This is a genomic window from Fusibacter sp. A1 (assembly GCF_004125825.1).
In the GTDB taxonomy this organism is placed as follows: Bacteria; Bacillota; Clostridia; order Peptostreptococcales; family Acidaminobacteraceae; genus QQWI01.
Genome location: NZ_QQWI01000006.1, coordinates 57,672 through 115,342 on the forward strand (window position 1 = coordinate 57,672; position 57,671 = coordinate 115,342).

The 57,671-nt window shown below is 41.4% G+C and carries 60 protein-coding genes and 1 tRNA gene (2 of these 61 cut by a window edge); 16 read left to right on the forward strand and 45 right to left on the reverse strand.

Going from position 1 to position 57,671, the window contains the following annotated elements; translation table 11 throughout:
- The 19 genes from DWB64_RS09605 to DWB64_RS09690 form a co-directional block, all read right to left on the reverse strand.
- A protein-coding gene (locus DWB64_RS09605; protein WP_129488018.1) for a type II secretion system F family protein crosses the window boundary here: on the reverse strand, positions 1-120 show its beginning. The gene continues 774 nt to the left of window position 1, outside the view; 120 of the gene's 894 nt are visible here — the first part of the coding sequence; the start codon lies at positions 118-120; its stop codon lies off the left edge, out of view.
- A 9-nt stretch (positions 121-129) separates the two neighbouring features.
- Complete coding sequence (locus DWB64_RS09610; RefSeq protein WP_164980335.1) at positions 130-1,041, reverse strand: type II secretion system F family protein; 912 nt, start codon at positions 1,039-1,041, stop codon at positions 130-132.
- A gap of 16 nt (positions 1,042-1,057) precedes the next feature.
- On the reverse strand, positions 1,058-2,389 hold the full coding sequence (locus DWB64_RS09615) for a CpaF family protein (protein ID WP_129488020.1): 1,332 nt from the start codon (positions 2,387-2,389) through the stop codon (positions 1,058-1,060).
- A gap of 12 nt (positions 2,390-2,401) precedes the next feature.
- Positions 2,402-3,550: a response regulator gene (locus DWB64_RS09620; RefSeq protein WP_164980336.1), complete on the reverse strand. Its 1,149-nt coding sequence runs from the start codon at positions 3,548-3,550 to the stop codon at positions 2,402-2,404.
- Positions 3,534-4,544 carry a Flp pilus assembly protein CpaB gene (gene cpaB, locus DWB64_RS09625; protein WP_164980337.1) on the reverse strand — a complete coding sequence of 337 codons (1,011 nt, stop codon included), beginning with the start codon at positions 4,542-4,544 and terminating at the stop codon, positions 3,534-3,536. The genes DWB64_RS09620 and cpaB overlap by 17 nt, the downstream gene beginning before the upstream one ends.
- Positions 4,545-4,556: 12 nt before the next feature.
- Positions 4,557-5,426, reverse strand: coding sequence for a TadE/TadG family type IV pilus assembly protein (locus tag DWB64_RS09630; RefSeq protein WP_129488023.1), 870 nt, complete (start codon positions 5,424-5,426; stop codon positions 4,557-4,559).
- Positions 5,427-5,439: 13 nt separating this feature from the next.
- On the reverse strand, positions 5,440-5,823 hold the full coding sequence (locus DWB64_RS09635) for a TadE/TadG family type IV pilus assembly protein (RefSeq protein WP_129488024.1): 384 nt from the start codon (positions 5,821-5,823) through the stop codon (positions 5,440-5,442).
- 138 nt (positions 5,824-5,961) lie between these two features.
- Positions 5,962-6,144, reverse strand: coding sequence for a Flp family type IVb pilin (locus DWB64_RS09640; RefSeq protein WP_243118971.1), 183 nt, complete (start codon positions 6,142-6,144; stop codon positions 5,962-5,964).
- A gap of 131 nt (positions 6,145-6,275) precedes the next feature.
- Positions 6,276-6,446, reverse strand: coding sequence for a pilus assembly protein (locus tag DWB64_RS09645; RefSeq protein WP_129488025.1), 171 nt, complete (start codon positions 6,444-6,446; stop codon positions 6,276-6,278).
- A gap of 34 nt (positions 6,447-6,480) precedes the next feature.
- Complete coding sequence (locus tag DWB64_RS09650; protein ID WP_129488026.1) at positions 6,481-7,140, reverse strand: response regulator transcription factor; 660 nt, start codon at positions 7,138-7,140, stop codon at positions 6,481-6,483.
- Positions 7,124-8,293, reverse strand: a complete 1,170-nt coding sequence (locus DWB64_RS09655; RefSeq protein WP_129488027.1) for a sensor histidine kinase — start codon at positions 8,291-8,293, stop codon at positions 7,124-7,126. Before DWB64_RS09655 ends, DWB64_RS09650 begins: the two co-directional genes overlap by 17 nt.
- Complete coding sequence (locus tag DWB64_RS09660; RefSeq protein ID WP_129488028.1) at positions 8,293-9,402, reverse strand: sensor domain-containing diguanylate cyclase; 1,110 nt, start codon at positions 9,400-9,402, stop codon at positions 8,293-8,295. The genes DWB64_RS09655 and DWB64_RS09660 overlap by 1 nt, the downstream gene beginning before the upstream one ends.
- Before the next feature lie 407 nt (positions 9,403-9,809).
- Positions 9,810-10,712 (reverse strand): ABC transporter ATP-binding protein, encoded by a 903-nt coding sequence (locus DWB64_RS09665; protein WP_129488029.1) that lies wholly within the window; start codon positions 10,710-10,712, stop codon positions 9,810-9,812.
- Positions 10,713-10,717: 5 nt separating this feature from the next.
- On the reverse strand, positions 10,718-11,599 hold the full coding sequence (locus tag DWB64_RS19360) for a glycine betaine ABC transporter substrate-binding protein (protein WP_171831361.1): 882 nt from the start codon (positions 11,597-11,599) through the stop codon (positions 10,718-10,720).
- An 11-nt stretch (positions 11,600-11,610) separates the two neighbouring features.
- On the reverse strand, positions 11,611-12,303 hold the full coding sequence (locus DWB64_RS19365; RefSeq protein WP_207713455.1) for an ABC transporter permease: 693 nt from the start codon (positions 12,301-12,303) through the stop codon (positions 11,611-11,613).
- Between the two features lie 3 nt (positions 12,304-12,306).
- Positions 12,307-12,594, reverse strand: a complete 288-nt coding sequence (locus DWB64_RS09675) for a DUF427 domain-containing protein (RefSeq protein ID WP_129488030.1) — start codon at positions 12,592-12,594, stop codon at positions 12,307-12,309.
- A gap of 108 nt (positions 12,595-12,702) precedes the next feature.
- Positions 12,703-12,993 carry a hypothetical protein gene (locus DWB64_RS09680; protein WP_129488031.1) on the reverse strand — a complete coding sequence of 97 codons (291 nt, stop codon included), beginning with the start codon at positions 12,991-12,993 and terminating at the stop codon, positions 12,703-12,705.
- A gap of 30 nt (positions 12,994-13,023) precedes the next feature.
- A complete protein-coding gene (locus DWB64_RS09685) occupies positions 13,024-14,463 on the reverse strand; it encodes an aminoacyl-histidine dipeptidase (protein WP_129488032.1) in 1,440 nt (479 codons plus the stop codon).
- A gap of 10 nt (positions 14,464-14,473) precedes the next feature.
- Positions 14,474-14,947, reverse strand: coding sequence for a GAF domain-containing protein (locus DWB64_RS09690; RefSeq protein ID WP_129488033.1), 474 nt, complete (start codon positions 14,945-14,947; stop codon positions 14,474-14,476).
- Positions 14,948-15,165: 218 nt separating this feature from the next.
- Between DWB64_RS09690 and DWB64_RS09695 the strand changes: the two genes are divergently transcribed.
- On the forward strand, positions 15,166-15,807 hold the full coding sequence (locus tag DWB64_RS09695) for a deoxynucleoside kinase (protein ID WP_164980338.1): 642 nt from the start codon (positions 15,166-15,168) through the stop codon (positions 15,805-15,807).
- 23 nt (positions 15,808-15,830) lie between these two features.
- On the opposite strand, the gene DWB64_RS09700 is transcribed toward DWB64_RS09695, so the two are convergent.
- From DWB64_RS09700 to DWB64_RS09710, 3 genes are all read right to left on the reverse strand, one after another.
- On the reverse strand, positions 15,831-16,880 hold the full coding sequence (locus DWB64_RS09700) for a lysylphosphatidylglycerol synthase transmembrane domain-containing protein (RefSeq protein ID WP_129488035.1): 1,050 nt from the start codon (positions 16,878-16,880) through the stop codon (positions 15,831-15,833).
- An 8-nt stretch (positions 16,881-16,888) separates the two neighbouring features.
- Complete coding sequence (locus tag DWB64_RS09705; protein ID WP_164980339.1) at positions 16,889-17,995, reverse strand: glycosyltransferase; 1,107 nt, start codon at positions 17,993-17,995, stop codon at positions 16,889-16,891.
- Between the two features lie 207 nt (positions 17,996-18,202).
- Positions 18,203-18,397, reverse strand: a complete 195-nt coding sequence (locus DWB64_RS09710; protein ID WP_129488037.1) for a hypothetical protein — start codon at positions 18,395-18,397, stop codon at positions 18,203-18,205.
- 174 nt (positions 18,398-18,571) lie between these two features.
- On the opposite strand from DWB64_RS09710, the gene DWB64_RS09715 reads away from it, so the two are divergent.
- A complete protein-coding gene (locus DWB64_RS09715) occupies positions 18,572-18,781 on the forward strand; it encodes a hypothetical protein (RefSeq protein ID WP_129488038.1) in 210 nt (69 codons plus the stop codon).
- A 92-nt stretch (positions 18,782-18,873) separates the two neighbouring features.
- On the opposite strand, the gene mnmA is transcribed toward DWB64_RS09715, so the two are convergent.
- The 7 genes from mnmA to DWB64_RS09750 all read right to left on the reverse strand — a co-directional run bounded on the left by mnmA (position 18,874) and on the right by DWB64_RS09750 (position 26,536).
- Complete coding sequence (gene mnmA, locus DWB64_RS09720; RefSeq protein ID WP_164980340.1) at positions 18,874-19,920, reverse strand: tRNA 2-thiouridine(34) synthase MnmA; 1,047 nt, start codon at positions 19,918-19,920, stop codon at positions 18,874-18,876.
- Between the two features lie 226 nt (positions 19,921-20,146).
- Complete coding sequence (locus DWB64_RS09725; RefSeq protein ID WP_129488040.1) at positions 20,147-21,928, reverse strand: hypothetical protein; 1,782 nt, start codon at positions 21,926-21,928, stop codon at positions 20,147-20,149.
- A 33-nt stretch (positions 21,929-21,961) separates the two neighbouring features.
- The gene (locus DWB64_RS09730; RefSeq protein WP_129488041.1) at positions 21,962-22,888 is read right to left on the reverse strand and encodes a lysylphosphatidylglycerol synthase domain-containing protein; all 927 of its coding nucleotides are present in this window, start codon (positions 22,886-22,888) and stop codon (positions 21,962-21,964) included.
- 12 nt (positions 22,889-22,900) lie between these two features.
- Positions 22,901-23,530: a bifunctional 2-polyprenyl-6-hydroxyphenol methylase/3-demethylubiquinol 3-O-methyltransferase UbiG gene (locus DWB64_RS09735; protein ID WP_129488042.1), complete on the reverse strand. Its 630-nt coding sequence runs from the start codon at positions 23,528-23,530 to the stop codon at positions 22,901-22,903.
- Positions 23,496-24,497: a glycosyltransferase family 2 protein gene (locus DWB64_RS09740; protein WP_129488043.1), complete on the reverse strand. Its 1,002-nt coding sequence runs from the start codon at positions 24,495-24,497 to the stop codon at positions 23,496-23,498. The genes DWB64_RS09735 and DWB64_RS09740 overlap by 35 nt, the downstream gene beginning before the upstream one ends.
- Positions 24,498-24,547: 50 nt before the next feature.
- Positions 24,548-25,714, reverse strand: coding sequence for a nucleotide sugar dehydrogenase (locus DWB64_RS09745; RefSeq protein WP_129488044.1), 1,167 nt, complete (start codon positions 25,712-25,714; stop codon positions 24,548-24,550).
- 378 nt (positions 25,715-26,092) lie between these two features.
- Entirely contained in the window at positions 26,093-26,536 is a 444-nt protein-coding gene (locus DWB64_RS09750) for a hypothetical protein (RefSeq protein WP_129488045.1), read from the reverse strand.
- A gap of 195 nt (positions 26,537-26,731) precedes the next feature.
- Here DWB64_RS09750 and DWB64_RS09755 point away from each other — a divergent pair.
- A tRNA-Ala gene (locus tag DWB64_RS09755) sits at positions 26,732-26,807 on the forward strand.
- A gap of 138 nt (positions 26,808-26,945) precedes the next feature.
- Here the strand turns inward: DWB64_RS09755 and DWB64_RS09760 are convergent.
- Both DWB64_RS09760 and DWB64_RS19255 read right to left on the reverse strand, forming a co-directional pair.
- The gene (locus tag DWB64_RS09760) at positions 26,946-27,359 is read right to left on the reverse strand and encodes a hypothetical protein (RefSeq protein ID WP_129488046.1); all 414 of its coding nucleotides are present in this window, start codon (positions 27,357-27,359) and stop codon (positions 26,946-26,948) included.
- Between the two features lie 5 nt (positions 27,360-27,364).
- Complete coding sequence (locus tag DWB64_RS19255; RefSeq protein WP_164980341.1) at positions 27,365-27,817, reverse strand: hypothetical protein; 453 nt, start codon at positions 27,815-27,817, stop codon at positions 27,365-27,367.
- Positions 27,818-27,935: 118 nt separating this feature from the next.
- Between DWB64_RS19255 and DWB64_RS09765 the strand changes: the two genes are divergently transcribed.
- Positions 27,936-28,922: a sensor domain-containing diguanylate cyclase gene (locus DWB64_RS09765; protein WP_164980342.1), complete on the forward strand. Its 987-nt coding sequence runs from the start codon at positions 27,936-27,938 to the stop codon at positions 28,920-28,922.
- 327 nt (positions 28,923-29,249) lie between these two features.
- Here the strand turns inward: DWB64_RS09765 and DWB64_RS09770 are convergent, their stop codons facing one another.
- Positions 29,250-29,648 (reverse strand): hypothetical protein, encoded by a 399-nt coding sequence (locus DWB64_RS09770; protein ID WP_129488048.1) that lies wholly within the window; start codon positions 29,646-29,648, stop codon positions 29,250-29,252.
- A 194-nt stretch (positions 29,649-29,842) separates the two neighbouring features.
- Complete coding sequence (locus tag DWB64_RS09775; protein WP_129488049.1) at positions 29,843-30,154, reverse strand: hypothetical protein; 312 nt, start codon at positions 30,152-30,154, stop codon at positions 29,843-29,845.
- Positions 30,155-30,522: 368 nt separating this feature from the next.
- Here DWB64_RS09775 and DWB64_RS09780 point away from each other — a divergent pair, with 368 nt between their 5' ends.
- Positions 30,523-31,332 carry a DUF4037 domain-containing protein gene (locus tag DWB64_RS09780; RefSeq protein ID WP_164980343.1) on the forward strand — a complete coding sequence of 270 codons (810 nt, stop codon included), beginning with the start codon at positions 30,523-30,525 and terminating at the stop codon, positions 31,330-31,332.
- A gap of 82 nt (positions 31,333-31,414) precedes the next feature.
- On the opposite strand, the gene DWB64_RS09785 is transcribed toward DWB64_RS09780, so the two are convergent.
- Entirely contained in the window at positions 31,415-31,777 is a 363-nt protein-coding gene (locus tag DWB64_RS09785) for a hypothetical protein (RefSeq protein WP_129488051.1), read from the reverse strand.
- A 150-nt stretch (positions 31,778-31,927) separates the two neighbouring features.
- Here DWB64_RS09785 and DWB64_RS09790 point away from each other — a divergent pair, with 150 nt between their 5' ends.
- Positions 31,928-32,683, forward strand: coding sequence for a TIGR00266 family protein (locus tag DWB64_RS09790; protein WP_129488052.1), 756 nt, complete (start codon positions 31,928-31,930; stop codon positions 32,681-32,683).
- Positions 32,684-32,750: 67 nt separating this feature from the next.
- Here DWB64_RS09790 and DWB64_RS09795 read toward each other — a convergent pair whose 3' ends face one another.
- On the reverse strand, positions 32,751-33,587 hold the full coding sequence (locus DWB64_RS09795) for a S1 RNA-binding domain-containing protein (RefSeq protein WP_129488053.1): 837 nt from the start codon (positions 33,585-33,587) through the stop codon (positions 32,751-32,753).
- A 181-nt stretch (positions 33,588-33,768) separates the two neighbouring features.
- On the opposite strand from DWB64_RS09795, the gene DWB64_RS19260 reads away from it, so the two are divergent.
- The 3 genes from DWB64_RS19260 (at position 33,769) to DWB64_RS09805 (ending at position 35,954) form a co-directional block, all read left to right on the forward strand.
- The gene (locus DWB64_RS19260) at positions 33,769-33,930 is read left to right on the forward strand and encodes a hypothetical protein (RefSeq protein ID WP_164980344.1); all 162 of its coding nucleotides are present in this window, start codon (positions 33,769-33,771) and stop codon (positions 33,928-33,930) included.
- 76 nt (positions 33,931-34,006) lie between these two features.
- On the forward strand, positions 34,007-35,209 hold the full coding sequence (locus DWB64_RS09800; RefSeq protein ID WP_129488054.1) for a S41 family peptidase: 1,203 nt from the start codon (positions 34,007-34,009) through the stop codon (positions 35,207-35,209).
- 121 nt (positions 35,210-35,330) lie between these two features.
- Positions 35,331-35,954, forward strand: a complete 624-nt coding sequence (locus DWB64_RS09805; RefSeq protein ID WP_129488055.1) for a hypothetical protein — start codon at positions 35,331-35,333, stop codon at positions 35,952-35,954.
- A gap of 83 nt (positions 35,955-36,037) precedes the next feature.
- On the opposite strand, the gene DWB64_RS09810 is transcribed toward DWB64_RS09805, so the two are convergent.
- The 7 genes from DWB64_RS09810 to DWB64_RS09840 all read right to left on the reverse strand — a co-directional run bounded on the left by DWB64_RS09810 (position 36,038) and on the right by DWB64_RS09840 (position 43,461).
- Entirely contained in the window at positions 36,038-36,253 is a 216-nt protein-coding gene (locus tag DWB64_RS09810; RefSeq protein WP_129488056.1) for a DUF1450 domain-containing protein, read from the reverse strand.
- Complete coding sequence (locus tag DWB64_RS09815; RefSeq protein WP_129488057.1) at positions 36,250-36,450, reverse strand: DUF1450 domain-containing protein; 201 nt, start codon at positions 36,448-36,450, stop codon at positions 36,250-36,252. The genes DWB64_RS09810 and DWB64_RS09815 overlap by 4 nt, the downstream gene beginning before the upstream one ends.
- A 106-nt stretch (positions 36,451-36,556) precedes the next feature.
- A complete protein-coding gene (locus DWB64_RS09820; protein WP_129488058.1) occupies positions 36,557-37,918 on the reverse strand; it encodes an MATE family efflux transporter in 1,362 nt (453 codons plus the stop codon).
- Positions 37,919-38,068: 150 nt separating this feature from the next.
- Positions 38,069-38,674, reverse strand: a complete 606-nt coding sequence (locus DWB64_RS09825; RefSeq protein WP_129488059.1) for a flavin reductase family protein — start codon at positions 38,672-38,674, stop codon at positions 38,069-38,071.
- 53 nt (positions 38,675-38,727) lie between these two features.
- Positions 38,728-41,775: an efflux RND transporter permease subunit gene (locus DWB64_RS09830; protein WP_129488060.1), complete on the reverse strand. Its 3,048-nt coding sequence runs from the start codon at positions 41,773-41,775 to the stop codon at positions 38,728-38,730.
- Positions 41,768-42,862, reverse strand: a complete 1,095-nt coding sequence (locus tag DWB64_RS09835; protein ID WP_129488061.1) for an efflux RND transporter periplasmic adaptor subunit — start codon at positions 42,860-42,862, stop codon at positions 41,768-41,770. Before DWB64_RS09835 ends, DWB64_RS09830 begins: the two co-directional genes overlap by 8 nt.
- A gap of 8 nt (positions 42,863-42,870) precedes the next feature.
- Positions 42,871-43,461 carry a TetR/AcrR family transcriptional regulator gene (locus tag DWB64_RS09840; protein WP_164980345.1) on the reverse strand — a complete coding sequence of 197 codons (591 nt, stop codon included), beginning with the start codon at positions 43,459-43,461 and terminating at the stop codon, positions 42,871-42,873.
- A 193-nt stretch (positions 43,462-43,654) separates the two neighbouring features.
- Here DWB64_RS09840 and DWB64_RS09845 point away from each other — a divergent pair, with 193 nt between their 5' ends.
- From DWB64_RS09845 to DWB64_RS09855, 3 genes are all read left to right on the forward strand, one after another.
- Positions 43,655-44,356 carry a 1-acyl-sn-glycerol-3-phosphate acyltransferase gene (locus DWB64_RS09845; RefSeq protein WP_129488063.1) on the forward strand — a complete coding sequence of 234 codons (702 nt, stop codon included), beginning with the start codon at positions 43,655-43,657 and terminating at the stop codon, positions 44,354-44,356.
- A 190-nt stretch (positions 44,357-44,546) separates the two neighbouring features.
- Complete coding sequence (locus DWB64_RS09850; RefSeq protein ID WP_348983836.1) at positions 44,547-44,783, forward strand: helix-turn-helix domain-containing protein; 237 nt, start codon at positions 44,547-44,549, stop codon at positions 44,781-44,783.
- A 20-nt stretch (positions 44,784-44,803) separates the two neighbouring features.
- Positions 44,804-47,047 carry a U32 family peptidase gene (locus DWB64_RS09855; protein WP_129488064.1) on the forward strand — a complete coding sequence of 748 codons (2,244 nt, stop codon included), beginning with the start codon at positions 44,804-44,806 and terminating at the stop codon, positions 47,045-47,047.
- 57 nt (positions 47,048-47,104) lie between these two features.
- Here the strand turns inward: DWB64_RS09855 and DWB64_RS09860 are convergent, their stop codons facing one another.
- Positions 47,105-48,355, reverse strand: coding sequence for an MFS transporter (locus tag DWB64_RS09860; RefSeq protein WP_164980346.1), 1,251 nt, complete (start codon positions 48,353-48,355; stop codon positions 47,105-47,107).
- A gap of 123 nt (positions 48,356-48,478) precedes the next feature.
- Between DWB64_RS09860 and DWB64_RS09865 the strand changes: the two genes are divergently transcribed.
- The gene (locus DWB64_RS09865; protein WP_129488066.1) at positions 48,479-48,637 is read left to right on the forward strand and encodes a DUF3787 domain-containing protein; all 159 of its coding nucleotides are present in this window, start codon (positions 48,479-48,481) and stop codon (positions 48,635-48,637) included.
- A 210-nt stretch (positions 48,638-48,847) separates the two neighbouring features.
- Here DWB64_RS09865 and DWB64_RS09870 read toward each other — a convergent pair whose 3' ends face one another.
- Positions 48,848-50,683: an ABC transporter ATP-binding protein gene (locus DWB64_RS09870; RefSeq protein ID WP_129488067.1), complete on the reverse strand. Its 1,836-nt coding sequence runs from the start codon at positions 50,681-50,683 to the stop codon at positions 48,848-48,850.
- The gene (locus DWB64_RS09875) at positions 50,680-52,401 is read right to left on the reverse strand and encodes an ABC transporter ATP-binding protein (protein WP_129488068.1); all 1,722 of its coding nucleotides are present in this window, start codon (positions 52,399-52,401) and stop codon (positions 50,680-50,682) included. The genes DWB64_RS09870 and DWB64_RS09875 overlap by 4 nt, the downstream gene beginning before the upstream one ends.
- 205 nt (positions 52,402-52,606) lie before the next feature.
- On the opposite strand from DWB64_RS09875, the gene DWB64_RS09880 reads away from it, so the two are divergent.
- The 3 genes in view from DWB64_RS09880 to DWB64_RS09890 are tightly spaced (at most 24 nt apart) and all read left to right on the forward strand, a layout consistent with a single transcriptional unit that may run on beyond the window.
- Positions 52,607-54,130 carry an NAD(P)/FAD-dependent oxidoreductase gene (locus DWB64_RS09880; protein ID WP_129488069.1) on the forward strand — a complete coding sequence of 508 codons (1,524 nt, stop codon included), beginning with the start codon at positions 52,607-52,609 and terminating at the stop codon, positions 54,128-54,130.
- On the forward strand, positions 54,090-55,937 hold the full coding sequence (locus tag DWB64_RS09885; protein WP_129488070.1) for a hypothetical protein: 1,848 nt from the start codon (positions 54,090-54,092) through the stop codon (positions 55,935-55,937). Before DWB64_RS09880 ends, DWB64_RS09885 begins: the two co-directional genes overlap by 41 nt.
- A gap of 24 nt (positions 55,938-55,961) precedes the next feature.
- Positions 55,962-57,671, forward strand: partial view of an LTA synthase family protein gene (locus DWB64_RS09890; protein WP_129488071.1) — the 5' portion only. The gene runs 93 nt beyond the window's last position; the window shows 1,710 of its 1,803 coding nt (coding positions 1-1,710); the start codon lies at positions 55,962-55,964; its stop codon lies off the right edge, out of view.

Genomic DNA, 57,671 nt, shown 5'->3' on the forward strand with positions numbered 1-57,671 from the left:
ATCCCCAAACCGTTCGAGCCTTTTCATCAGTTCAATCCGTTTTGCAAAAATGATATTAAGCACACCATAAAACAGGATAAGCAGGAGTGCAAACACTAAAATTGTGATAATCAGTTCCATAAGCTCACCTCAATATTCGATCTTGATGATGTTTCTAATGATAAGTGCACCAATCATTTGATTGAAAAGTGCTAAGGCGATCATGATGCGACCAGCAAATGTATTGATGAGCAACAACATGTACTCAGGAGTCATGATAAAGATGATTCCACTAATGAACAGTGGAAGTGCCATTACTATCGCTCCTGACAACTTACCTTGCGCTGTAAGTGTTCTTACTTCATTGAATATTCTTTGTCTTTCTCTAATTGTCTCTAAAATGTTGTCAAGAATATCCGCCAGGTTGCCGCCAATTTCCTTCTGTATGAGTATGGCTGTTATCATCAGTTCCAAATCCTCAATCGGAAAATTCGTAACCAGCTGCTGTAAGACGTCTTCGGTAGATTTACCAAGACTCATTTCCTTGATGACTTGCCTGAATGCGCCGGAGATAGGATCGGTCGTCTCTTCGACAAGCCTATTGAGCGCTTGAAAGAAACTATAACCCGCTTTCATCCCGTTTGAGATGATTTGAATCGAATCACCCAACTGCTTTTCAAATTTTTTGAGCCTTCTCTTCGACCTGATCTTAAGTACAAACAAGCAACCAAAATGAACGACTACCATCAATACAAGACTAAGGAATATGCTTCTTGCGAATATGTAGCCACTGAATAAGGCGACTACCTGCAATATGGAGTAGATAAAAATGGCATCGATACTCGTCATTTGAAGGTCCGCCTGGGTCAGCATCTTTTCGATTCTTTTTACCCGTACTTTAGGCTTTTTCTTTTTTTTGATGCCGGAGACGCTTGAACTTTTAATAAGCTCCTCTGAAGCTGAAACCCTCTCGATCACACGTTGACGGGGTTTTTGGGCACTAAGAAGAATAATGATGAGTACTTGAATCATAAAAAATAGAACACTTATTATGATAGCCATAACTACTCTCCTTTCATCAGTCTGTACTAAAGATGCTAAACGGAACTTGAATTCCGTGATCCTGAAGTTTTTCAATAAATTTAGGTCTGACGCCTGTGAACTCATACTCACCCACAACGCGTCCCTTGGCATCCAAGCCCTTTTGCCTGTATACAAAAATATCTTGTAACACGATAATATCCGATTCCATACCTTGTACTTCCGTAATATGCGTGATCTTACGTGAACCGTCTTGAAGTCTTGACTGTTGGATGATCAGATCCACCGCTGATGCGACCTGGTCTCTGATCGCTTTGATCGGTAAATTCATACCTGACATCAGCACCATCGTTTCAAGTCTTGCGAGCATATCTCTTGGTGAATTGGCATGCCCAGTCGTTAGTGAGCCGTCATGGCCTGTGTTCATCGCCTGTAACATGTCAAGGGCTTCGCCTGAACGTACCTCACCTACGATAATTCTATCTGGGCGCATACGTAAACAGTTTTTCACAAGGTCCCTTATCGTCACTTCTCCCTTGCCTTCGACATTTGTCGGACGGGTTTCAAGTCTAACGACATGTTCTTGAGACAGTTGCAGCTCGGCGGCATCTTCAATGGTTACGATTCTCTCGTCATTTGGAATGAAGGACGACAATACATTGAGCGTCGTCGTCTTACCGCTACCGGTACCTCCGGATACGATAACATTGAGTCTTCCTTCAATACACATTTTAATCAGTTCAGCCATTTTGGTATTCAACGTTCCAAATCTTATCAGGTCATTCACCTTATAAGGATCCTCACTGAACTTACGGATAGTAAGCGAAGGTCCATCAAGGGCGAGTGGTGGAATAACTGCATTTACACGCGAACCATCCGGCAGCCTTGCATCAACCATCGGCGAACTTTCATCTATACGCCTACCTATGGGATTTACTATCTTTTTAATGACATGGATTACATGGTTGTCGTCCTTGAACTTCGCATCCGTCAGCACGAGTTTACCATCTTTTTCCACGTAGACATGATTCGGCCCATTGACCATAACCTCTGAAACATCCGAATCATTTAAAAGGCTTGTGATCGGTCCGAATCCTGTTATCTCGTCCATCAACTCATCCCGGATTCTCGCTCGCTGCACCGAGGTCATGTTTAGCGATTCCGCTTCCAGATGCTTTTCGATGATTTCTTGAATCTCTTTTTTTATCTCATCATTCATCTCGCTAAGTGCCGAAAAATCGATATCCAAATCCTCGATCACACGATTTTGCAGTGTCATCTTCAGTTTATTGATCTGTTCTTCCTTATCGGATGACAATGACTTTTGAGTCCCTTTAGGTTGACTTTCCAATCTTGATTTCAACGACATCAGCTAGACCTCCTAACTATCGATTAAATTTGCGACCATATTGAGCTGCTTCACTATTTTTGTATGTCGATGCCTGGTGTATAAGCTTCCCGGGTCGCCTATGTTCATCACGTGTCTAACAATTTTGGGTTGTTCTTCCACTTCAGCATGTACTTTCATTTTTATGGCTTTTTCGATATCTTTAACAGTCATGCCGGATCCCCTATAGGATTTGTTGACAATGACTTTCACCTTATCGCTTGTGTAATTAAGCGATTTCATGACTTCTATTCCTTGGATCGCATTTTGAACGGCAGCGAGCTCCATACTCGTCACAAAGTGAATTTGAGTACTCGCGTCCATAATCGCCAGGGTAACATCCGAATAGTTGACACCTAAGTCGCATATGATGATATCATAATACCCATTCACAGTTTTCAACAGATCATCAATCGCCTTCTTGCTTATGTACTCCGCATGCTCCGCTTTATGAGGCGATATGATCACATCTAGATTTTCTGAGTAATGTAGTAAGTAGGGTATCAATGCTTCATAAGAATGCTCAGCACCTTCCTCGACAATATCTGTGATCGTACGGTCTTGCTTTAAACCCATAGAAAGACCCAGATCTCCAAACTGAAGATCTGTGTCTATCAGTAGTACTTTTTTCTTCTGTTCTTTTGATAGAAAGATCGCGGTATTCATCGCTAAAAATGTTTTTCCCGTTCCACCTTTTGTGCCAAAGTAAGAGATAATCTTTGTATCAAACACCTTATGTGATACCGCAGAAACTTGCTTGATCTTCTTATGCCTTGAATAGGTTTCAGTCAAGGTTTGGGCGACAAGCTCAAAATTGAGCGGTTTGATGATGAACTCCTTAGCGCCATAGAGCATGGCCTTTTTGAGATATTCACTTTCACTCTGCACAGACATGATCACGACGATTATGTCCGGATGGTTTATCGTGAGCTGACCCGTCGCTTCAAGACCGTTGAGTTCTGGCATGTTGATGTCCATCAAGACGATGTCCACTTCATTCTGCTTTACAAACTGCAGTACTTCAAGTCCGTTTTCCGCTTCACCGACCACCTCGAACTGCTCATCCATTTCAAGAAGCCGTCTGATCAGCTGCCTTGTGTCCTTGATATCATCTGCGATTAAAATCCTAATTTTCTGTTCCACCATCATCACCCGCCTCTGTATTTTCTAAAACTGGAATCTTTAACGCGGTACCTACTACGATTAAGTCTTCATCTGCAATGCGATTTACGGTCTGAATGAGTGAGTAGCGTGATTCATCACCATAAAATGCAAGTGAGATACTATTGAGCGTATCACCGTATTTAACAGTATAATAAATATACTTTTGAATTTCTACAGGTGTTTCAGTCACTTCTTGCTGCGCGATAATTTCGTATTGAGGGAACAGGTCCTTGATACGGTCAAAGTCATCGATAATGAGCTCTTCCCATATCGTTCCGCCCGTGTTGTATACGTAATCACCGTCAAGCGGTCTAAGCGCCACTTTCAACTCACCTATGTTTTCAGCAAGCACCAGCTTTTCTACATCCTTTACAGGAACAGCAAGCGTCAACGTATATACATCCGGTGAATCGATCCGGTTCATTTCATCTCGGTATAAGTTCCTATCCACTGCAAGCACATTGACATTTTGCAAAAACATGATTGACAAGTCTGGTCTAGAGGTTCTTTCATCAGCTGTCATCGCCGGTAGTGTCAGTACGATATCTATCCAGTCACCCGTCTTGATCAAATCGCTTACACCGGTATTCTTGTTTACCGTGATAGAAATCGCACGGTAATCGTCTTTGATCTTAAGGCTTAGCTCGTCATTGATGTTTTGGATGATCCGTTCCGATCTGATGCCCTCACCCGCCAGAATGGATTCTCTTGTGTAATATCCGATGATCTCATCCGTATTCAAGATGTAGGCATCGTAAAAACCGTCGTCCGCCACTTCGATGGTAGTGAGCATTTCTTTGGTCACTTTTGTCCGTGGTGGAATGCTTTCTGTGGCGACGACGATAGATATATATTCTTGCTCGACTACTTTTGTAGCAACGCTTCTTTCATTCATATAGTAATAAACAGAAAAACTCAATAGCGCCGAAAAGACAACTGCCAGAATCAATAGTATCTTTCTAAAATTTTTCATCATCCACCTACTTTATTTGATTAATCGTGAAGATAGTAATCCGTAATCGCCAGCTTCATTATTGATATTGCCAGCAATTACTTTAGCGACGAACTCGCCTTCAATCGTCCAGTCGTTGCCTGTCTTTACTAAATCACTAACTTTGATCAGTGCGAATCCTTTAACCTCGACGCTTGTCAAACCTTGATAATCCACATCGCTTCCTATAACAGGAAGCACCCAGTATCTGTCGTCATCATCCGGTCCCAAACTATTGATATAATCACTCGCCTGTCTATAAAGTGAGGTCATGGCACCAGGTTCCGTGTCTAAAAAGTCGCCGACGTTGATTACCACATCGGTACCATAAAGTACGTTATCCACCAAGTCGGACAAACCAGAGTCTGCATCACCCAATCTCACAGGTCCGTAGTTTCCCTGATCGCCGACCATCTCTCTTAACACAACGATATTGCCAGGAAAGCATTGATCCTCTTTTACAACAAAGGGTCTTAGACCAGTTGCTGCAGATCCTGCAACTCCTACTTGCGCGGCACTTGTTTGCGCGATATTCACCTCGGTTACGCCAAAGACCCTAGCAAATATGGTCTGAACCGTGATTTCACCGTTAAGCCTTATAATACCTTCCTCATTATCGATGAGTATCGTTACATTCGCTGGATCTACATCATTAAGCACCAGATAGTCGTTTACCATTGTTCGTGCGGCCTGCTCTGAATCAGGTAGTTCTTTGATTCCCGCAAGTACGGCCGCGTCCATTCCGTACTGCAAATTGTTCTTTTCTACTAAAAAAACACCATAATCTATGACGATTGCCACTATTCCCATGATCAGAATGATGGACATAGCGACGATAATCATCACACTGCCTTTTCTCTTCATGATTTTCACTCCCTTACTCTACACGCATTACAACTTCCACTTCAAGCGAAAGTTCTTGACCGGTAAAAGCGGCTAATAAAGGTGTTATTACAGTATGGTTATAAATAACATTGACCGTAACATCATCTCCACTGCTTCTAGAAGTATCTGCGGGCGTTATTGTGATCGTCAACTTACTTGTATCTAAACCAAAAGCTTGAGCTTCGATTTGAGCAATCGTGTTCGCATCGGTTTCACCAAGGCTCAGCTGCCTAGCCGCATCTCTAGCAGAAGTCTGTAGTACAAAATAGGCGTTAAACACCAAACCAAACTCGATGATTGCAATTAGCACAAGTACCAGTACAGGTACTAAGATAGCAAACTCCACCACGGATTGGCCCTTTTTCTTACTGCGCATTTTAACACCTCCGCTATGAAATTAGGCCGCCTCAATAGAGACGGCCAGTAATTTTAAAGCCTAAACTGAAAGATTCTCCTCGGCGCTATGTATACCTCTCTTCAAAAGGACCATGCGTCGTTTGTGTTACAAGAAAAATTAAAGTTTTGTTGTGATGTTGTTAAAGATATTTCCAATCGCTGGACCAAGTAAAAGTAATGCTGCAATAACTACAATAGCTATTAGAGCAACCAATAGTGCGTACTCCACCATACCTTGTCCTTTTTGCTCGTTCAATTTAATTCTCATCAAATTCATTAAATTCATAAAAGTTGTAATCATATGAACCTCCTTTTTAAACTCTCCATCGTCATTGTATGATTGCTTGTGTTTATTATACATCTAGCAAATAAACTAGATTAGTCACTATTGTCATATTCATGCGGGACTATTGTCCTTATTTAGTAACTACCCTAAAAATTCAAGTCCAATCTAATATTATTATATAGATTGCCAAGTTCTTCGCCAAATACAATGATGGCGATCATAATGACCATTGCAATCAACACTGCAAGTAAAGCATATTCGACCATTCCTTGTCCCTTGCTCTTTGCTTTCAATGAAACTGTTCTCAGTCCAAACATGCTTAACCTCCATTACAACTCAGGATTCCATCAATCAATTCTCATCATAATAGTTGTTGATCTGGTTTTCTATTGCAAAAAGCACGGCGTTCACTCGGTCTTTTACATCAATTTTTCTAAAAATAGTAGTAAGATAGTTCTTCACTGTTTTTTCGGCCAAAAATAGAATCTCACCGATTTCCTTGTTTGTCCTACCCTTTGAAATCTGATACAGAATATCTAGTTCTCTTGATGTCAATTCGTCAAAAGGACTCTTGTCAAAGTGCTTGAACGATTCGGATCTTAAAAGCATTCCGATAAGGGCCTGGTCCAAATACTTGTCTCCTTGAACCACTTGCTCTATCGCTCTTACTACTTCGGTGCCTGCGGAGTCTTTCAATATATACCCATCCGCACCGAGAAACATGCATTTTTTTATGAACTCTCTATCATCTTCAATGGTCAGAATGATCACCTTACTGGCTTTATCTTGTTTTCTAAGTTCTTCAAGTACTTGAATCCCTGTCATTTGAGGCATATTCATGTCCACTATGAGCAAATCCGGACTTAAGGTTTTAACAAGTGCTAGTGCCTCGATACCGTTAACAGCCTCGCCTACAACACGGATGTCCGTATCAAGCTCGATGATCCTTTTTAACCCTTGCCTAATCAGTTCGTGATCGTCCGCAAGTACCACTCTAATAAACTTGTTCATCTTTGATTACCTCTTTATTGACAGGCATTGTGATCAGATACTGGGTTCCAGTACCGATCGTCGACAGGATATCGAATTTACCACCAAGTTGGACGACTCTCTCTTTCATCCCGATAAGTCCATACGATTCGCTTTCTTTTGTGACTCTTTCATAGGTGGCTTCCACATCAAAACCGACACCATCATCTACAGCAATTATTCTCAGATGCTTGGTTCCAATCTCCAGCTGAATCGCTGTTCTAGTCGCCTTAGAATGCTTATACATATTGTTGAGTATTTCCTGAATAACCCTATAAACGGCAAGTCCAATGAAGGATTCAACAGGATTGCTTCCGTTTTTGATACTCAATTTGATCGTCATTCCTTTGTCTTGTCGATACTTCTCCACCAGTCTCTCAATAGTGGCTTGTAATCCCAAATCATCAAGGCTCATCGGTCTAAGGTCAAAGATAATGCCCCTAACTTCTTTTAGGGTGCCCATTACCATTTCTCTCAACTCGCCCAGTTCCTTAAGTCCTTCATCTACATTCTTTTTTATCAGAGATTCACAGATATCCGCTTTCATCACGACATTGGCCATTGCCTGAGCAGGACCGTCGTGAATATCTCTAGAAATTCGTTTACGCTCGTTTTCTTGAGCTTCCAAAATACGGATACCAAGATTCATCTTATCAGGTCCGGTGAGTTCTTCAAGGGCCAGAAGTCCCTCCCCTTTCAAATATCCTATCGCCACCGAGACTTGACTGATGATGTTTTCTGCATCCTTTAAGACACCAGCGAAATTTTTTATCGAAATCTCAAGCTGGCTTCTTCTTTCTCTGAGGGCTTTCTCTTCATTTTGTTTGGTGATATAAGCGATCCTCACATCCGATGCCTGATCGTATACTTCATGCAGATCGCTCTCACTGTACTCTTTAAACTTTTTGGAGACATCCGCAAGCTTCTTGCGCATCAGCTTGTCTTTCATTTCAAGTGAATCGACTTCCTGTATGATTCTCTCCGTCTCATTCTGAACACTGCTAAGTTCAGCTTTTAACTGCTGATGCTCATTTCTTGTTTTCTCGACGATATCAAAAACCTGGTTCTTACTTGATTCGATCATGTTGATTGTTTCTGAAACTATAAATTTAAGCGGATTCGGATTTTTCGCCATTATCGCACCTCATATATTCCGATATCGTTCTTGCCGTTATGCTTGACTTCATACATCGCATGATCCGCACTTCTTATGAGTTCAAGTAGATGCGTACCGTCTTTTGGAAACATCGAAAGTCCGATGCTTACTGTCAACATGATCCTTTCATCACCTAAGTTGAAGGGTTCTTGAAGAGAACGCATGATGTCTGTGGCGATTTTTCTAAAGTACTCCTCACTGGATTCTTTGGTCAGCATGACGACGAACTCGTCCCCGCCCATGCGAGCCGCCAAATCACCGTAAGGTATATTCATCTGTACCCTGTCTGCGAGTTCATGTAACACATCATCGCCGACATGATGGCCGTATAAGTCGTTAATTAGCTTAAAGTCGTCAATGTCGATATAGAGTATTCCGAGCATCTCCTTATTTTTACTGGCTTTTACCATGGCAATTTCGAGTTTTTCCATAAAGTAATGCCTATTTGCAAGCTCTGTCAACTTATCATGCGTGGCAAAGTGCTCGAGTTTCTTATAAGCTTCCTTCTTTTCGGTCACATCAAGAAGCGAGATGATCAGTTCCTTGCTCTCTTCAATTTTTGAGATAATCACTTCAACATCCGAGATTTGCATTTCTTGATTCACAAATCTGAACTCAATCGGTTGATCACGAGTCTCGATGGGATGCTCCCCATTAAGCGATTCGTTCATATACTGTAGCACATTCACAGCATCCGACTGATAGATATATCTTCCAAAGGGCATATCTTTGATCGCATCCATGTCGGGTACGTTCACAAGATTTAAGAATTGTCGGTTTACCAGTTGGATCAGCTTGTTTTCATCTAGTATCACCATCGCGGTTCCTACGGTTTCAAAGATTTCCCTATATGCGAACAGGATTTGCTCGTCTGTAGTGTTTGCTATTGATCCCGTCTGGGATTCAACTTCTGAAACCTTGTACTTTCTCCAGTAGCTGACCGCTGCATAAAGAGCTATGCAGTTGATCAGAAGAATCAGTGTGCTCCATCTCGAATCCATACTGAGCACAGAAACAGAAAGTATCCAAAGAATAGGATAAATCATCTTTTTCTGCATCAACTCCAACTTAGTTTCGCTTTTTTTCATATTTAAACTCCTAGGTCAAGTTTGGTATCACTTTTTTCGATTGATATGACTCATTTACCCGTACACTACTTATAATATGCGATATTTTATTATTCTGCTATTATTATCGCAAAAAAAAAAGGGATTGCATAGGCAATCCAAACTGTGGGGTTCACTGCCGGTCTGTTAAGACAGGAGGATGAGACTACGTATGTAGCTCAAATGGCAGCGAATCTGATTTCGTTGTAGATGTAGTTTAGCATATAATCCCACTGCGCTCACATGGAGAATATCAACAACAAAACAAAAACAAATACTCGCTAAAGGGCGAGTATTTGTAATTAAATCACAATGCTATATGACCGTTTTATGCATCCCAAGAAATTCGCGATCAAATCCTTCTTTAACAGAACCTGCAGAAATCTCAGCTAACTGATTTTTTGAATTCGTCCGATGATTTCTCCGTTTTTTTCTACTGCGATCCGCGCACCATCATTAAAAAGCCGGTGGAGCACTTCAATCAGATAGGTGTCTTCACTGATCACATCATAGTTTTCATCCTTTTCAATCGGTTCTAAGACCAATTCTCCTACCTTTGTCGTGTTCAAGTAAGAAGTCAGGTGTTTTGTGCCGAAAAAGTTTTTCACATAGTCGGAACGATGGTTGAAGATCATCTCCATTTTGCTTCCTTCCTGTTCAATTCGACCCTCTCTAAACAGAATGATCCGCTCACCAAGTTTTAAGGCCTCTTCAATGTCATGTGTAACAAAGACGATTGTTTTTTTCAATTTACGATGCAGCGTTTTTATCTCTTCTTGTAAAGCAGTTCTAGTGATTTCATCTACAGCGCCGAAGGGCTCGTCCATCAGCAGGATGTCAGGGTCTGCGGCGAGCGCTCTTGCCACACCTATCCTCTGCTGCTGACCGCCGCTCAGTTCTCTTGGATACCTCGACGCGTAATCATATGGGATGTTCACCAAATCAAGCAACTCCTCCACAGAGTAGTTTGAAGGGATACCTGATAAGTTAGGCACATACATCACATTTTGAGCAACCGTCATATGAGGGAAGAGTCCGATCTGTTGTATCACATATCCGATTTTTCTTCGTAGATGGTGGATTTCCCATTCCTTCATCGGCTTACCTAGTACTTGAATTTGACCGTCTATCAGCTCAACCAGACCATTGATGCTTTTTAGCAGCGTGGTTTTTCCAGATCCCGATTCTCCAATCAAGGTTACAAACTCGCCTTCACTTATCACAAGATTTAGGTCGCTTATAACCGGTAAGTGACCGGGATAGCCGATAGATGCGTTTTCGAAGATGATCATTTCGATTATAACCCCTTATCCTCAATAAATTGTCTAGCTACTTCTTTAGGTGATTCATTATCTCTTTCAACTTTCAAGTTAAGACCGCTCATCTCATCATCCGAAATCGCTCCAGTCAACTTTTCCAAAATGCCTAAAAGCTCTGGATACTGATCAAGTACTTCTTGTCTTACCACTGTCGCACCATGGTATGCAGGGAAGTAAAACTGATCGTCAAAAAGCACTTTCAGATTGTATTCTTTTAAAAGTCCATCCGTAGAAAATGCGTTGATCACATCCACAGCTCCATCACCGATTGCTTTGTATTTAAGACCGATGTCCATTTCCTTGATGTCAGCGAATTCAAATCCATAAACACTTGAAAGTCCAGGATAACCGTCTTCCCTTTCAAAAAAGTCATACTCAGCGCCAAAGTTGAGTTCTGAACTTACAGCCGCAAGATCGCTAAAGGTCTCCAGTCCGTATGTTTGAGCCGCATCCGCTGTGACGGCCATCGTATAGGTGTTGTTGAATCCGTAAAGACCCGTCCACACAAAATTGAAATCTGTCTTATATGCCTCTTTGGTCATCGCATACAGTTCCATCGGATCGGAAACAAGCTCTTTTCCCAAGACGCTTAACCAACCTGTTCCAGTATATTCAGGATACAGATCTATCTCTCCCTTTTCCATTGCCGGTTGGATATTGGCATGTCCGCCGCCTATCCCTTCCTTATACTCAACCGTTAAATCCGTGTCCCTTTCAATCAGATAGACAAGCATTTCTGCGATGATATAGGATTCGGCAAAGGGTTTTGAAGCGACAACCACCTTCTTCTCTGTCTTAGCGCATGCGGTCATTGATAGGACCATCACGAGTACCAGCAGTAGTGCAATGATTTTTTTCATTTTTTTCTCCTTTATACAGCCTTCTCTTCTTTAACGATCAACTTATTCGACTTTGCTTTAATGCCAAAAATTTTAAAGTTGATGTATTTCTCGCCCATTCCAAGCATCCAATCGGCACCGCCTGCCATTACGGCAATCAAGACGCTACTTAGGAATGTCATTTCGACATAGTTTGTTGTAATCCCGCGCCATACCGCTCTACCAAGACCGCCTGCTCCGATTAGGGCCGCCACTCCAGTCAGAGCGATTGTCATGACAACCATGTTTCTGAATCCTGCGAAAATCACTGGGAAAGCAAGTGGCAGTTCAATCTTGAACAACATCTGCAGCTTGGTGGTTCCCATTCCCTTTGCAGCCTCATGTATGTCCCTGTCCACTTGCTTTATGCCGACCAGCGTATTTCTAACCATAGGCAGAAGCGCATACAGTGTAAGCGTGATCACCGCGTTCGACGTACCGATGCCGGCAAATGGAATAAGCATACCAAGCATCGCGATGACCGGTATGGTGTAAATCGCATTGACAACTCCCATGACCACCTTTTCTATCCACGGCTTACTTAAGCATAAGATTCCAATCGCCATTCCCAAAATCGTACTTAAACCGATCGGGATGGCTGAAATGTAAATGTGTTCTAGTATGCTTTGGGTAAAGAATGGCAATCTATCGAAAAATAAATCAATAACGTCTAGTATGAATGTCAAAATCTACTCCTTTATTACCGATATATCTTTCCAAAAGGCGATATATCCTCTGATTTGTACGGCCTTAGTCTTCGGGTCTTCATAAACCCATGCCGCATTTTCGGTCCTGTCCGAACCCGATACCACATGATAGTAGCTTGCAAGTCCTTTCCAGGGACAGGTAGTATGGTGGGTGCTTTCAGTCAAATAGTCAAAATCGACATCTTCCTGCGGAAAATACTGGTTCCCTTCTATCTCTATCGTTCGATCCGATCTTGCAATCACCTTGTCATGAAACACTGCTTTATACATAAACTCACTCCTTTCCCCTAATCGATACCCATTGTCAGTAGCCAATCCACATTTTTCTAAAACAAAAAAAAAGCCAAACGCTTTCGCACTTGGCTACTTTCTTTAAGACTAATTGTCTTTTTTTCTTTTTCTACTCAACGACAAGCCACCGAATCCACTGATAATTGCCATGTAAAACCCGAAATTATACCACCAACCGCCATTATAAGCCTCATAGATGGTCACATCCGGATCAAAAATGCTCCATACAAGTGCGATCGGCGCAATCCATCCGTGCCAGATACCGCTTAAGATGCCCGCAGGCTCATCCCTATCAGGTACGCGGTGGGCCATGCAGCCTGTGAGTACTGTCGAAACAAGTACTAAGATCAAAACTAAAATCAATGCTTTTTTCATCATTTCCCCCTTATTCTGCAATTGTAGTCTTATCTATTTGATTCTTTTTAAAACCTCTAACAAGAACGTATATACCCTCTCCGTAGAAGATATACTCAAATGTTCGTTTGGAGTGTGCACATCATGCATTTCAGGTCCTAGGCTGATCATGTCGATGTCGCCAAGTTTTTCAGACAAGAGACCGCATTCTAAACCCGCATGGATCGCATGTACAAGCATTTCCTTACCGTTCATCTCCTTATACACTTCAATCATCAAATCTCTAATTGGTGATTCAAGACGATATGCCCATTCCGGGTACTCCGCATAAACTTTCACATCCGATTCGATCAGGTTTGCTATGATCGACATGCGGCTGATAATCTCTTCTTTAAGTGAAGCGACTGAACTTCTTACCGCATTTACAAAGACGATTTCCTTATCGCTTGAAGTCAACACACCGATGTTGTTCGAGCTCTCGACAAGACCTTCAATGCTTTGCGACATTGTCTCAACACCTTGTGGAATCAGTCTCATCGCAGTGATTACGCCGTGCAGCGTCTCATCGCTCCAAATCATGTTCGGTAAATCGATGCGTTCAAATGCGATTGACAGATCAGGGTCTGCCACAGCATATTCGTTCTTAAACATCTCTTCAATCGGTTCGAGCGCGGCCATCACCGTATCAACATCCGCATCGGTCACCACCCTCACGGTCGCGAACTTGGCAATGGCGTTCATCTTCTCACCACCGCTCACACCAAACACAGCAAGCTTCTCAAGATCGATATGTTCAAGCAAGCGTCCGATCAGCTTAATGGCATTCGCTCTCATCTTATTGATTTCGATACCGCTATGACCGCCTTTTAGACCTTTGATGGTAATCGCATACGCGCCTGGAAGTTCGTGACTGATCCACTTCACAGGCACCGTGATGTCAACATTGGCGCCACCCGCATTAGATGCTAGTAAAACACCTTCTTCTTCCGAATCGAGGTTGATCAGAATGTCCCCTTCCACATGCGAAGGATCAAGACCGATAGCTCCATCCATACCCGTTTCTTCAGCGGCAGTGACAAGTGCCGTGATTTGAGGATGCTCGATTGTCTTATCTTCTAAAACGGCAAGTGTCATCGCAACTGCGATTCCATTGTCGGCACCTAGTGTCGTATCCTTCGTTCTGATATAGTCTCCATCGACAACTAGTTCGATAGGATCTGTTTCAAAATTATGGGCAGAACCTTCTTTTTTAGTACAAACCATGTCCATATGCCCCTGTAGAATCACTTTAGGAGCTGATTCATAACCTGCAGTTGCTGGTTTTTTGATAATGACATTCATACAAGGCTCTTGGATAACTTCTAGTCCTAGCTCATTTGCTACAGAAACCAAATAATCCGATACCGCTTTCTCATTTCCCGATTCCCTAGGAATCATCGACAACTGTTCAAAATAATAAAGTACTCTTTCCGGCTTTAATCCATTAAGTATCATCTTTTTCTCCTTAGTTAAGTCCTTGCCAGTCAGTACCCTCTACCAGCACCTTTAGTATCTCTTCAAGACCTTTTTTATCCTCGTCATCAAATCGCTCCAGTGTGGGACTATCCACATCTAAAACGCCCAGTAGGCGATCACCGTCAAAAATAGGTACGACGATTTCACTTTGCGATATGATATCACAGACGATATGCCCTGGGAATTCATGCACATTGGGAACTATGATTGTTTCTCCTTTTTCGGCACTAGTGCCGCAAACACCCTTACCCATGCTGATTCTAGACACGGCGGGGTTTCCCCAGAATGGTCCGAGCACAAGCTCGTCGTTTCTATGTAGATAAAAACCTATCCAATTCAAATCGTCTATTAATTTTCCGAACAATTGAGCCGAATTGCTTAAGTTCGCAAGCCAGTCTCTTTCATTTGCAATTTGAGATTCCAATCGTTTCAATACTTTTCTATATTGCTCCCTTTTTTGCATCAAGCTACCTCCAGCACTACTTTGACTATACCATCCACATCATTATAACGTTTTCCTATCGAATCGTACACCCTGCATAAGGACTTTCATTTTTGAAAGTTTAGCACTTTCAAAGCGATGTATATGCTATAATACATAAGTATGTCAAAAGAAGAGGGAATACTATGTTTACATCTACAGAGAAAAAGAGATACAAATCAAAAGGAGAAGTTTGTAATATGTCAATTGTAATCGATGGCATTATCGGTGCCGGTAAAAGCACAGTCGCCAGTTTTTTAAGTGAAACGTTCGACATGCCTATGTTTGAAGAATTAAAGGACGATGGGTCCAATTCACTTGCCCAGCGTATGCTTGATAGATTTTATGAAGACCAGTCCAGATGGAGTGCGATCATCCAGGTCATGTTCCTAAACGACCGGTTTAAAGATATAAAAAAAATCGAAGCGATGAACCAGCCTGCGATTATAGACCGATCGATCTACGGCGACGAGATTTTCGCTAAAACCATCCATGATAGGGGCAACATGACTGAGGATGAGTTCGTCATCTACAGAGACCTGCTACATAACATGCTGCAGCACATCAAAGCACCGAGACTGCTTGTCTACATTGACGTGTCTGTCGATACAGCGATGGATAGGATCAACAAACGCGCACGATCTACAGAAGCCGACTTGATTCCAAGAGACTATATGGAGGACCTTAGAAGAAACTACGAAGCATGGTTTAACGCATACGACCTAAGTCCGAAAATCAAAATCGATCTGAACGATAGCTTAGTGTGCGAACAGGGGATCCTTAAGCCCGAAAAGAAAAAAGCTCTGTTAGAAGCTTTCAAGCCCTTCCTTACCTATAAGTAAAGTCTAAAAGGTTGCCCCTGTCACTAGGAGGCAACCTTTCTGTTTATTAAGTGTATTTGCTTGTTGGCATTTGCGTCAAAACTGTTTTTACCCGTTATGTAGAGTGTCGCAAGACCGCTTACGAGCAAATTGAGATAGTAGCTGATACCTCTCCAGACAAGCACCCCGCCGGCAACCGTTCCCGGTGGAAACAAACTGTTGAAAATGATGAAGAACCCGCCTTCTGCCACTCCGGTGCTTCCGGGAGTTGGAATTAAGGAGATTGACATATAAAGCACCGACTGCAGTGCAAGAATCTCTACAAATGATTTATCCTGCTGCCCGAAAGCCCTGTATACGAAGTAGGTCATACCAAAATAGGCGGTGAGCTGCATCAAGGTCATAAGACTCATTTTCATAACTACCTTCTTATCTACAAACAGACATCTTGTCTTATGTGTGAACTCATCGATAGTCTCCACATACTTCATTTGCTTTGTCTTGATTTTCAGTTCTGACACTTTAAGGATTCTTAAGGCTCCAAGCAGTCTGCAGGTAATGGTCTTGACAAAAGACGGTTTGAAAACCATTAAAAGCAGCACACCGAGTCCAATCACATTAAAGATCAGACCGATTGCGATTAACCCATAGGATTTTGTCAAGTAGACCAAGATATTTGACCATTCAAGCGCTACCAGAAACAAAGAAAACACTGTCACGCCAATCTGGAAGTATAAGAATTTATTCAGCAGGACAGCCGTTGAATGGGTCGCTTTTACTCCGTCCTTCACCATCGAAATCAGTTGCATCGGTTGACCACCGCTTGCAAATGGTGTGATGAGCGAATAGAACTGCCCTACGAACATCGACTTGATAGAAACAGAAAAAGGCGTGATCCGCCTTTTGAAGTTGACTAAGACATCAAGCATGCAAGCCTCTAGAAACAGATAAGTCCCCATGGACACCACTGCGCACAAAACAAATGCCATATCTAAACGCTTAACGACTTCAAGAATTTGTTGTGGAGCGCTGTTCTTAAAGATAAGAGTGCTGGTGAACAGTATCAGACCTATCAGAAGCATTGAGTTAATCACTTTTTTTCTCAATTGACACCTACCTTGGACTGATTCATCCACTTGCCTATTTGGATAAAGGCTTCATCTCTTTGGGTATTGGTCTTAAAATCATTCATCTTGCTGATAATGGAATTAAACTGCGCGTCATCATTTAACATCAGATCCATCTTGCTGATCATTTCGGACTGATTTTTAAAGGTTTCGCCGAAACCGTATTTGTTGATGAACTCGATATTGAAGACCTCCTGACCGACCTTTGAAGGTTGTATCAGCATGGGGAGATTGCTTTCTATCGCTTCAAATATGGTCGCCCCGCCAGGTTTTGTGATTATCAGGTCCGACTGCTTCATGATTTGAGCGATATTTTGTGTGTATCCTATCACATGAATGTTTTCTGGAATCTTCATCGCGCTAAGTTTTCTAAACAGCTCCACGTTCTTTCCTGTGACCACTGTAAATTGATAAGGAAGCTCACCAAGCGTCTCGATAGTCTTCTGAGTAAAACTTAGTTTTCCCATGGCCGAACTCATCATCAGGACGTTTTTAATGGATCTTACACCTTCATGGTCGCTATCAAACGCTTCCATTACAGGAACGCCAGTGATGAATACCTGTCTTGAGCTGATACCCTTTTCAATAAGCGCGTTTTTCACATCCTGTGCGGGAACACAGTACATGTCTGTACTTTCATTGATCCATTCCCAACCAGCCACCACATCCGTAATCACAGTCACCGATTTGATGGACGCATCTGTTTTTTCCTTATAATTAGACACGAATTGGGCGCATGTCGGAAACACCGAGATGATCATCTTCGGCTTAAGGTTCTGAACATATTTTTCAAATCGTTTGTAGTAAAGTTTAAGCATCAACTCATCTACGACGTTTTCTTTAGTATTTCTTAAATGATACAGTCCATTATATAGTGGCAGTTTTGATCTTGTAAGCAAGTTGTATGTCTCAAACAAATATTCTTTTAGTTTTGGCGTAGTAATACTGAATAAATCTTCAGAAACCACCGACATATCGGGAAAAAGACTTTCAATTTTCTCAATAAGCGCATTGGTCGCCGAATTGTGACCGTTTCCGAAAGAGGCAGTCAGTATTAGCACATCACATGTATTTCTTTCCATAATAACCTCCAATGACATCATGAATAACATGAGTTCATGAATAATCATATCTTACTTACCTTATCTGAATCTTACGCATAGATTAAATGTCTATTAGAATCCTTACAAGTTCGTAATTAGTCTATCATATGAAAACGTTTGTGAAGTATTCAAAATTCTTACAAATTCATTACATTTGCCATCGCCTCTTCAAAAATAATAGGAGGCCTAGGCCTCCCACTTGTCATATTCGTCTAATTCTCCTTCTTCGTATGCTTTCGTCCAGTTGGTATGTCTTTTGGATTTTTGAGATCCTTTGCCATGATGTTTGATTTGACCTTCCTTGTTGGGACGCTTATGTTTCTTCTCTTGAATGATTCTATTCGCCTTAATACTCTTTTCAACATGATCTTCGCGCAACACTAAAAAATCCCTCCTAATCATTTGTTACTTATAAAATACCCCAGCCATAATGGAATAAACATCATTTGATTAGATTTAATTCACGTTACTCTAATCCCACTTTAATGAAGGTCACATATTCTTTTAAAAATCAAAAGATATACTCAATGTATCGAATAACACAGGAGGTATCACATGGGTACATTAATCGGATTATTAATCATCTTCTTGCTTGTCAAGGTCGCTTTTTCAATAACATCGGTGCTGATCAGAGTCTTACTTGCCATTATAGGTGTTGCAATCGCCATATCACTGATCCCGGCACTCATCGCAATAGCAATCCCATTCATGCTCTTCGGATTCGCACTTGCCATCATCGGAGTCGTCTTCAAAGCCATATTCTAACCGACCTAACATACCAACCTTACCGAACACATAAAAAAACTTGATTCCCAAAAGAATCAAGTTTTTTTACATCATTTATCCTTAATCACCAATCACCAATCTTCAATCTTCACAATCGATCCCCCGCCCAACACATACTCGCCATCATACACAACCAGATACTGGCCTGGCGCAATTGCCCTGACAGGACTATCAAAGCTGACATGATAGGTATCATCAGCTGTTTTTTCAAGTTTCGCCTTTAGCACATAGCCCCAATTGAACATTTTCACATCGTAGACATGGTCTTCCACCAAAGCTTCGATCCAAGTGGTGTCGCTAATGACAAGACCTGAGTGGTAAGCCAGGCTCTCGACCCCGATAACGACTTCTTTTGATTTGGCGTCAATGTCAATCACACATTCGTTTTTTTCAATGTCTATTCCCAAATTTCGTTTTTGTCCCACCGTGTAGCGGTAATACCCATGATGTTGACCTAAAACCCTGCCACTCGAATGTACGATACTACCGGCGGCTTCATTTGAAGAAAGCATCTCATCAAGATATGTCCTATAATCGACACCACTTGCAAAACAAAGTCCATCACTGTCCTTTTTGCCCGCGACAGGCAAAGCTAGCTCATGGGCGACGCGCCTCACCTCCGCCTTGTCAGGATAGCTTCCAAGCGGAAACAGAAGATGTGCCAGCTGTTCCGGCCTTATACTGTGTAAAAAATAGACTTGGTCTTTTCTATCCGTCGAAGCACGCTTTAGCCGGTAGTTCCCGCCCTTATTTTCAATGACCGCGTAATGCCCTGTCGCCATAAAGTCGCAACTTAACTTGTGCATCCACTCAAATAGAACACCAAACTTGATTGTACGGTTGCATTTCGCACAAGGATTTGGAGTCAGCCCTGCCAAGTAACTTGACTTAAAATAATCGATGACCTCTGATTTGAACACGTCTCTCAGATCAATCACATGATGCTCTATCTCAAGATGTCTGCAAACCGCCCTGGCATCCTCAAAAACCTGTTCTTCCTGATCGTCGAACAGCCACATGGTAGCCCCGATCACTTCATATCCGTCATTTATCAACAGGGCCGCACAGACAGAACTGTCCACCCCGCCGCTCATGGCCACCATCACTCTCTTTTTCATAACTATCTCCATTATTGATTTTTCCAACTACGCATTGGTGAATAATTACTTTTGCTTATCTAAACATTTCATATGATTATATCACGTTTCAACATTTTTTTTGAACCTCTAAAGACTACAAAACTGTGATTCTGATTTCATAGCATGTCAGCCTAAGCTTTATTTGCTGAAAATGGTCTTCTACAACAATTTGACCTACAACTTATCATAATTTCAGTATTCTCAATTACTTTGAGAGTGATCGATATAAATAATTGTTAAAGCTACTATAACAATACTCGTATTCGTCAAGCTTACCAGAATCAACCAATGAACCAGTTGTTATAATATATTTATCCTCCGTTATTGATGCAAGTTCCTCTGCATTTACAAGATAAACACTTCGATCCATTAAGAGAAATTGATAACAGTCAACTATTAATCTTGTAACAGTGTTCTTATTATCCCATTTTTCATAGTTTGGATCTATCTGATCATTCCATAAGAAGAAGATAGGAATTTTTTTGTCGGTAGTTTCTAGTATTTCAACAATTTTTACAATCTCCATTGTACTCTGGTTAATTTCTACAATTTTATATACTAGCGATTTACCTATTATCACGCCAATAACAGTAATGAAAATCAAACAGACCGTCATCATTTTTTTTGATTCATTTGAAAAAGTCAAAAAGATAAATCTACTCACGAGAATTGCTATCAATGCTGGGAACACTAATCCGAATTTTCTACTATAGGAAAAAACCCCAACCGATTGAACGATATGAAATGAAGTCAAATTTGATGATCCTATACTATATGCTGCAATTCCAAAACCAACTATAAACACCAGTATGACTGTATAAAACCAATGTGATAATTCACTTTTTCCTTTAAGCAATCTTGCAAATCCGAATAAAATCAATTCACCATTCAGTACATCGATGTATCTCCCATAGACGATATGGTCAATTCTAATTGGGTTGATCATAAAAATTGAATTGATCAGAATCGTAAGCCCAAACGCCATAAGAAGAAATAAATGGACATCAAATACATTTCCATTGTACTTCATGCTAAACTCTTTGGTCCTTATCGCATTTGATACTTTTTTAACTACACTCTGAAGTAATTCAAACAGACCAAAGTAGCTTAATAAGTAACTTGAGGCACCTACATAAAACAAATGCCCCCCCAATACGCCAAAAAACTCAAAAATCCCTTTCATTGTAAATATTTTTTCTATTTTAACAACTTGAGATGAATAATCATTGGTTAAATTACCGTTATCATAGGACCAAAGGTTATCCTTCAGATTGTTTTTCATATATACATCCGCTATCAAGATAATCATGATAATTAACACTACAATCATCAACTGTTTAAGTTTAATTCTTTTAGTCAATGTCATCATTAGTACAACCATCACACTAGCTATTACTATGCCTAATGTCCTTTGATGTACTACATAGATAAAAGCACTTAAAAACCCTATAAACATAAATTTGAAATTACCAGACTGTTCATCAAGTACAGCAAAACACCAAGCAAGCAACCAACAACTCATAATCAACAAACTCTCACTCCAAGCGATGCTAGAATAGACAATGTATGTCGGATACATTACTATAAACACAGATACGAAAGCAAGCAGAATATTGTCAACATTCATTGTCATTTTTTTCAAAATAGCATAACATAGTAAAAAGCTGATACTCATCATGATTCCGTTAAGTATTATTGCAGCTCTATACATGATGATCGGACTTTTAAAAATTAGAAATAGCGGGGTCAAAATAAGTGAATACCCATATGAGTAAAATGGAATTTCTGAAATAGTATTTGACCAATCATAGCCGGCAAAATAAGCTGCGTTTCCCCAATATCCAAATTCATCATCTAAAACAGAGAAAATACTCAAATCAAAAAAATTGGATACATGAACAATAAAAACAATTAACATCAAAAAAACAATAAGCTTTTTTTCTATACTATTTCTTTTTAAATCTATTAAGTTACCTATTTTTATCATTTTCACTTCCCCGATCAATTACTTTCCAATTATTCAGTCTAAGTTGTTCTCCCACCTATATGCGATAACATAACCTAAAACATCTCCAAATATGGTTACTGCCCTGTATAACAGCACCGCTGTTACCACCAAGTTCTCCTGAACTATTCCAAATAGAAACACACTCATCATCGCTTCGCGTATCCCTATACCTGCCGGTGCTCCAGGTGTTACAAAACCAATAACCCACGAAAGTGAGTACATACCGATTATAGGTAAAACAAGCCCTAAGTCGAGAGTGCCTCCTACACAGGCTAAGACCATCATAAACATAACGGCATTTACTATGAAGGTAATCATATAAAGTACAATGATTTTTATAGTGACTGCAAATCCAACATGCCTTAGTTGATCTTTCATCTTCTCTATGTAATTTCTGACCGTTGAATTTTTAATGTTGACTAGAATGATTAAACAAGCAGCTATCAGTAGCAAACCTAAGCCATAGTAAACCTCATTGAGAATGTGCCTCTTCATTAGGTAGGTAACGGCAAACTCACCTGCAAAAATAATCGATGTGATAATAGCTGTAAAGATCAATAATATCATTTCCATAAGCGTAGTTGCAATTACAGCATAATGCTTAATCTCATTATCAATCGCAATTTGATTTCTACCGATGTAATGGAATATATTACCCGGTAAATACTTATAAAGATTTGATTTACAATAGAGTTTAATCGTACTATTTTTAACGATAATACTCCTGGTTAATTTCCCTAAAAGAGTTTCAAATATCTTAGCGAGGGTTATTACTAAAATTGCATAAGTAATAACTGAGGTGATTACTATCATCATCAGTCTCAATGAATACAAATCAGAAAAATCAACATTAAACTTTATTATCCTTTCAGCAATAAAAGCAAATGACAATATCATTAAAATATTCCCTATAAGATTCATAATCCTCTTGTTTTTCAATAATATGCTCCTTCAACTGATCGCATTATCATTTTTTCGACATAATATCATTGTCCATGGGAAGGGAGTGCTTACTTCAACTATTTCTCCATAGCTACTAAGCAAATCAGTAATCTTTTTTCTGTTCCAATGATTGATATGTCCTGGTGTATTTCCTAATGACATCAAATATTTACCTCTCAAAACGTTGGCAATACGCCAAATCGGTTCATTGGGAACGCTTAGTAGTACATATTTTCGTGTAATGCGAAAAATTTCATTCAAAGCCATTTCAGGCTTTTCCAAGTGTTCTAACACTTCACATGCTATAGTGAGATCATAGGAATCGGTTGATTCATTCAAGTGATAAATGGTGCTGACCTGAAAATCAATGTGGGGATAATCAACCTTTGCTTTACTTATTATTCGCTCAGAAATATCACTTGCTAAAATCTTGATATTTTTTTTGTCAGTACCTCTATTTTTGTAGACATGCTGTGAAATATGTCCTTCACCGCATCCTGCTTCATATACTGAATTGAACTCGATACTTGCAAGCATCCTATCGAAATCCTTAAAATAACCTTTCATAATCAATTGAATCAACTTTTTTTTATTCTCATACTTATCAAAATAATTTCCTTCTGGCTGAACTGCTTTCATACTTAACACTCCTATCCATGTTTGAACTCTGTTCGCATTCAAAACTTCTTATCCTATATTGGATATCTTCCAATATTTTACGATTAGAAGCGACTAGGTCTGCTTGCAGTCCTGCAATTACCGCTTGTACACCGAGTAAAATAAGAATTGCTACCAATATCAGTGATTGTATATGTCCCGCACCATAGCCATTTATATAGTAAATAAGAAATCTTATTCCTAACACAACTCCGGTTACGATAGAGGTCATTCCCAATACGCCAAAAAATCTTAGTGGTTTATACATCATAAAAGAGCGTACAATTATCACGACAGATCGTAAGATATAAGTCCACATATTTGAAAACAGTCGTGATTTTCTTGTATCAGGATTTGTATGGATAGGCACCGATATAATTGTGCCATTATTTCTGCCCGCTTGAATAATTGTTTCAAGCGTATAGGTGTATTCATTAATCACATTTATACGTAAGGCAGCCTCTCTTGAATATGCTCTAAAACCACTTGTAGCATCCGGTACATCGGTATTTGAAGCTAAACGTACTACAAAACTACCAAAATGCTGAAGCATTTTCTTATTCCAAGAAAAGTGATCTGTTTCATCAATTGGTCTTTGCCCAATAACTATATCCGCCTTCATTTGCAAGATAGGGATTACTAATTTGCAAATGTCATCACCACAGTATTGATTATCCGCATCCGTATTGACGATAATATCAGCTCCCAAATGCAAGCATGCGTCTATCCCTGATAAAAAACATTGTGCAAGTCCCTTGTTCTGGATTAAATTGACAATATGATTTACTCCTAGTCCCTTTGCCACCTCAACCGTATCGTCAGTACTCCCATCATTAATTATCAGGTATTCTATTTCATCAATCCCTTCAATTGATTTGGGTAGATCGGCAATTGTTTGAGGTAAGGTCATTTCTTCATTAAAACAAGGTATTTGGATTATTAGTTTCATATCAACCTCCATCTTTTTGCTGGTTCAACGGTAATCTCTTTACATGGTTACTAGCACTTACCAAAAATGTCCCTGGTATATACCTTGTCCTTTACGCTTTTGATATCATCCGATATTCTGTTGGCAACAATCACATCAGAAATTTTCTTAAATTCATTCAAATCCATAATTACTCTGGAATTATAGAAGTGCGTGTCTGTTATTTTCGGTTCATATAAGACTACTTCAATCCCTTTACCCTTTATGCGTTTCATAACACCTTGTATAGATGAATACCTAAAATTATCCGAATTTTTTTTCATGGTCAATCTATAAATCCCAACAATTTTTGGCTTCCTGGCAATAATCATTTCTGCTATATGATCTTTTCGAGTCCTATTCGAATCGACAATGGCAGCTATGATATTGTTGGGTACATCCTCATAATTAGCTAACAATTGTTTTGTGTCTTTCGGAAGACAATATCCACCGTAGCCAAAAGAAGGGTTATTGTAATGATTCCCTATACGTGAATCAAGACACACGCCTTCTATCATGTGCCTTACATTTAAGCCTCTGAGTTCTGCATAGGTATCAAGTTCGTTAAAGTAAGCCACTCTCAGAGCAAGATATGTATTTGAAAAAAGCTTGATCGCCTCTGCTTCCGTTGAATCAGTATATAAAACAGGAATAGATTTTTTAATCGCTCCTCTGATAAGTAATTTTGAAAATACAATGGCTCTTTCAGATTGCTCACCTATAATAATTCTTGATGGATATAAACAATCGTATAAAGCGATTCCTTCACTCAAAAACTCAGGAACAAAAATGACATTACTTATATCATACATCTTCTTCAATTTACGGGTATAACCTACTGGCACAGTTGATTTAATAATAATGATCGAATCTGGATTAATTGAAATTATATCTCTGACCAACGTTTCTACAGACTCTGTATTAAAATAACTTTTTTTAGGATCATAATTAGTAGGAGTACATATAATGATGTAATCCGCCTTGCTAAAAGCTTCATAAGCGTCGGTAGTAGCTTTTAAGTTAAGCTTCTTAGTACTCAAATAGTCATCAATCAAACTATCGGCAAATGGTGACTTCTTATTGTTTATCATATTCACACTATCTTCTTTAATGTCGTATGCAATTACTTGATTATGCTGTGCCAATAAAATCGCATTAGCCAGCCCCACATATCCTACTCCTGCAATTGTAATTTTCATTTCGCTTACCACCTATTATTCAATTCAGTAGCTCCCTTATGACAAATGTGAAAACCATATGCATCGTGCACGGATTCTCAAAGCCATATCATATTGTTCAACAGTTTCTCTAAAAGAGGATATTAGTTCTTTGACTATTTATACACTTTTTCCCATGAATCTAAACACTTACCTTAGGATAGTCAATTCAGCTTGTAAATATAGTAAAAATCCCAATTCACTAAAATACTAGATTATTAACTGTCACTATGTACAATAGCAATTGTAGTGGTTGCTCCTATCTTCCAAAGTTCATCAACTTCAAAAAAAAACATGATATAACTAGTTATATCATGGAGAGCTCTGCATCATCTATCTTCAATTTATCTTAAGCCATCATCAATTATCTTTCCTAAGCGGTGAGTATCTACCTGTCAACAACTTGGAAAGATTGTTGATCACCTCACTATCCACCTTGCGGGTTTCACATGAGGTGATTCCAGTATAAAGGTCAATCTGTTTCTTAATTTCCTTTACATCCGTAAAATCGGTTTTAAAAATATAAATTCTATCATCTTTTGCCACTAGTGTGTTTTCAAGTTCATCGCTTTTAACCGTGATAAAAATCACCTTATAATTCTCATCCAGATTCAAGAATTCGCGGACAATGGCATTTGCACGCTTATATTTGATATCCTCAGTCGCATCAGACCATTCCTTCCCCATATTGAAAGCATTATAACTTTGCTGCTCCAACAGGGTCTCAAGCTCATCAGAAACAGGTCGTTCAGAAATTGAATCGCATTGAATGTCGTCAATTATAACAAGTATGTCGTGTAGCATTGTCCCCACCCACTTTCTACTAATTCTATCGACACTAAAAGAACCTATTATTAACGTTAAGGAAAATAATTATCAAGAAAATGCTCAATTAACGACAAAATCTCGTAATAATGAATAAAAGCCCACTTTAACCTACAGAACTTATCACCACACCCTTTACAAACACCAACTTTAACGCTATAATAAATCGTACTCGGGGGTATAGCGCAGTTGGGAGCGCACTTGACTGGCAGTCAAGGGGTCAGGGGTTCAAGTCCCCTTATCTCCACCATAAAAAAAGGCATCCACATCGTGGGTGTCTTTTTTATATACGAAAGTTTCACTGTAACTTACATTTCACTTTTGCAATGCAAACATATCACATTCAGCAAAGCCGAATACTTCATCCATGCAAAGCATGGATATCATTTCATTTATATTTGCTAGTCAAATCCTCAACCAACTGCATATCCTTTAACTCCCTCGTAGAAAATTTCTTGAAGGTCTTATCTCTATTAAAGACATATACACCAACCCATATGAGTGTTGCACTTGGAACTGCATCAGTACCAGTCATTATCTCTTCGGCAAAACCAACTATTGCACCCGTTGATGCAAATATTAACTGCTTTCTAAACATGATAAAAATTATGATCGCACTAATTGGTGCCCATATTATATCAGAGATTTCAGCAAGAAATGGAACAAGGTATGAAACGTATCCTAGTATGTCAATTAATATTGCTACTACTAATTTTGTATACATGCTGGTGTTAAATTTCTTTTTAATAACTTCATATGTCATATGATCATATCCTTTCTTTCTAGTATTTATATCAACCATAATAGCTAATCCTCTTGTGCTCTAAATAACTCGATACTATATCGCTTAAAATTTAGCGTATCAATATATATAGTCGCTAGCAAGTCTTCTTTTTTATCAAACGGTGATATAAGAAAATAGCCACTTCTAAATCGCATATCACCCGTTTCAGTTTTAGCTACACATTCAAGCCTTACTGTAACATAACTTCCAACTCTAATCCAAAGTGAAGGTATAATTGAGACCACTTCAGCTTGATAACAAAGTCCTTCTTTTTTTAAAGTCTCTAAGCTTTGGCGGCCCAGACCGCTGACTATGAAACTGCCCATACCAAGAAGAGTCCATACAACACCATTTAGAACAAGCGCATAGTTACTGGTAATGGCTACAAAAATCCCTCCGAGTAAAAGGAGGGGGAGGCCAACATACAGAAGAAATACTTTTGATAATTTTTCCCAAGGTGTTGCTATCGTTTTCATTGTTAGCTTCCTTTCAAATTGTCAGATTGGTAGATTACTTGTCGTATTCAACTTATTCGTCTTGACTAAATACCAACTATTACGGGTAAATGAGTCAATGTGGCAATGGAGGTGTAGTATGAGAAAGAACATCTTAATTATAAGTATCTTGATATTATGCGTCAGTTTTGCTGATGATTTCGAGTATGACTATGAAGATATCTTTGAAAATCACGACCTTATACGCCTTATCATCGATGCAGATACCGGAGCAATCAAACATGCCAATTCCCATGCAATAGATTTTTATGGCTATAGCAAAGAGCAGTTGCTTTCAATGAAGATCCAGGATATTAATGCGCTTTCACCCCAAGAAGTCAGTGCAGAAATGGAGGCCGCCTTAAACGAGGAAAGAAACTTTTTTGTATTTGAACATCAATTATCAAATGGTGAAGTTCGAACCGTAGAAGTCTATTCCTATCCAATAATGGTAAACGATAATAAATTGCTCTTTTCGGTGGTGATAGACATTACTGAAAAAGCCGAACTCCAAAGTTCGCTTATTGCTTCTAGAACGAAGAATGTATACCTATTATCAGCCACCTCTTTACTCTTAGTGGCAATCCTTATCATGATTTGGATTAACCGTAGTAAGTATAAGAAAAAGGCCCTTATCGATCCCCTGACTGGCGCATATTCTAGGTTATATCTAAATCATTTAACAAGTAAAAGTAAAAATGAAAAAAGAAAACATCATATGTTTTGCTCTCTTGTGCAAATCGATTTAGACAAGTTTAAGTATATCAACGACACCTTCGGTCATAAAATTGGAGATGATGTTTTGAAGACAGTTGTCGCCACTATAAAAAGCAACTTAAGAAACGATGACATCGTCATCCGGTATGGCGGTGACGAATTTATATTAGTACTTATGGAGTGCGATGAAAATACCGCTATAGACCTTGTGGAAAGAATTAGATCAAGCCTACTCAACTCAAGTAAATACCCGTTCAAAATACAGTTCTCCTACGGTATTCAGCAGATAACTTATCAAGAAGATTTAAGTCCAGCCATTCAGTTGGCAGACGAAAGAATGTATGAGGATAAAAAGAGGAACATTCAGTAGCGAAACACAAGTTTATAAGACACCTTCCTATTCTTTATGGCCCACATATTAACCATCCATTACACGGTTAATGTGTGGCATCACAGCCCTTGCCGGTTATTCAGACCACTTCTTGTTCATTTTTTCTGACTAATATCACCTGCATCAATTTATTAATCACAACTTCACTGCATTCTAAAATGAATTTATCCATCTGTTCAGTACTAAGATATTTGTACTCACTAAGATTGATTTCCTCTTCTTCACTTGTGTAATACTCTTTAATATACTGAAGTTTTCCATTCATTATTTCTGAAGGGAAAAAGTCGAGGTAATCATCAACTCCATCTAAGTTGAGAAACTCATCAACAAAATGTTGCTTTCATTCTCTCTTAAATACTTGAAATCTTGACCATACCAATCTTCCTTAATCGTCCAAATATGCGACTTATCTTTGCTCATTTTCTCTTTGATCTGTGGATTTTCATCTTTCCAGTTTCTGATCAAATCGCCCCATAGATTATCCGTAAGTAAGTGAGCATAGTAACCTAATATGAAACTCTTCCTTGATATTTCATCAGATTGTGCGTAATACTCGCTTAAGAACCTCTCCGGTTCACATTTAGACCCGATCGACCTAAAATGAGTTATTTTAGCATCAGGAGTAAATGCTGACCAGTCCTCGTTTGCCTTATTACAGTCAGGTGCTAAATTTCCTATAAGAAACAATCCCCTATCAAGTTTCATCTTGTCTAATATATTTTCAGCTACTCATAAATGTGCAATCCATGTTGCCATACCAAGCCTCCATTTACTTGTGAACCTATCGCCTTGTTCATTATTACTTCATTCTCCTAAACTCAGTTTTTTACTCTTCATTACAGCCCTTCATTACAGATCACAATATGGTTATAACCCTTTTAATAAAGGCTTTTATAATATTATACCTCCTCGAGATATCTTATTCCTTTGCCAGTTGACTTCGCATAGCTGATTTCAGATTTCGTACTACTACCGATGTAACCGCCTTTATTGATCACAAATATTTCATTTGCCATGTCAATTTTTCGCTTGTGCATATCATCAAGCATGTCTTTTGTATCTTCCTTCCAAACTTCATTATCACCGGAATGACCAAACATCCCGACAGAAATCACAATATTCCCTTGCAGGGTCAAGTCTTTTTGTACTTGCAGAAATTCATCTTTAAACTTGGTGCTGCCACATAAGGTAACTACATTGTACTCTTTCATCTTGATATCTCCTTTTGCTGATTAGTTCACTTATTCCCTAGAGTCTATCTTTGTAAAAATCATCTTCTATCAAAACTACCTTACAAGTAATATTTTAACATTTACAACTACCATACCCTATAGAAAGTTTTCTTAGATTTTTTTGTTATTTCATATAAGGTTTCGATTTTATTCTAAAGCCGATTATTATCAATAACTTCAAATAGCAGAACACTCAATTTCACACCAAATGCGAGTTTCATAAATAGCTGCCACTTTACATTTTAAAGGAAATTTTCTACAATCGAAATTGTTACATCTAATGAATTTATCGAAAAACTAGATGCAAAACCATAAAAAGTATTATGATGGATTCAGGAGGTATGCACATGAAGAATTTATTTGAAGAATTTGCGAATCACGATTCAGTTGCAGGCATTGTCATCGGGGGATCTAGAGCTACCGGTACCTTTGATGAGTTATCGGATTGGGATATTTATATCTATACGACCTCGCCGATTGAAGAAGCTGAAAGAAAGGCCATTCTCGAACCTCTTGTTTCTTATATGGAGTACGGCAACACCTTTTGGGAGCTTGAGGATGACGGCCGTCTATTGGACGGCACTACGATTGAACTGATCTATAGGGACCTTGATGACTTTGAAGCCGGTATCCATAAGCTGCTGGAACAGGCGCTTGCAGGCACGGGATATACAACCTGCAACGCACATCACCTGCAGCATGGTTTAATCGAATACGATGCGACCAAGCGACTTGAAAAACTGAAGCACAAACTAAACGCCCCCTACCCTCAGGCGCTTAAGGATGCTGTGATCCTCAAAAACAGTGCGCTGCTTAAGGATCTGATCCCTTCTTTTTACTACCAGCTTGAAAAGGCATATAAAAGAAACGATTCATTCAGCATCAACCACAGGATGACTGAGCTGATGGCAAGCTATTTTGATATCATCTATGCCATAAACGAAGCCTATCATCCAGGTGAAAAAGGGTTGATCGCCCATTCAAGCAAGCTTGCTAAGCTTCCAGAGGGTCACACGGAAACACTTGAAGCCGTTTTTGAGTTCATGTTCCAAAACAGCGTCGCCTGCCTGTACTATACAAGAAAGCTGATCGCTAGGCTTGAAAAGTTGATCTTAGCTGAAGGGTATGATTTATCATTCGCTAGATCTGAATTCTAGAAGAAAAGCACAACTACTCCGTCTCACGACTGTATAGCTGTGCTTTTCTTTTAGTTCTGTTTTAGTTTTCTGTTTTAGCTTTCTATTTTAGCGTTCTGATCCAGTCCTGGGCTTCTGTCTCTTCTTTGAAGACCTCGAACTGTCTGCCTGTAAGTTTGCCAAGCGAATCAAATTTCATTTTCTGCAGGAGTCCAACACCGAAGATAGCGGATTTTTTTACGATTGATCGGTTGGCCATCGCAAGTTCTTCAATTCCTTTTGTCGCCGCTTTGTTGAAGCGGGCGTTCTTTAGATTAGTGATGACAATGAGTTCTCTCTGTCCTCTTTCTCTAATTATCTGCTGCGATTCCTTAAACATATTAAGAAGTTCATCGCTCGATAAGCCCGAAAAATCCTGCCTAAGCACTAGCTTGCCATCATATGTAGACCATTTGAACCTTTCCATAATAAAATCCTCCCCCTTAGTTTAATTTTACACTTAATCAGAAGAAGATAATCTTAAGGTTTTCTTAAATTTGTGTGAGAATTGGATGACTTACATTCATAAGGCAATCACAAGTATGGTAAAATAGACAGATAAGAAGGAGGTACAACTATGGCTGATGTTATTGATTATAAGATTTACGGTGGTGAGATGCAGGTCGTCGAGATCGAACTCGATCCACAAGAAGGCGTACGCGCGGAAGCTGGCGCCATGATGTACATGGAAGACTACATACAGATGCAGACCAATATGAGCGGTGGTCTTTTCGGTGGATTCAAACGCATGCTCACCAGTGAAAGCTTTTTCATCACAACCTTTTTGAATACGGGAAAAGGCAAAAGTCGTGTCGCTTTTGCAGCACCATTTCCAGGCAAGATCCTACCGATCGACCTGACGAGTTACGGCGGAACCTTCATCTGTCAAAAAGATTCCTTCCTATGCGCTGCAAACGGAATCGATATCGACGTGACCTTCACTAAAAAATTAGGCGCAGGTTTCTTCGGTGGCGAAGGTTTTATCCTTCAAAAGCTTACAGGAGACGGACTTGCCTTCATTCACGCCGGTGGCGGAATTATCGAGAGAACGCTCGCACCAGGTGAAAGACTTAGAATCGACACCGGTTGTCTGGTTGGATTCGAGTCCAATGTAAATTACGATATCGAGTTCATAGGCGGATTTAAAAACGCCCTCTTCGGTAAGGAAGGGCTCTTTTTAGCGACACTTACAGGACCTGGTAAGGTTTATCTACAGAGCCTGCCTATTTCAAAGCTCGCAGAGCGAATCCTCGCCTCATCCAGAACAAAAGCTGAGGCTGGTAGCGGAAACAGCGTTGTCGGCGGCATTTTGGGTGGTCTCTTCAACGAGTAAACGCACGCTGTCTAATTACAAAGAAAAACGGTCAGGAGTTCTCACTCCTGACCGTTTATTTTTAGTTTTATTTTTTTTGAATTCCTTTTTCGACGATCTCCAAGTAGCCTTCTTTTAAAAGTACACCGATCGAACGTTTAAACGCGCGCTTGCTCATTTTAAATATCTGCTTGATTTCATCAGGATTGGAATAGTCGTTATAAGGTAGGAAACCGTCAGCTTCTTCAAGCATGGCCTTGATCACATCGACATCCGAATGAATTTGAGTAGCCACTTTCTCACGCAGCGCCAAATCCAATTTGCCATCCTCTTTGATAAAAGTGACCCTTGCCTCAATCTTTTGACCGGCCTTCAACTCACCAAAGCATTCGCTTTTGGGAACTAATCCATGATACTTGTTGTCTACTGCGACAAAGGCGCCGATTTCATCATGAATCTGATAGATCGTGCCTGTTACCCAGTCGCTAGGATGATAGGTCGACTCGACTTCAAGACGGCCACTGATCTTCATGGTTGCAGACAACCGATCCGATAGATCGACATATAGCATGACAACTACTTTGTCACCTTTTTTCACCTTGTATGTTTGCTCTTTATATGGAAGGAAGAGATCTTTTTCCAGTCCCCAGCTTAAAAACGCCCCGTGGCTTGTAACATCCACCACTTTAAGCTCTGCGATTTCTCCAACTTCAAGTTCGGGTCTTAGCGTTGTAGCGATCAGTCTGTCTTCTGAATCATTGTAAAGAAAGACTTCGATCATATCACCCACTTCGATATCGTCTGGAACGTATTTTGTAGGAAGTAGCACATCCGTATCGCTACTCTCGTCGATATCGTTAAGATATGCACCTACTCCAGTGAATCGTAATACTTCCAGTGACTGCGTTTTACCTAATTTTTTCATTATATCACCTTTCCATCGGCGTCTGTACCGATTGTACTTGTCAACTCGTATGACCTTACTACTATATCAAGTTTATCCAATAATACAAGACAATAAATATTACGATTTCGTAATTAGATTTCGAATTTTGGGGTATAGATACAATAACATCAAATTTCTATACGCTAGAAAGGAGGACACTATGTTCGGTTCTGGATATAATGAAAATGCAGCGCTTATGCCTGAATTGTTTGATGAATACAGTCATGATGAGTTGAATGAAGTGGAACGTATTAAGAAGATTCAAAAATTAAGGAAAGAATATAAGATAGATTTGAAGAAGAATAAAAAAAACTTAAAGTGAACTCTGAGGAAGGTGACTGATCACCTTCTTTTTTTCTTGTGTGTTATAATAGACCTTATCAAGAAAAGGAGTGACTATGAAAAAATCACATATCGTTTTACTGCTAATAATCGCTATCCAAACGTTCTTTCTAGTTTCTGTCATGACACGAAATCCAAGCGAGTCAGACCAACAGAAAATAACTATAGAACTACCTGCAATCGCCGCTGAAGCCGACGTGAATATCAAACCGATTATCTCTGGAGCCCTTCCACCACATATATCAGATGATCTATCGACACTATGGGCAAGCATCGAGAATGAAAGTGTCTTTCCTCTTTCTGAAGAAAACGCGCTCAATGCAATGAAAGAGGCCTTGGTCGCAAGCCTGAACGATCCTTACAGCCAGTGGTTGTCAAATGACGATTACGACGAGCTTACTCAAAGCATCGATAGCGACTATGCGGGTATCGGCATCGACCTTATTGTAAATGATGACGAGTTCGTCATCGCCAACGTTCTTAAAAACGGAAATGCCTACAAAGCGAAATTGCTTGTTGGAGATAAGCTGATCAAACTCAACCATATCGAACTACATGGCAATTACGACCTGTTTGAAGCTGCAAGATCCATGAGCAAGAATTCTATCGATGTCACCTATGAGCGTGACGAACGGACTTACGAGACGCACATCGAGCTATTGCCCTATCATGAACCTTCTGTTACCCACCAGGCGCTTAGCGACGAGGTCTACTATATCGACATCAATACTTTTTCACAAGAAACATTGCAGCTTTTTGAAGAAGCATTGTCACAAGTTAAGGACGGAGACTACGGCTATGTCATCTATGACTTGAGATTCAACTTTGGCGGATGGATGGATATCTGCTATGATATGCTGTCGCTTGTGAATGATGAGAACGACATCGCCTATATTAAGGATTTAAGTGGCGTCATTAGCGCCCAAAGGACAAGAGACCAGTACATCGACACTACTCCTTATGTGCTCATCAATAACGATAGCTACAGTGCGGCTGAATTATTCGCCCAAGGAATGAGACTTCATGACAGCGCTGTGATCATCGGCGAGACCTCTTATGGAAAAGGTGTCATGCAAGGGCTTTATGAAACGGACGATGGTGTTCTCAAATTGTCGGTGGCACATTTTAGCGCAGGACTTAATGACTTTTTCACCAATATCGGAATAGTGCCGGACTATCCATCACCTGCCGTTTATCGTGGTAATGTCGACTCACAGCTTAACAAAGCGATTGAACTTATCATGAAGGATAGTGAATAAAATTACTGGTGAGTACAATTAATAATAGTGTATTCCCTGTCAATCCATTAAATTTTCAGAACTTTCTGCCGATAAACCATTAAAGCATACTTTATTATGCCAAAGACAAGGAGGTCTAGTAATGAGTGATCAAATTAAAGCAGTCGGACCGGTGGTACCTTTAAAACCACTGCAAGCCATTGAGCCTAAACCAACGAAAAAAGACGATCCCAAAGCTAATAAACCCGAAGGTGCGGCAGTAGCATATACACCATCCGCCCCAGAAGAGCTAGGAAGCAGTTACGATAAGAAGGGTCATGTCATCAATCAAACAAAAATTGACGAGCTTAAAGCGGAAGCAGAACAGGCTTACTCATCATTGATAGAAGCGGTTAAATCCATGATTGAAAGACAAGGACTAAAATATGAGGATGTTCTAAAAGCCGTTGCCAAAAGCAAGGAAACTGGTGAAGAGGTCCTGATCGAAGTGGACGATGAGATGAGAGCCGAGGCACAAGCGGCAATCGCCGAAGACGGATACCACGGCGTGAAGCAAACCTCAGAAAGAATCATCGAATTTGCCAAAACAATCTCTGGTGGCAATCCTGATAAATACGATCAGCTTGTTTCAGCGATAAAAGATGGATTCGATGCGGCAAAAGAGGCTTTTGGCGGCGAGCTACCCGAAATTTCTCAGCAGACCTATGACGCTGTGATGGAAGGCCTTGACGCTTGGAAAAACGGTGATTCTGTAGAACAGGAATAACCAAGTAAGCCGAAGAATGGCAAAAAAATGATAAATCCGCTGTTGGCGTAGTTTCATCTACACAACAGCGGATTTTTTATTGCCTATTCGCTTATCGTTTCACTAAGCAGTTCAGTTGTTTTTTCAAGAAAATCCTCTTCTGTTTCTGTGAACACCCATTTTCCGTTTACATATCCAAAACTGTTTTCGGGGTTCATTCCACATTCGCTCAGACAGTCGATCTCAACGTTCTTCTCACCGAATTTCTCGATAAGCTCATCGATACTGACATTTGAGCAGCTAGGACATACTTGAATCATTTCAACTGTTCCTTTGCCGCCTTGATGAACTCTTCTTCAGTATCTACGATGATAAATTCCTCATTCACATAACCGAAGCTTTCATCGGGATTCATCCCGCACTGCCCCAGGCAGTTTACTTCAACCAAGTCTTCTGAGAAAGTCTCAACAAGTACATCAACATCCACATTTGAGCAATTTGAACAAACTCTGATCATTCTATATTCTCCTTCTTCTAGCTACATTTAGTTTATAGTGGTTCTGAACTAAGAATACACTAAACGAGAATAATAATCAATATCAAATTTGAATTTATAGGACTTCCTATCCTTCCAGTTCGAGCTCCGCCTCATGGACGATGGCACGCCCTCTCCACTTGCCGCTTCTCCATCTGAAAATCATGATGATCGCGCGAGTGATCTCGTCGGCAGTCATGGCAATCCAGATGCCCGCAAGACCCCATCCAAGATGAATGCCAAGAACATAGGCACCTAGTGTCGAGATTCCCCACATCGATAGTATTCCGACGATTACAGGGAAGTTGACATCGCCTGCAGCTCTCATACTGAAGATCACGGTGATGTTCGTCACCCTTCCCAGTTCTAAGAACAGGTCGATGATTAGGATCTTGGCACCAAGCTCAATGATTTCCTTATTGTCTGTGAAGATTCCCAGCAGCTGATATCTGAACAGTACAAAGAGCAGAGAAACTGTCAGCGACGCAAGAATCGCTTTTCTCAATGATTTGAAGACTAGATGGTATGCGTCATCATACCTGCCCGCACCGACAAGGTACCCTGTGATTATCTGTGTCGCTTGGGCGATTGCCATCGCAAACAGGAAGGTGAACCAGATGATGATCATCGAATACATTCTTGTTGTGACTGTGGTCGTGCCCATGATGTTGATAAAGGCGAAAATGAACATCTGGGAAAACTGCCATGAGATCGGTTCACCGGCAGAAGGCAGCCCGAGTTTAAAGAACTGCTTCACCATTTCTTTTGGGAACGGTATCAAATTCTTTAGGTGGATATGCTGCTTCATCACAAGTACGAGATAAGACAACATGATCAGCATGCCGATAGACCTACTCACGACGGTGGATATGGCGACACCTTTTACGCCAAGTACCGGAAGACCGAGGGGGCCGAACAGGAATATATAGTTGCCTATGACATTCAGTATGTTGATGCCAAGTGCGATATACATGGTAAGCTTTGTGTTTCCATGGCTTTTGTGGATTGTCGACAAGGTCATGTACATCGCCGATATCACTAAAAAGCCCATAATGACATCAAGGTAGCTCTTGGTGTCTGTGACTAGCTCAAGCGGAAGATTGATCAATTTGAAAAACTCGCTCTGGAACATGAAGATTCCAATGGTCATGACCGTCGCGATAAAGACGTTGAACACGGTCGCTATAGAATAGACCTGGTTGAGCTTCTTTTCTTGTTTCGCACCAAGATACTGTGTGATCATGATGCCTGTCGCAGCGGTTGTGATGGTGAAAAGCATGTTGATCGTGTTGACCATCTGATTGGCGTTTCCCACAGCCGCTACGGCACTGTCGGAATACCTGCTGAGCATAAAGGTATCCACGTTGCCCATCATCATAAATAGCAGCATTTCTATAAAAATCGGCCAAGCTAGTGAAAACACCGATGTATTTTCTGATATCTTATTCATGTCGTCTCCTAATTGTCATAAAATTATTTCACTACTCTAAAGATACTATACCACAGCCCGGCCTGACTGCTACTTGTGAGAATTGCTAAAAAGGAAGCGGCTTTATAGACTTAACCGTCAATAAAACCGCTCTGTTTGCGTAAATGAAACTTAATCGATGATATTGAACTCCGATTCATCCTCTAGTGACTCGATGATGGATTCTCCTTCCTGATAGCCAGTACCGATAGGTTCTCCGCCACCAGCGTAGTAATGGTTGTCCATTCCGTATGAAATCGTTTGAAAACCGGTCAGGTCTAGCGAGCCTTCGCATTCCGGATCGATGACGTAGTCCTCTTCGATGAAGGACTTGACTACACGGGCTAAGAACAAGACCCTGTGCTCCACCTGCACCTTTTCAAAGACCTCGCAGTAAAGGGTCACCGGAGCTTCCTCGATGGCGATATAGCCGTCCTCGTCTACGGTTGTCGTAAAGAGCTGGCTCTTATCGAAGGCTCTACCGCTTTTCATACCACAAGCGTCGACTTCATCCAAAAGTTCGGGTGTGGGAACATTGATCGAGTATTTGCCTGACTCGTTGATCAGTTCAGTAATATAGTGATCCTGGTGTAGTGAGATCATCATCATTGCAGGTATCAGGCTGATGACAGCGACGTCTCCCACTGTCGTAAAGTCCATCCTATCATCGGATTTGGATCCTACGACGACGATTGGCACCGCATGCAGCAAGGGATAGGCTTTGACATTTATCTTCATTTTTAGTAACCTCCTAGAGTAGTTTTACCCAATTATGCGTTCTCCACACTCCTTTAAAACTCAATCTCCACTTTTTCTTTTTCGAATTTTGAAAGCACGTAGTAAATGGTCGGCACAACGGTCAGTGTCATGATCGTTGCAACGATCAGTCCTCCGATAAGGGCTATGGCCATCGGACTGAAGAAGGAGCTGTCTGCGAAAACCAGCGGTACGAGACCAAAAATAGTGGTCACCGTACTCAGCAGTATCGGTCTCATTCTTCTCGAAACCGAGTCCCTGCATGCTTCAATCGTCATCAGACCACTTTCCCTTGCCCTGTTGATATATTCAATAAGCAAGATACCGTTATTCACTACAATACCTATTAAGCTGGCTGCGCCAAGTCCTACCGTAAAGGTAAAGTTTGTTCCTGTCACAAAGAGTGCGAACACGATACCGATAAGGGCAAGCGGAACCGTACTCATGATGATGAAGGGCTGAATCAGTGAATTGAACTGGATCAGCAGAATCACATAAATGATCACAAGTGCGAACAGTGCCGCAATAGCAAGTCCTGACAAGTACTTGACCATCGTCTCCGTATCTCCACCGTAGCTGATCTTCACGTGATCAGTATCGAGCTGTTCGATGAAGCTCTGTAGCTCCATTTGAATGTCGGTACTGCCGTATTGGGGTCTGACATCAGAGGCGACAGTGATCACGGTTTCCCTATTGTAGCGTTTGATGGTATCCAGCTCCAATTTCATGTCCACATCGGCGAACTGCTTTAACAGTATTTTATTTCCGGTCCAACTGGATTTGATTCTCAAATTGCTGATATCTTCAATGGACTTTACATCAGACGAGACAAAGATATCGTAACTCTGGTCATCCTTTGTGAACACAGTCGCTTTAGAACCGTTCAGTGCCAGATTGATCTGAAACTGTATATCGTACTTAGACAATCCGAACTGCATAGCCTTATCGTCATCCACATCCAGCAGATAACTATAGCGATACCCGGGCTCTCTTAACTGTACGTTCATCGTCTCTGTTCGGTCTAGAAGATAATCGTAGATGGGACCTGCGACGGCTTTAAGTTCCTCGTCGCTCGCTCCAGATATTCTAACTTCTATGGTCGATCCCGGCATGTTTATTTCGAGCAGGTTGGCTGTCCCGTATCCGCCGACAAACCTACGGTCGAACTCACTTTGCAGATGATACAGGAAATCCGCTCGTGTTTCAAACCTAGTATCCTTTGAAAGGTCGAAGGCTGCAAGAATCTGTCCGTTGTTCTCACTCGGCATGATAAAATCTGCTGTCATATAGAACCTTGGTAGCCCGCCCCCCACTGCACTTGTAAGTGTCGTGATTTCGGGTTGGTCCCTCAAGATGGATTCTGCGAGCAGAACCAGTTCTTTCGTACTTTCTATGTCACCGATAATCTCATTGGATATGTTCACATAGACGATGTCCTTGTCCACATAAGGGAACAGGCGCATGTCCACTGAAGTGATAAAGGTATAAATCGCTCCGATAAGCACAAGCATCACCAGAAACAGGCTGAACAAAGGTCTTTTCAAGTTGTTTTCCAACAGGTTCGTATAAAACTTGCTGACAACCGACAATATGTCATGCTTCACATGCCTTTCTTTGAGTGCCATACTTGCAAGTGAAGGAGTAACAAGCATCGCCACCACATAGGATGCGACAAGCGTCACAATAACGACAAGGGGCAAGGACTCTATGAACTCACCCGCCTCACCCGGCAGGCTCATCAGTGGCATGAAGGCTGCAACTGTCGTAAGCGTCGAAGTAAGCACAGGAATCGACTGCTCTTTCGCTCCTAAATAAGAAGCTTTTACCTTATTCATCCCATCGTTGATATGGACCTGAATCGCATCGCTTATTACGATCGCATTGTCGACAAGTATTCCTAGTGAAATGATCAGTGCGGAAATGGACACTTGCTGAACATCCACAGACAAGAACTGCATCGTGGCGAATGTCATTGCAAGTGACAAGGGGATTGCGACTGACACTACAATCGCGTTTCTAAATCCCATTCCAATAAAGATCACAAGTACGACAAAAAGAACACCCTGAAGAAGGTTCATGATAAAGTCATTGACTGAGTTCGCCACGTCTTCGGGCTGAAACAGTACTTCTTCAAAGATCAAGCCTTCAGGGAACTTCACTTTTAAACGGTCGATGGAGGCTCTGACCTCTTTTCCGATGAGTACCACATTTTCGTCATCATCAAATTGAGCCGTCACAAGCACCGCATTTCTTGAATCCTTCAGGTAATAAAGGGAACCCTCGTCATAGGAAAATTCAACTTTTGCAACATCCTTCAACCTGACAGCAGCACCGGTCTCTGCAGATATGCTTACTATCAGATTTTCCACATCGCCGATCGACGAGATGCTTTTAGGAACCGCTACGTTGATTTTACCCGCAGGGGTGTTGATTGACCCGGGAGGAATGACCACGTTTTGAGCTCTTATGACATTATAGATATCCTCGATACTGATCCCCAATTTATAGATGGAGGCTTCATTGACGGTCACTTCGATCCTTTGGATCTGTTCACCCTCGATTTCGACGCGCTTTACACCATCAAGACCGGACAGTTCATCCTTAACCTCTTTTGCAAACTGCGACAAACGGGACTGGTCATATGTGTCACTCGATAGTGAGATGATAACCCCTGCCGAGTAGGTCATATCCGTATCCACATCAAACGGCATCGCTCCATCAGGCATTTCGGGCGAGAGACGCTCCAAACCTACCCTTAGCTTATCCCACTGTTCATCGTAATCCACCGTGTGAGTCAACATTCCTATCACAATCGACACATTGTCTTGAGAATAGGATCTGATAGTTTCAACCCCATCAAGGGCTGCTATCTCGTCTTCCACTTTTTTTGTAACCTGTTCTTCGACGGTTTTTGCAGATGCTCCTGGATAGACGGTTATGATTTGAACCGCCGGGCTTGACGTGTCTGGATTTTCTTGTCGTGGAAGGTAGTAGTATGCATAGAACCCGTATAAGATGACAAGCACAGATAGTAATATGGTGACCTTTCTTTCCTTTACCGCTAACGCAATCAGCCTACTCATCTTCTTCACCTACGATATGGACCTTGTATCCGTCAGATAGGGTATTTGTCCCTCCGACTACAAGTGTTTCACCGCTGCTAAGACCTTCAACCAATACTTTGTCCTTGTATAAAGAAAGTAAGGTGATGTCTCTTCGCATCGCCCTGTCATTTTCTACTACATACACATAGTCTCTACCATCATTCAAGATATGAGACATGTAAATCCATATTCCCTCTTGTTTTTCAGATGCTAGAACCACAGTCACTACCTCTCCTAGAAGAAGGGAGCTACCCTTGTTCACATCGATTTCTATCGCATAGGTTCTTGAGACTTCATCCGGCATCATATCGATTTGTCCGATACTGCCTGTGAAGGTCTCACTGCCTGAAAGGACTTCAACGGAATCGCCAATCTTGAGTTTCTTCACATCCCTAGAGGTCAATCCCACTTTCACGATCGTATCATGGCCTCTTACAAGCACCACAGGATACCCCGCAGAGACAAGTTCTCCAGATTTATTGAAGACCTCAAGCACGAGTCCGTCCATATCAGACACAAGGACGGTATCCTCGACAGTATCTTCACTGTACTGAGTCTGTAGTGACGCCTGGTTGTAATTGGCTTGAGCCTGCGACAGCTCCCTACCAGCGATGTCGTATCTGAACTGGATATCCTCAAGCTGCTGTTTTGAACCGGCCCCGACCTCCACTAACGCTTTCGTGTCAGAAAGAAGCTCCCCGTAATAGTTATAGGCTTCCTTGGCTTTTTCAAGTTCCTGAAGCGCAGCCCTTTTTTGCTGGTAAGACGAATCCGAAGCGATCGTCTGCTTATCTGAATTAAGCACCGCTAAAATCTGACCTGCAATGATTTCATCACCTACGCCAACTTCAACCCGATCAATCGTACCTCCTGCTAGAAATGCGTATTTCTTAATTTCTGCAGGTTCGACATATCCCATATACGTCAGTTCTACAGGGTTGGTAGTGGTCTTTAGCGTCTCAACCGTCACGGGCTTTTCTTTTACTACCACTTCTATCATTTTTGACTGGCATCCCGAAATCAATAAAGTCAGGATGAATATAAAACATAATAGTATTTTTTTCATGTCGTCACCTACTCTCTCATTGTCATATAGGACATAAATACCTGTAACCGGCTACTGGTCGTATCGATATCTTCGTGGTCCGCTAGGATCGCCTCGACCCCCTTAATAAGGGCAATAGCGGCATACTCACCCGAACCGTTGAGTTTAAGCCCTAATTCAAGACTCCTACCGACCCACGAAATCAAATCAAAAACATGGGGATGGTGCCTTAGCTTATCCGCCGACTGCAAGAGGATCATCAGATCGGTCATATGCTTATCCAGCAGCGTCGGTACCAGACGGTTCAGACCTTCAAGAATCCTCTTGGCTGTCATCCGTTGTTCCTCAGTAGTAGCGCTCCCGTCAAGTTCTGTATGGAAGCCGACCTTTCCCGCGCTTCCTTCAAGCAGAACGCCGTTTATCGCTGAAATCACATCACTGATTATCGCATCATACATCGCTTCCTTATTGTCGAAGTACCTATACAAGTTTCCGACCGTCACTCCAGCTCCTTTTGCAATTTGTCTCATGGAGCTCGATTCAAATCCTTCAACGACAAAAACCTCACGCGCTGCATCGAGTATGTTGAGTCTTATTTCATCCTTCAGCACTTGAGCCATAAGTACCTCCTTTTTATATAATAAACATGCGTTCATTATATACCCAAAATTAAATTGCTTACACAAAAGTAAACAATTGTTCATTTTTAAATTTACACTGTTCTCTTCAAGAAGTCAATGCTCATTTTTTATTAATAGGGCACAAGTATGTGGTATAATGATAACCTAAAATAAAGAAAGAGAGTGTATGTAGATGTTTAGAACAATTGTTTGGTTTACTTATTTTTGGCTTTATCAGCTGGTAAAACTACCAGAGTTTCTCTGGCTTAAGACACAAGAAGAATCAAAGCAGCATGAGGTCGCTGTAAAAAACGCGTCTTCATGGGCTAAAAGCCTATTACGTCTTGCAGGATGTAAAACTGAAATTACGGGTCTTGAACATATTCCTATTGAGGGTGCGGCACTTTATGTATCCAACCACCAAGGCGCCTTTGACATTCCACTGATGCTCGCCAACATCGACAGACCTTTCGGGTTTATCGCAAAAGAGGAGCTCGCAAAGCTGCCCTTTGTCAGCAGCTGGATGAGGTACCTTCAATGCGTGTTTATCACAAGAGGCAATCCTAGAGAAGCGATTAAAGCCATCAACGGCGGAGTAAAACTGCTAAAGGACGGTCACTCGCTACTTGTATTCCCAGAAGGAACAAGAAGCAGGGACGGTCAGTTGCTCGCATTCAAGCCAGGCAGTCTCAAGCTTGCTACAAAATCGGGCGCTCCTATCATTCCAATTACGATCAGCGGTTCAATTCATCTGATGAAAAAAGATAGTCTGATCATCCAACCGGCCACTGTGAAAATCACCATTCATCCGCCTGTCTTGATGACGGATGAATTTAAAAACGACACGGCTCAGCTAGCTACACTTGTCGAGTCTACGATCGCATCGGCACTATAAATCATTTCATATAAAGGCGGACAGTTCATTTTGGCTGTCCGCTTTTGCTTTGTAAAAGTATAAAGTCAACTAGAATCCAATTTGAAGCACGTCCAAAAACGACAAATTCGTATCAAATCATATCTATGCTTTTCAAAACATATTAAACTCTATATAATTAGCTATGCATGGCAAAAGGAGGTTTAGCCTAATGAGCGAAATGAACAATATCAATGAACCTTGGGCAGGAACAAAAGAGATAGCAGAACATTTGGGCGTTACAAAGGATACGGTTCACAAATGGATAAAAGCTGAATCGATACCATGTAGCAGGGTCGGAAAACTGTGGAAGTTTAAGAAATCAGAAGTCGACGCTTGGATCAAATCAGGCGGAGCCGCGGATGATAAATATACGATTGAAACACCAGAAGCGCACAGTGCGCGATAGCGGATAGTATGGAGGAAAAAATGACTGAATTATTAGCGCCAGCAGGAAGTATGGAAGCTCTGAAAGCTGCAATTTCCAACGGTTGTGATGCGATATACTTAGGAATGCAAAAATTTGGCGCACGTGCATACTCATCCAATTTCGACTTGGAGTCGTTGAAAGAGGCTGTTGAGTATGCGCACCTGAGAAATGTTAAGATCTTTGTTACAATGAATACCATCGTTTTCGAAATCGAACTGGATGAGATGAAAGAACAGATTCAAAACTTAAATGAAATCGGTGTTGATGGCATTATCGTCGCAGACCTTGCCGCTTTCGATTTTGTCAGCAAAAACTTTCTTGATATGGAAGTACACTGTTCCACACAAATGGGCATAGACGATCTGGACGGGACTTTGCTATTTAAAGAACTTGGTGCCAATAGAGTGGTTCTATCCCGTGAGGTAGATGTTGAAAAAGTAAAAGAAATCAGAAAAATCGCCAAAATCCCTTTAGAAATATTTGTTCACGGTGCCTTATGTGTATCCTATTCAGGAAACTGCCTGATGTCCGGATTAATCGGCTATCGCAGCGGAAATCGCGGTAGATGTGTCGGTTCATGCCGTAAAGAGTATGAACTTATTGACACGACAACGGATACAGTTTTATCGAAAAACTACATCCTATCACCTAAGGATCTGAACACCATCGATCATATTGAAGAGTTGAGGGAAATCGACTCCTTAAAAATTGAAGGTCGCATGAAAGAATCTGCCTATGTCGCTAATGCCGTATCAAACTATCGCAAGGCCTTAGATCGTAAAATAACCGAAGTAGATAAGGAAAATCTTAGCAAGACATTCAATAGGACATTCACCAAAGGCTATTTGTTTAACGAGGCAAAAAAAGACCTTACTAATATTGAGAGGCCTAACAATTTCGGCTTTGAAATCGGTAGAATCAGCAAGTGTGTCAAGGATACCTATGAAATAACACTCACGCGTACTTTAAACCAAAACGATATCATCAGAATCAGCCATGACAACGAGGATATCGTCTTAACCGTAGCAAAACTGTACGATAAGGATGATAATTTAATCAATAAAGCAGAAACTGTCTGCTATATAAAAATCAAAGAAAAGTTGTCTAGGGGCGATGTTGTCTATATCACAAAGGATTATGCCTATTACAAAGAGTTGGAACAGTCACTGGAGAACGAGTTTAGGCGTTTTAAGCTCGATATCAGCGTATATGCCTATCCAGATTCAAGTCTGATCATCAATGCGGACGGCATAGGGTTCAGCTATTATTATGAAAGCGGAGAAACGCTAAGTGAAGCAATCAATAACCCAACGACCAAAGAACAGGTAATCAAACAGTTCTCAAGATTGAACGATACCATCTTCGACCTTGGGCGTGTCGATTTTGAAGCCTACAATGTGTATATTCCTGCCAAACTCTTAAATGCGGCAAGAAGAGAAATTGTTCAGGGCCTGTATGACTTAAAACACAACAGTCAAAAGAAAAGAACCAAGGCTTTGAAATTAAAAGAAAAAATAAGCTTTGCTCCACAAAAGCCCTACCTTACAGCCACGGTAACAACAAAAGAGCAATATGACGCTTGCATGAGCTTTGGCATTAAGGAAGTCTATTTTGAAAACGTCGTTAGAAGAAACCAGAACGAGTATAAGGAAAAGGAAGGCCAGCTGCTTATCGGAGGCTACGGTGGAATTCACCACTACAGACAAATCAATCCTTTTATAACGGACTATTCTCTAAATGTCGTCAATTCCGAAAGCTGTTATGAACTCTATAAATTAGGTGCTAAACGGGTGACCTTGTCTTATGAACTCAATAAGAGACAGATCGACGATTTAGTTGTTGCCTATCAGGAAAAAAACGGCGGCTATCCTGCTCTTGAAATGATTGTATATGGCAAGGCTCCCTTGCTGTTTACAAAATATTGCCCGCTAGAAAAAATGAATCAATGCGGAAGCTGCAAAACGAAGGCCTATGAGCTAAAAGATGACCACGGAAGCTTCCCAATCCTTTGTCATGAGGATTGTTCAACGACGATCCTTAATGGTAAGACACTTAATCTTCTAGATGAACTTCAAAGCATAAAGGCTGTCGAAGCATTTAGATTAAACTTTACCGTCGAGTCAAAAGACGAGGTGATGAAAACGCTTAAGAATGCCCTTGGCAAACTAAACGGTACAGTGGATGAATCTGTCTTTAATCAAGAAACAGACACAAGAGGACATTTCAATAAGGAAATCATGTAGGAATAATCAAAAGCGCTTCATTGGGTTGATCACCCCAATGAAGCGCTTTTCTTCTGTTCAGTTTTCCTGAGAGTTTGTTTTTGTACCTAATTTCAATACCAGCATCGCTATTCCTAAAAAGACAAATAACATGGTCATGCCAAAATAATCAGCAATCGCCCCACAGAGCGGACCTAAGATGATCATACTGAGCGCGCTAATCTGACTTTCTACAGAAAGTGCTGTCGCGCGTTCTTTCTTCTTCATAAAATGGCTGGCCGTGACTAAGAACAAAGGCCTTCTTACGTCTTTGATGATGTAGATGAAGAAAAATCCTCCGATCACCAGCACCATGCTGTTTAGTCTAAGTCCCAATGCCACTACAAACAACATGATAATCATCGCACTCAGTAGATCGTCGAATCGATGCTGGGCCTCCTTGTCGCTCACCCACTTATGCAGATTCTTTGAAGCATAGGCGCTGACTAGATTGAAGATGCCATAGACCAGTCCAAGCACAATTTTTACCGTATCGTCCGCCGATTGACTCATCAGAAATACTATTCCTGTAGACAGGATCACCCCCTGAAGGATCGGCTGTATGTAATGTTTGATCGTCTTAAAGAGACCTGTGAACACTGCAGAGTTGATAAGGACATCACGCAGGTTCCTTTGATTTAAAATACTCTTCACCGTGGACCGTCCACTCCTAAAAAAGTCGCTCAGATGCATCGTCTTGTGAGTCGCCTCATCCAGCGAATGCGGATAGCTCCAAATCAGGATAAAATCGATGATGAAGGGAATCACTGAAAATAGAAAAATAAGTTTGAGTGAAGGCAGGTAAAGTGCCAGAACAATCGCAAGCATCGCAGAAACCGATGATCCGACCAGGGAAAACGACCTGGTTCGTCCATAGACCTTTGTCTTATAGTTCTGCCACCCCTTCTGTTCGAGATAACTTAAGATCATTGCCTTATGCGTACCGGACCTGAAGGCCTCACCCAGTCCGTAAAAGAACATGGCCAAAAGATAGATGAAAACACTCTTGCCGATAAATAGGCCTATAAATGAGATGATGTAAAAGACAAAGCACATCATCAGTTCTTTCTTCTTGCCAAAATAGTCCGCAATGATTCCCGACGGAACTTCAAAAATATAGGTGGTTGCCTCTCTTACTGCGAACAGGTATCCAATGCTTAAAAGTGACATTCCATCTCCAAGCAGGTACAAAAGCAGATAAGGTTCAAAAAACTTAAGGTTCTTTAAAAAACCATACCAGCTGAATTTCTTAATTTGATTGTCTTTTTTTATCAATGCCTCAATCGTCATCCTCATTCCTCCTCACAACCAGTATATCTTATTATAATGAAAACGACACCAATAATAATTGACAATCATTATCATTTGGGTTATAATAAAGTCAGAATATTATGAAAATACAAGGAGGTTAACGTGGAAAAGAATATGGAACTTTTAAAACGAAAGATTGCCCATTCCGATACGGAAGCTTGGGCAAATGTAGACCACTATAAAGATGAGTCACACGTTTCCGTTCCGAGTGAGGAATCAGTGGAGAATCAAATGGATTGGTTACATGTAAATGAGAAGTAAGACAAATAAAAAGTGGCGTTCCGTTAAGGATAGCCACTTTTGTTTTGCATATTTTCCCGGTAGTTGAAGGGGGTTAACTACCGGGATAGTCGTCTCTTTAATAGGGGGGAGTTGGAGACTCATCTTTGATGATGTAAGTTAATCATACTGTGAATACTTGTCCAAGCTATGAATAATCTATGAACATTTGTAACGATTCGGTGAACACCCCTATTCGATCGGTTCGTTATTATATTGGTGCATCACCATGGTGTGGTAGTGGCCTTTTTTTTCCATCAACTCCGCATGGTCGCCTACTTCGATGATCTCCCCCTTATCGATTACCATGATCGTGTCCGCGTCTCTTATTGTACTGAGTCGATGGGCGATGATAAAGCTTGTTCTCCCCTTCATCAGTCGAAGCATTCCTTGTTGAATTATTTTCTCAGTTCTCGTGTCCACGTTGCTGGTCGCCTCGTCAAGAATAAGAATTCTTGGATTGGCCGCGATCGCCCTAGCTATCGTGATCAGCTGACGTTCTCCCTGACTCAGGTTCATGCCGCCGCTAGTCAGCTGCGTCTCATACTTTAGCGGCAACTTATTGATGAAATGATCCGCGCACGATTGCTCAGCCGCTAAGACGACATCTTCCATCGTTGCAGCCATGTTTCCATAGCATATGTTTTCTTTGACTGTGCCTGCAAAGAGGTAGGCATCCTGCAAGACGATTCCAAAGGCCTGATATAGACTTTCCTTACTATAGTTTTTTATTGACGTGTTACCGATTTTTATATCTCCGCTCTGGGCTTCATAAAACCTAGCAAGCAGGTTCACCACTGTGGTTTTACCGGCACCTGTCGGCCCGACAAGGGCTATCTTCTTTCCTGGAGGCACTTTGAAGGACATTCCCTTCAGTACCGCCTTGTCCTTATCGTAGCCAAAAGAGACATTCTCGAAAACGACATCCAGTGACGCATCCAAATCAAGCGTCTCCCCTTCCTCACTTTGCTCTTCAAGCTCATCCAAAAGCTCAATCAATCGCTCACCGCCAGCAAGGGCCTGCTGTATCGTACTGTATACACTGGCTATCTCGTTGAGGGGTCTGATAAACTGTCTTGAATAAGTGATAAAACTTGCGACAATTCCGATAGTCGTCACACCCTTTATCACTAGCGCCCCACCTGCAAGGGCGATGATGGCAAAGCTCAGATTTGTAATGACGTTCATCATCGGCATCAAAAATCCGACGGTAATCTGCGCTTTCATGCCTACATCCATTAATCGTTTGCTAGTGGCTGTAAACTCTTCGAGTATCTGGTCAGAGCGGTTAAAGGACTGTATGAGCTGAAGTCCCCCCACCGATTCCTCCACTATGCCGGTCATTTTCCCAAGCTCGACAGCTCGCTTTTTGAAGAGCGGTCTTGCGAACTTGGCGATGGATCTTGTCAAAATGAAAATCAGCGGTGTGACAGTCAGTGCCGCAAGGCTCAGCTGCCAACTCAAGATAAACATCATGGTAAGGGATCCTGTCACCGTCAGCGACGCTGCGACCAGCTGTGATAAGGATTCGGTTATCGTGGTGCTCACACTGTCGACATCGTTTGTAAAACGGCTCATGATATCACCATGGGCGTGTGTGTCAAAGTACTGGATCGGCAGCTTGGATAGCTTATTCATCAAATCCGTTCTCAAGGTCTTGATCATTCTCTGAGAAACTCCGGCGACCATGCGACCCTGGCTCCAAAGAAACAAGGCCGAACACACATAGACTGCAAGCAGAGTTAAAAGAATGCCAAAGGATAAATCAATTTTACTTGCTGTCAAAGACCTATCCACCTGATCGATCCATTTTCCAATCAGATAAGGCGCACACAAACCGAGCAAGGTTTGTGCAACCACAGCAATTCCTAAAAGAGACAGTATCTTTTTCTCCCCTTTAAAATAGCTCCATAATCTTTTAACCACCTGTTTTAGGTTTTTAGGCTTACTGGTACCAGAATACCGGTCGCTGAACCGACCTCTTCTCATTCCTAAATTCGTTTCCACCGGTTTCTTTTCTTGCGTCATCTTCGCACCTCGCTTCCAAGTTGAGATGCATAGATTTCTGTATAGATGGTCGACCTGCCCATCAGCTCCTCGTGTGTTCCCATCGACTCCAGTTTTCCATCATTAAGAACGATAATCTTATCAAGGTCCATCACCGAGGAAATCCTCTGTGCGACGATGATCGTCGTCATCTTCTCAAATGTCGTCTTCAGTTGTGCTTTCAATTTATTTTCGGTAATCACATCAATGGCACTCGTACTGTCATCAAGTATTAGAATCTTAGGTTTTTTGACCAGTGCCCTTGCAATAGCGAGCCTCTGTTTCTGTCCTCCGCTGACGTTCACACCCCCGCGACCGATTTTGGCGTCATATCCGCCCGGCATCCCTTCAATAAATCCGTCGGCACATGCGATTTGCGCATACAGCCTGATTTCATCTTCACCGGCCATTTGATTTCCCCATCTTATGTTGTCCATGATCGTACCTGTGAAGAGATTGTTTTTTTGAGGTACCACACCGATGAACTTACGCAGGTGCATCAGCTGATGATCCTTAATCGGTTGACCGTCTATCGAGATGGTTCCCGAAAGCGTGTCATAATGCCTGAGTATCAGATTGACCAGTGTCGTTTTGCCTGATCCGGTCGATCCGATGATTCCAACTTTTTCACCTGGCTCAATACGAAAACTGATATCATCAAGAGCAAGCGCCCCTTTTCCGTACGAATAACTTACCTTTTCAAATGCGATCGCACCTTTGATATCAAGCTCAACACCGCTTTTTCTGTTGTCGATGTCCGGTTTATCAAGGAGCAGTTCGACGATTCTTTCCGAGGAAGCTTTGGCCCGTACAAACATGACGAACACGCGGGCAAGTACCATCAGTGCAAAAAGAAACTGCATCAAATAGTGTATGACCGCCATGATATCACCAAGACCGAGCACTCCTATCTGAACCCAATATGCCCCTCGCCACAAGACAAATACCATGGCCAGGTTGACAAACAGGGTCATCATGGGTGGAAAAACCGCAATTGTCCTATAGGTGGTGGCGCTAAGGTCTGTTAAACGGACATTGTCCTTTTCAAACTGCTCAAACTCATATCCAAAACGGTTGAAGGCTTTTACCACACGTATCCCGGCCAGCAGCGACTGAATCCTATGATTGAGCGCATCGAGCGCCGATTGGATCTTACTGAACATCGGATACCCGTAGTTCATATTCATCACGATCGCCATCACGATCAAAGGCAATAGCACCGCATAGACATAGCCGAATGCGGGATAGAGTCTAATCGACATGACGATGCTTCCGATTCCGATAAGCGGCGCTTTTAAAAAGATACGCATGACACCCTGTACAAAATGCTGTACCTGAACCACATCATTGCTGATTCTGGTGATCAGACTTCCTTCGTCATAACTGTCGATGTTCTTTTGGGAAAGCTTAAGCAGACGCGAAAAGAGGTCCACTCTAAGTTCGGCGCCAAAATGATAAGAGACATGGCTTGCGATGATGTTTCTCATCGTCGCATTGATCGCACCGAAAAGTGCCACACCGATCATCACAGCCCCGTACTTGAGCACCTTATCAAGATCTTGATACCTTACACCCTCGTTGATCACGACTGCCAGAAGTGTCGGTTGCAGCACATCGCAAAATGCTTCAATACTTAAAAAAAGTATTGCGAAAAAGCCCTTGATACCATACTTCTTTATGTAAGTTTTATAATGTTTCATCGCTTCACCTCTTAACTTCTATTATACAAAAGCAAATTGAGCATGACTACAAACTTTTAGTTGACTGATGAAGCACGTTTAACAAGTGTAAAAAAAAGGTATACATGTTCTATACTACAACTTTTCGCCTATTCAGGGACAATAGTCTCATGAAAAACAACTTTTGCTCTGATACACTAGTGATTATAGATATATAGGAGGCTTTATGACTAAAAAAACCGCAGTAATCGCAGGTGGTGGAGTAGCAGGACTGACCGCGGCAATTGAACTTCTTACCACTACAGATATTGAACCGATTATCTTTGAAATGACAGATTCCATAGGAGGAATCTCGAAAACAATCAATTATAAAGGCAACAGAATGGATATCGGCGGTCATCGCTTTTTCTCTAAATCCGACCGGATCATGAACTGGTGGGAACAGATCTTACCCGCTGATGAAGCACGTGATTCAATTGACGACAAGATCATGCTTGTCCGACACAGAATCTCAAGAATCTACTACCTGAAAAAGTTCTTTGACTATCCTATCAAGTTGAATTGGAACACCATACGTAATCTTGGACTTCTTCGCATGATTAAAATTGGTTTCAGTTATCTAAAAAGCATGGTGATGCCCATTAAGCCAGAAGAATCACTTGAAGACTTTTTTATCAATCGTTTCGGCAAGGAGCTCTATCAAACCTTCTTCATGGACTATACAGAAAAAGTATGGGGGGTTCCCTGTTCACAGATAAAACCGGAATGGGGTGCGCAGCGTATCAAAGGAATCTCCATCAAAGAGGTTATAAAACACGCGCTCAAATCAATTTTCATCAAACAGTCCAACTCCGATATCAACCAAAAGGATACCGAAACCAGTCTGATCGGTCAGTTCCTCTACCCAAAATACGGAGTGGGACAGATGTGGGACGAAGTCGGTCAACGGGTTACAGCCCTTGGCGGTACCATCCATCTGAACAGTAAGGTCGAAAAGCTCGTGATGGAAAATGATATCGCACGAAGCGTGCACGTAAGGAATCAGCTGACAAACGAGGTTGAAGTCATCGATTGTGATTATTTCTTATCTACCATGCCGATAAAGGATCTTGTGCAGGCCATGGGTTCCGGTGTTCCAGATGAGGTGCACAAGATCGCATGCTCGCTTTCCTACCGTGATTTCATTTCTGTGGGAGTACTGCTTTCAAATTTCAGCCTCGGAAACACGGGTGAGAACAAGGAATCCTATAAAATTCCTGATAACTGGATTTATGTGCAGGAGAATAGCGTCAAGATGGGTAGAATTCAAATATTCAACAACTGGAGCCCTTACATGGTGTTAAATCAAGATAATATCTGGATCGGACTCGAGTATTTCTGCGATGAGGACGATGAGTTCTGGTCGCTTTCAGACAAAGAAATCTCCTCTTTCGCAGTAGGTGAACTGCTATCGATGCACGCGATTGATAAGTCCGATGTCCTCGACAGCACGGTAGTAAGAATGCCCAAGGCATATCCATCCTATATCGGCGCTTATGACGACTTCGACTGCGTCAAGGCCTATTTGGACAAAATGGAAAACCTCTACCTGATGGGCAGAAACGGTATGCACCGCTATAACAACATGGACCATTCCATGTTGACGGCACTTGAAGTGATAGACAACATACGTACAGGCCGAACCGACAAGAGTAACATATGGCAAGTGAATGCTGAAAACGAATATCACGAAGAGAAAAAGGAAGAGTGATCAAGTCATGGTCGATACGCATAAAAACAAAATCAAGCTTCTGATTACGATCACACTCTTATTGGTGATTCAGTTCACTGTGTATAATTACGGCGCCCTGTCCCGCGGCTTGGACATATTGGGGACTGATCCTTTCACTAGACTAGTGCGTGTACAAGAATTGTACGAATCTGGAGACTGGTTTGACACGACATCCGATCGAAGTAACTATCCGTTTGGCGAGCAATCCCACTGGTCGCGTGCGCTTGATATCCTTCTGCTGCTTCCGGCGCTTCTTCTCAGTCCTTTTTTAGGATTCACATCCGCGCTTGAACTGGTCGGCATTTGGCTCAGTCCCCTATTGGGCTGCGTGGCGATTATTCTGCTTTTTTACTATAGCAAATTTGTGATCACAGAGGATTCGCGCTATCTTTTGCTACTCATTTTCTTAACACAACCTATGATTTTGGATGTGTTCAAGTTCGGAAGACCAGATCACCATAGCTTGCTGATGCTAACCTTTCTATTGACCATAGGGCTGACGCTCAAGCGTTTTTCTTGCACCCCATCTCGGTCATTATTGATTTTCGTTGGGGTGGCTCTTGCTGTAAGCATGTGGATCAGCGTGGAGTCCATCGTCCTAATCGCTATCGTCGCAATAGCAAGTGGCGTATCATGGATACTGAAGCGGGATGGACAACTAAGGGAACTGATCGTCATCTGTTCCTCCTTGACTTTGTTCTCACTCCTGTTTCTGCTCTCAGAAACTCGCATGGCAAGTCTCTTTGATACGGTATATGATAAGCTGTCGATTGTTCATATTCTCTTGTTTTCTCTTTTGACACTGGTGCTCTTTCTTACGCTTCTTATAGGGGACAAGTTCAAATCAGATACCAAGCTGACCCGTTTTTCAACACTTTTGACACTGGGACTTATTAGCTTGGCTGTAATGTATCTTCTCTACCCCGCATTTTTCAAAGGACCTTTCGCCGATGTCAATCCGGCAATAAAAACGATCTGGCTCGATCATGTTTCCGAAGTACAGCCTTTAGTCTCCTTTACGGTCAAGGGGCTTGGCAGATTACTGATCTATTTGGGACTCCCATTCCTAGGCATCCTCCATTTGGTCGCTGAAAACCTAAAAACCAAAATGATGCAGCCCAAGTACTTGTTTTTGCTTGTGGGTTCCATCGTCTACTTCCTGCTGTCGCTTTATCAGATTCGTTGGGCCAGCTATGCCATCTTCATCACGATCCTACCGCTTACCCAGCTTTTAAAGGAAACCTTAGTTAGGATTCCTCAAAGGATCAAGGGCTTCTATCAGATCTTGCTTAGAAATATGACAATCCTTGTATTCCTTTTCCTGTTTACATTTACAGGACTGATTCTGATGATCGATGAAGAATCCAGTCAGCAAGCCTTAAAAGAGAATAAGCTTAGGCTTTTCTGCGACTGGCTGGCTAGTGATGGGACTAGCTATACAAGTGAAAAGACGATACTTTCCTTCCTCGACTTTTCACCAGAAATCTTATACCGCACAAGGCTTAATGTTATCGCCACTCCCTACCATAGAAACGATGAGGGAATACTGTATGCCTATGGGATGCTCAGCTCTACAACACAGCTTGAGCGCGATACCTTGCTTGAACAGCGCAGTGTCGACTTTCTTCTCATCGTTCAAGATTCAAATGAGAAGTACTTTTATCAAAATGATCAAAATGCGCGTACTCTCTACCAGGATTTACTTGACGATAAAATCCCTGACTGGCTGTCTCCTATCCCTTTACCTAATGAGTTGGGTGAATTCAAGTTCTTTCGGATAGACTAGCCACTACCTGACGAGGAAGTAAACATGTTAAGATACCTAATCGAAAAAAAACTGCTTTATTCCATGTTGACTCTTTTTCTTGCGGTCAAATTCACTGTTTTTGAGTATTATTTCTTAGTGGAAGAATTGTCCGCAAGATATGATTTTATCAGTTATCTCCGACTTCAGTTTCCAATATTCACCGTCTATAAGCTATCGCTGCTCCTTATCACAGTTTCCGTCGTGTATGTCATGGACCTAAGAAAAGGGGTAATCTACTTGACGGGCATCAATCTGCTCAATTCGCTTTTGATCGGATCATTTTCCTTCTACATCAGGGCGTTTCATAAATTACCGTCATTCACTTCCCTTTTGTCGATCCCCGATCTATTGACTGTGCGTACTTCTGTGTTGTTCATGTTTGAACTTAAGTACCTCCTGCTCTTCATCGATATTCTCTTTTTCATCTGGATCGCATTTAAAATACCTACCTCAGTCAGCTACCGAAAAAAATGGGACTTGTTCGTACTGTATCTGCTTGTAGGACTGTCTATAGTCTTATTCATCCCCTATAGATTGGTTTCTTACGCCAACGATCTCGGTGACCCTGCCTATCATTTTTACCATTCCGATCCCCTAATGGCGATTCAAAACCATTCCCATGTGACCTATGGCATAAAGATGATTTATGATGGCCTTTCCCATCGAAACCGAATCGAGCTGACAGAAGATGAAAGGGGCGAAATCGCGGCTTGGTTTGAAAAGAGAAACAACCTCTTGGAAGTGAAGGCTCGTAGGGATGAGTCCAGGGACACACCTAAAAATGTTATTCTGATACAAGTGGAGTCTTTGGAATCCCAACTGATCGGCAAATCCGTCGCCGGCCGACAAATAATGCCTTTCATGAATCATTTGGTAAGCGAATCGCTTTACTTCCCTAATATCTATGAGCAGGTAATGGAGGGCAACAGCTCTGATACCGAATTTCTTGTGAATACAGCCCTCTATCCAAGCGAAAATGGCGTCACCTTTTACCAGTTCGCACAGCGATATTTCGATCATTCCCTAGCAAACATCCTAAAGGATTACGGTTACCATAGCGTAGTCGCCCACGGCGACAGAAAATCATTTTGGAACCGCAATAACGTTTATCCCGGTTTGGGTTATGATGAGTTCTGGGGGATCGAGGACTATGATTCTGACGATCTGATTGAAAGTTCAAGCGTCATCGGGTTAGGTTTAAGCGATAAGTCCTTCTTCACACAATCAGCGGAAAAGATGAAAGAGTTCGATACTCCATATCTTCTTTCCCTGATCACTTTGACAACCCACTCCCCCTTCAAACTACCAGAAGAAGACCTTGTTGAGGAGTTTCCTGAAATAGATGATAGGGCTGTACGTGCTTACGTAGAAAGCTTTTCTTATTTTGACCGCTGCATCGCCTCCTTTTTTGACACCCTTGGCGAATCGGACTTGCTTGAGGATACGATAGTCGTTATTTTCGGTGATCACCAAGGAATCAATAAATATTACACGCCATCCGATGAATGGAAAAACGGTCTGAGAATACCGCTTATCATTTATGATGGAGGCACTTCGATAGGCACCAGTGAAATCGCTGGCGGTCAGATCGATATCATGCCTACTCTCCTTGATCTGCTTGATATAGACATCAGCAGAGAGCCTTTAGTCGGCAAATCCTTGTTGTCACTTGAGCACGGTTACGTTTTTTCAAACGGTACCCTGATCAACGAC

Coding starts and splice junctions, on each gene's coding strand:
- DWB64_RS09610 (WP_164980335.1), bottom strand. CDS start 1,041: ATGGCTATCATAATAAGTGTTCTATTTTTTATGATTCAAGTACTCATC.
- DWB64_RS09615 (WP_129488020.1), bottom strand. CDS start 2,389: ATGTCGTTGAAATCAAGATTGGAAAGTCAACCTAAAGGGACTCAAAAG.
- cpaB (WP_164980337.1), bottom strand. CDS start 4,544: ATGAAAAATTTTAGAAAGATACTATTGATTCTGGCAGTTGTCTTTTCG.
- DWB64_RS09630 (WP_129488023.1), bottom strand. CDS start 5,426: ATGAAGAGAAAAGGCAGTGTGATGATTATCGTCGCTATGTCCATCATT.
- DWB64_RS09635 (WP_129488024.1), bottom strand. CDS start 5,823: ATGCGCAGTAAGAAAAAGGGCCAATCCGTGGTGGAGTTTGCTATCTTA.
- DWB64_RS09640 (WP_243118971.1), bottom strand. CDS start 6,144: ATGATTACAACTTTTATGAATTTAATGAATTTGATGAGAATTAAATTG.
- DWB64_RS09645 (WP_129488025.1), bottom strand. CDS start 6,446: ATGTTTGGACTGAGAACAGTTTCATTGAAAGCAAAGAGCAAGGGACAA.
- DWB64_RS09650 (WP_129488026.1), bottom strand. CDS start 7,140: ATGAACAAGTTTATTAGAGTGGTACTTGCGGACGATCACGAACTGATT.
- DWB64_RS09655 (WP_129488027.1), bottom strand. CDS start 8,293: ATGGCGAAAAATCCGAATCCGCTTAAATTTATAGTTTCAGAAACAATC.
- DWB64_RS09660 (WP_129488028.1), bottom strand. CDS start 9,402: ATGAAAAAAAGCGAAACTAAGTTGGAGTTGATGCAGAAAAAGATGATT.
- DWB64_RS09665 (WP_129488029.1), bottom strand. CDS start 10,712: ATGATCATCTTCGAAAACGCATCTATCGGCTATCCCGGTCACTTACCG.
- DWB64_RS19360 (WP_171831361.1), bottom strand. CDS start 11,599: ATGAAAAAAATCATTGCACTACTGCTGGTACTCGTGATGGTCCTATCA.
- DWB64_RS09675 (WP_129488030.1), bottom strand. CDS start 12,594: ATGTATAAAGCAGTGTTTCATGACAAGGTGATTGCAAGATCGGATCGA.
- DWB64_RS09680 (WP_129488031.1), bottom strand. CDS start 12,993: ATGATGAAAAAAGCATTGATTTTAGTTTTGATCTTAGTACTTGTTTCG.
- DWB64_RS09685 (WP_129488032.1), bottom strand. CDS start 14,463: ATGATACTTAATGGATTAAAGCCGGAAAGAGTACTTTATTATTTTGAA.
- DWB64_RS09690 (WP_129488033.1), bottom strand. CDS start 14,947: ATGCAAAAAAGGGAGCAATATAGAAAAGTATTGAAACGATTGGAATCT.
- DWB64_RS09695 (WP_164980338.1), top strand. CDS start 15,166: ATGTCAATTGTAATCGATGGCATTATCGGTGCCGGTAAAAGCACAGTC.
- DWB64_RS09705 (WP_164980339.1), bottom strand. CDS start 17,995: ATGGAAAGAAATACATGTGATGTGCTAATACTGACTGCCTCTTTCGGA.
- DWB64_RS09715 (WP_129488038.1), top strand. CDS start 18,572: ATGGGTACATTAATCGGATTATTAATCATCTTCTTGCTTGTCAAGGTC.
- mnmA (WP_164980340.1), bottom strand. CDS start 19,920: ATGAAAAAGAGAGTGATGGTGGCCATGAGCGGCGGGGTGGACAGTTCT.
- DWB64_RS09725 (WP_129488040.1), bottom strand. CDS start 21,928: ATGATAAAAATAGGTAACTTAATAGATTTAAAAAGAAATAGTATAGAA.
- DWB64_RS09735 (WP_129488042.1), bottom strand. CDS start 23,530: ATGAAAGCAGTTCAGCCAGAAGGAAATTATTTTGATAAGTATGAGAAT.
- DWB64_RS09740 (WP_129488043.1), bottom strand. CDS start 24,497: ATGAAACTAATAATCCAAATACCTTGTTTTAATGAAGAAATGACCTTA.
- DWB64_RS09745 (WP_129488044.1), bottom strand. CDS start 25,714: ATGAAAATTACAATTGCAGGAGTAGGATATGTGGGGCTGGCTAATGCG.
- DWB64_RS09750 (WP_129488045.1), bottom strand. CDS start 26,536: ATGCTACACGACATACTTGTTATAATTGACGACATTCAATGCGATTCA.
- DWB64_RS09760 (WP_129488046.1), bottom strand. CDS start 27,359: ATGGTTGATATAAATACTAGAAAGAAAGGATATGATCATATGACATAT.
- DWB64_RS19255 (WP_164980341.1), bottom strand. CDS start 27,817: ATGAAAACGATAGCAACACCTTGGGAAAAATTATCAAAAGTATTTCTT.
- DWB64_RS09765 (WP_164980342.1), top strand. CDS start 27,936: ATGAGAAAGAACATCTTAATTATAAGTATCTTGATATTATGCGTCAGT.
- DWB64_RS09770 (WP_129488048.1), bottom strand. CDS start 29,648: ATGAAACTTGATAGGGGATTGTTTCTTATAGGAAATTTAGCACCTGAC.
- DWB64_RS09775 (WP_129488049.1), bottom strand. CDS start 30,154: ATGAAAGAGTACAATGTAGTTACCTTATGTGGCAGCACCAAGTTTAAA.
- DWB64_RS09780 (WP_164980343.1), top strand. CDS start 30,523: ATGAAGAATTTATTTGAAGAATTTGCGAATCACGATTCAGTTGCAGGC.
- DWB64_RS09785 (WP_129488051.1), bottom strand. CDS start 31,777: ATGGAAAGGTTCAAATGGTCTACATATGATGGCAAGCTAGTGCTTAGG.
- DWB64_RS09790 (WP_129488052.1), top strand. CDS start 31,928: ATGGCTGATGTTATTGATTATAAGATTTACGGTGGTGAGATGCAGGTC.
- DWB64_RS09795 (WP_129488053.1), bottom strand. CDS start 33,587: ATGAAAAAATTAGGTAAAACGCAGTCACTGGAAGTATTACGATTCACT.
- DWB64_RS19260 (WP_164980344.1), top strand. CDS start 33,769: ATGTTCGGTTCTGGATATAATGAAAATGCAGCGCTTATGCCTGAATTG.
- DWB64_RS09800 (WP_129488054.1), top strand. CDS start 34,007: ATGAAAAAATCACATATCGTTTTACTGCTAATAATCGCTATCCAAACG.
- DWB64_RS09805 (WP_129488055.1), top strand. CDS start 35,331: ATGAGTGATCAAATTAAAGCAGTCGGACCGGTGGTACCTTTAAAACCA.
- DWB64_RS09810 (WP_129488056.1), bottom strand. CDS start 36,253: ATGATTCAAGTATGTCCTAGCTGCTCAAATGTCAGTATCGATGAGCTT.
- DWB64_RS09815 (WP_129488057.1), bottom strand. CDS start 36,450: ATGATCAGAGTTTGTTCAAATTGCTCAAATGTGGATGTTGATGTACTT.
- DWB64_RS09820 (WP_129488058.1), bottom strand. CDS start 37,918: ATGAATAAGATATCAGAAAATACATCGGTGTTTTCACTAGCTTGGCCG.
- DWB64_RS09825 (WP_129488059.1), bottom strand. CDS start 38,674: ATGAAGATAAATGTCAAAGCCTATCCCTTGCTGCATGCGGTGCCAATC.
- DWB64_RS09830 (WP_129488060.1), bottom strand. CDS start 41,775: ATGAGTAGGCTGATTGCGTTAGCGGTAAAGGAAAGAAAGGTCACCATA.
- DWB64_RS09835 (WP_129488061.1), bottom strand. CDS start 42,862: ATGAAAAAAATACTATTATGTTTTATATTCATCCTGACTTTATTGATT.
- DWB64_RS09840 (WP_164980345.1), bottom strand. CDS start 43,461: ATGGCTCAAGTGCTGAAGGATGAAATAAGACTCAACATACTCGATGCA.
- DWB64_RS09845 (WP_129488063.1), top strand. CDS start 43,655: ATGTTTAGAACAATTGTTTGGTTTACTTATTTTTGGCTTTATCAGCTG.
- DWB64_RS09850 (WP_348983836.1), top strand. CDS start 44,547: ATGAGCGAAATGAACAATATCAATGAACCTTGGGCAGGAACAAAAGAG.
- DWB64_RS09855 (WP_129488064.1), top strand. CDS start 44,804: ATGACTGAATTATTAGCGCCAGCAGGAAGTATGGAAGCTCTGAAAGCT.
- DWB64_RS09860 (WP_164980346.1), bottom strand. CDS start 48,355: ATGACGATTGAGGCATTGATAAAAAAAGACAATCAAATTAAGAAATTC.
- DWB64_RS09870 (WP_129488067.1), bottom strand. CDS start 50,683: ATGACGCAAGAAAAGAAACCGGTGGAAACGAATTTAGGAATGAGAAGA.
- DWB64_RS09875 (WP_129488068.1), bottom strand. CDS start 52,401: ATGAAACATTATAAAACTTACATAAAGAAGTATGGTATCAAGGGCTTT.
- DWB64_RS09880 (WP_129488069.1), top strand. CDS start 52,607: ATGACTAAAAAAACCGCAGTAATCGCAGGTGGTGGAGTAGCAGGACTG.
- DWB64_RS09885 (WP_129488070.1), top strand. CDS start 54,090: ATGCTGAAAACGAATATCACGAAGAGAAAAAGGAAGAGTGATCAAGTC.